Below are 57,671 nucleotides of genomic sequence, written 5' to 3'. Positions count from 1 at the left end.
AAGTTAAGTACCATAAGGACTTTAACATTGCAGAAGAGTTTGCAGGTATGGGTACGGGGCGTACTTTTTATATTCGTACGTATGGCTGCCAAATGAACGAGCATGATACGGAAGTGATGGCTGGGATTTTTATGCAGCTGGGTTATACGCCTACAGATGTGATTGATGAAGCTGATGTAGTGCTACTGAATACGTGTGCTATCCGTGAAAATGCAGAAAACAAAGTATTTGGAGAACTGGGCTTCCTACTAAAATATAAACGTAAAAATCCAGAAATGCTTATTGGGGTTTGTGGCTGTATGTCACAGGAAGAATCCGTTGTAAATAAAATTTTAAGAAGTTATCCACATGTCGATATGGTGTTTGGTACACATAATATTCACCGTTTACCGAACATTTTAAAAGAAGCATATATGTCTAAGGAAATGGTCATTGAGGTTTGGTCTAAAGAAGGCGATGTTATTGAGAATCTGCCGAAAAAACGTCTTGGTTCCATTAAAGCTTGGGTAAATATTATGTACGGCTGTGATAAATTCTGTACGTATTGTATTGTACCTTATACGCGTGGTAAGGAGCGTAGTCGCCGTCCAGAGGAGATTATTGCTGAAGTTCGTGAATTAGCGGCTGCGGGCTATAAAGAAATTATGCTGCTGGGGCAAAATGTCAACGCTTACGGCAAGGATTTTGAGGATATTGAATATCGACTTGGTGATTTAATGGATGAATTACGAAAAATTGATATTCCACGCATTCGTTTTACAACGAGTCATCCACGTGACTTCGATGATCATTTAATCGAAGTTCTTACAAAACGTGGTAACTTAGTTGAACATATTCATTTACCAGTACAATCTGGTTCAAATGATGTGCTAAAAATTATGGCGCGTAAGTATACACGTGAGCATTTCCTTGGATTAGTAGCGAAAATTAAAGCGGCTATTCCGGAAGTAACACTAACGACTGATATTATCGTAGGCTACCCTAATGAAACAGAGGAGCAATTTGAGGAGACATTATCCTTGTACCGTGAAGTAGGCTTTGAAATGGCCTTTACTTATATTTATTCTCCTCGAGAGGGTACACCTGCTGCCAAAATGGTGGATAATGTACCTGAAGAAGTGAAAAAAGAACGTCTCCACCGTTTAAATGAAGTTGTAGGAGAATACTCTCGCAAAGCATTAGAGGGCTTGAAAGGTGAAGTAGTAGAAGTCTTAGTCGAAGGTACAAGTAAAAAACGCGAGGATGTGTTAGCTGGCTATACGCGTAAAAATCGTCTTGTAAACTTTAAAGCGCCAGCAGATCTAATTGGTCAATTAGTGAAGGTAAAAATAGTTGAGGCTACTTCTTATTCACTAAGTGGTGAGTTCGTAGAAGTAGTAAAAAATGAAAAGGTGGAAGCGTAAATGTCACAAGTATTATATACAAAAGATGATTTAATCAAGAAGTCACACGAAATTGCGCATATGATTGCCAATACGCCAGAAGTTGAATTTTTCAAAAAGGCTGAAGCGCAAATTAATGAAAACCAACAAGTACGTGAGCGTATTGCAGGCCTAAAAAGCCTACAGAAGCAAGCTGTTAACTTCCAACACTTAGGGAAAGAAAAAGCGCTTAAATTAATTGAAGATAAAATCGAAAAAATTGAAGAAGAAATCAACTCAATCCCAGTGGTTCAACAATTTAAAGAATCTCAAGTTGATGTCAATGATTTATTGCAATTAGTTTCGAACACAATTGCTAACAATGTTACAAATGAAATTGTCCGCTCAACTGGTGGGGATTTACTTCGTGGAGAAACTGGCTCATACGTAGCCAATACAACACCAGGCAGCTGCTCATAAACATAATAGAAGTAATAGCTCGAATGCTGCATTCGGGCTATTTTTATGGGTTTAATACTCGTAGAAATTAGCGCAATTCAGACAAAAAAGTATGAAAAAGTCAGTAATTTGATTCTATAAAAATATATGTTCACCCAATAGGCGCTACCTGCATATGATGGAGTGAAAAGAGTCAAAGGAGGAATTGCGCTGAAACGTTTACGACAAATCGTGACGAGAGCAGTAGTTGCCAAAGGGAAGAAGAGAACGGAAGAACGTGTAACATTAAGTCCATCGAATAAACCGACGAGTATACTCGGGTGCTGGGTTATCAATCATACTTGCTCCGCGAAAAAAGTCGGTAAGTTTGTAGAAGTATCAGGGAAGTTTGATGTCAATGTATGGTATGCCTATAGTAGTCATTCGAAAACAGCAGTGTTTTCTGAAACGGTGCACTATAAAGACAAAGTGAAGCTTTCATTTAGAGAAGGCGAAGTGAGTACTGGTGATGATGTTCGTGTACGTGTCGTTCAAGAGCCAAACTGCATAGAGGCAATCATCTCTCCATGTGGTACGAAGTTTGAAATCGTAGTAGAACGTGAAGTTGTAGTAGAGGTAATGGGAGAAACGACGATTTGCATTAGTGTACATCCACTAGATTTCGAAGAGGAATGGAACTTTGATGAGAGCTCATCTTCGTCTTCATCTAGCTCCAGTTCCAGCTCATCGTCTAGCTCGAGTGAAGAAGGTAGGTATGTTTTAGAGTCCTCATCGTTTCCTGATGAACGACCAAGATAATACTGAAGATTTTATACATGCGAAGCGCTAGCATCTTAAAAAAAGGTGAATTAAGCGTTTCGCATGTATCTTTTGTTATAATAAAAATATCTATATGGTTAGAGCGAGGTAAATTTTAAAATGACAACATATACACCAATGATGCAACAGTATTTGCAGGTAAAGGAAGATTACAAGGATGCCTTTTTATTTTTTAGATTAGGCGATTTTTACGAGATGTTTTTTGAGGACGCTATTAATGCCTCTCAGCTTTTAGAAATTACATTAACGAGCCGGGACGCGGGTGCAAAAGAGCGTATTCCAATGTGTGGCGTTCCGCATCATTCGGCAAAAAATTATATTGAAACTCTTGTGCAAAAGGGTTATAAGGTTGCAGTTTGTGAGCAAACAGAAGATCCAAAGCAAGCAAAGGGTGTAGTGAAGCGTGAAGTTGTACAGCTTATTACACCAGGTACGATCATGGAAGGTAAGGCGCTTGATGGTAAAACCAATCATTTTATTGGTGCTGCGGAGCAATTCGACGATATGACATTTGGCTACGCTTATTTAGACTTATCTACAGGTGAAGCAGTAGCCTCCTCGATTGAGGGCGACGGTAAAGCACTTTTATTGCAAATGCAAGCATACGGTATTCGTGAATTAATTGTAACAGAAAGTTTGCAGCTTCTTTTAGCAGAGCATGCAGTAAACGCAGGTATCGTCCTTTCTATTGGAACAGATGAAATGACAATGGATAAAGCCGCGCATTATTTAGATGAGGTGCCAAATGATTTGCAAATTGCGTGTCTTCGTTTGCTCGCTTATATCGATAAAACACAAATGCGTTCTTTATCACATATTCAAGCATTTACTTACAATGAAATGAAAAATTATTTACGTATTGACTCTAGCTCAAAGCGTAATTTAGAGCTTATTCAGTCTATTCGCGGTGGCGATCAAAAGGGCACACTTTTATGGTTGTTAGATGATACAGTGACAGCAATGGGTGGACGTAAGTTAAAACAATGGTTACACCAACCTCTTGCTTCACGTGCTGCCATAGAAGAAAGACTAGCAAACGTCACTGATTTATTAGAGGAATACTTTGTAAGAACAGAGCTTCAGGCCTCTTTAAAACAAGTATATGATTTAGAGCGTTTAGCTGGGCGTGTAGCTTTTGGTAATGTTGGTGGACGAGATTTAGCGCAGCTACGTGATTCATTGCGTCAAGTACCTGCTATTCAGCAGCAATTACTTGGTACCGATAAAGAAACATTGCAAAAGCTAGGTGCAGCGCTTGATATGTGTGCAGATGTAGAGGCACTATTAGCTCGTGCTATTACAGACAATCCACCAATTACAATTAAAGAGGGTGACGTCATTCGCGATGGCTATGATGCGCGCTTAGATGAACTACGCTATGCTTCTCGTAATGGGAAAGATTGGATTGCACAGCTAGAGCAAGAGGAACGGGTGAAAACTGGCATTAAAAACTTAAAAATCGGCTACAATCGAATTTTCGGTTATTATATTGAAATTACGAAATCTAATATCCATTTAGCAGATTTAACACGTTATGAACGTAAGCAAACGTTGGCAAATGCCGAGCGTTATATTACACAAGAGCTTAAAGAAAAAGAAGCGTTAATTTTAAATGCTGAGGAAGAAAGTTTAACGTTAGAGTATAACTTATTTGTGGCAATACGTGATGAATTAAAGGTATTTATTCCACGTGTCCAAGCATTAGCGTCAAGCATTAGTGAGCTAGATGTACTATTAAGCTTTGCGAGTGTTTCAGAGAAATACCGTTTTACGAAGCCGGAGTTTCATGGCGGACGTTCGCTAGAAATTATTGAAGGGCGCCATCCGGTTGTTGAGAAAATGCTTAATAAGCAAATGTATGTACCAAATGATTGTGTACTTGAGGAAAACAACAATATGATGCTTATTACAGGTCCGAATATGTCCGGTAAAAGTACGTATATGCGTCAAGTTGCACTAATTGTTGTCATGGCGCAAATGGGCTGTTATGTGCCTGCTGAAAAAGCTAGATTACCAATTACAGATCAAATCTTTACACGCATCGGTGCAGCAGATGATTTAGCTGCGGGACAATCAACATTTATGGTGGAGATGTTAGAATCTCAGCACGCCATTACGCATGCTACAAAAAATAGTTTAATGTTGTTTGATGAAATTGGTCGTGGGACATCTACTTATGATGGTATGAGTCTTGCTCAATCCATGATGGAATACATCCATGACAAAATTGGAGCAAACACGCTATTTTCAACTCACTATCATGAATTAACGGCACTCGAAAAGGAGCTTTCTCGACTGCAAAATGTACACGTATCGGCTACTGAAAAAAACGGCACGGTTGTCTTTTTGCATAAGGTGAAAAAGGGCGCTGCTGATAAATCTTACGGAATTCATGTAGCACAGCTTGCACAATTGCCAGAGGAAATTTTAGCAAGAGCACAAGTGCTGCTTGAAAACTTCGAGGCCGGAAACGAAGCTGGAAACGAAGTAGCCGTCGTACAGGAAGTTGATGAAAAGCCAGTTGTTGAACAGCCAAAGCAAATGTCACTATTTACGGAGGAAGAAGTAATCTCTCCAGCAGAGACAGAGGTGCTTAAAAACCTAGAAAAAGTAAATATTCTGGGCACTTCACCGATGCAAGCGATGAATATTTTATACGAATTACAGCAGCAACTAGTAAACGCAAAAAAGTAAAGGAGTGATGCGCTATGGGAAAAATACAAATTATGGACGAGTGGCTGTCCAATAAAATTGCGGCAGGGGAAGTAGTTGAAAGACCAGCCTCTGTAGTAAAAGAGCTTGTTGAAAATGCCATTGATGCAGGAAGTACGTCCATTGATGTTTTTTTACTAGAAGCGGGCCTCACTTCAATTCAAATAATTGATAATGGTAGTGGTATGGATGAAGAGGATGCATTAATATCATTCTCTCGCCATGCGACAAGTAAAATTCATCAAGAACACGATTTATTTCGTATTCGTACCCTTGGCTTCCGTGGTGAGGCCTTAGCTTCCATTGCATCGGTGTCAAAAATGACACTAATTACATCTAATGGTGAATCAGGAACGTATTTAGAGCTTGAGGGTGGGCATATTGCTACACATAAACCTGGCCCTTTGCGCAAGGGAACAGATATTACAGTGGCACAGCTATTTTTCAATACACCTGCTCGATTAAAATATATGAAAACAATACAGACCGAGCTTGGACATACAATTGATCTGATGAACCGTCTTGCACTCGGAAATCCACAAATTGCGTTTAGATTATTGCATAATGGCCAGCAATTGTTACAAACAAATGGACGAGGAGACGTACAGCAAGTATTAGCTGCCATTTACGGTGTGCATAATGCTAAAAAAATGGTGTCATTCAATGGAGAGTCACATGATTATAAAATTTCTGGCTTCGTATCATTACCAGAGGTGACTCGTGCTTCGAAAAACTATATGTCGTTGTTTGTGAACGGTCGCTGGGTGAAGCATTATTTGGTACAAAAAGCGATTGTAGACGCCTATCATACGTATTTGCCTATTGAACGTTTTCCAATTGTAGCGCTCTATATAGAGGGGGATCCTTATTTAACAGATGTCAATGTTCATCCTGCCAAACATCAAATTCGTTTAAGTAAGGAGCCTGAGCTTCTTAAGTTAATTGAAGAAACAATACGAGAGAAAATCCGCAACGTTATTCGAGTACCGCTAATGGAAAAGAAGGAGAAAGTGGTAAAGCCTGCGACGGAGCAGTTAAATATTTGGAAACCAGCACCAAAGCTTAATGTGGAGAAAATGAATGCCATTGTAGAAAAACTTTATGATGTGCAAACTGTGCAGGAATCGAACACATTAGACCCTATAGTGCCACAACCTGAAGCCGTCCCTACTACCATTGAAGATAGCTGGCAACCGACACCAGTGATGGAAGTGAATTTTCCTGAAGAAGTGAATCTTGTGAATCCTCCTGAAGAATTGAAGCTAGAGGAGCCAGTGGGAATTCTAGAGGATGAGCCAGCTAAAGAACCATTTCCTGCGCTTGAAGTGGTAGGGCAAATTCACGGCACGTATATTGTTGCACAAATGGAGGATGGCTTTTATTTAATTGATCAGCACGCTGCTCAGGAGCGTATTAAATATGAATTTTTCCGTGAAAAGGTCGGTCAGGTGAACCCAAATGAGCGTCAGGCTTTATTGCTTCCATTGACCTTCCATTATGCTGCTGACGAGGCTCTTATATTAAGAGAAAATAGACAGGAGTTAGAAGCTGTTGGCGTATTTTTAGAGGAATTTGGACAGGCTTCATTTGTAGTGAGAGAGCATCCTAGCTGGTTCCCTAAGGGAGAAGAACAAGAAATTATTGAGGACTTAATTGAACAGGTATTGACAACTAAAAAGGCGGACGTCAAAAAATTACGTGAGGCAGCAGCAATTATGATGAGCTGTAAAAAGTCGATAAAGGCCAATCATTATTTAACGAAAGAGCAAATGGATACGTTACTGCAAGATTTACGCAACGCCGACAATCCATTTACTTGCCCACACGGACGTCCAGTGCTGATACATTTTACAACGTATGAAGTGGAAAAAATGTTTAAACGGGTAATGTAGCTGTAACTCCTAGAACAACAGTTCAAGAACAACATGAACAGTCCATGCGCATAAAAGGAATTTTATAGGTAAAGCATAATACAAATGACTCATCACCAAAAGTTGTGGATGCCATTTGTTAAAACGTATGCCATAAGTTGATTGGAGTGGAGACTGGGCGACCCCTTGGGGATTAGCGATATAGAGGAACGAAGGCTAAAAGCATCACGTCCTGTGATAACGCCTTCGTGACCAACATCCTGTTGGCCAGAGACCCTGCAGCGAAGCGAAGCGGCTCATCGGACGCCCCCAGGAAGCTCTGCTCTGCGCGAAAGCGAAGCGTCAGCGGCAAATGTTTTATCTGTGCGAAAGCGAAGCGACAGCAACAATTGGTTTCTGTAGCGAAAGCAAAGCGGCAGCTACAAAGCGCCCAGTCGGAACGGAAATCAACCACACGTTATGGTGATGAACTATACAAATGACATTAGAATTTCTATGCTTAAAGTTATTGCTAGTTATACAGGCTGTCATACGCAATAGAGGTTACACATATTTTCAAATTATAGCTAATGGGGGAAAAAAGTTATGTTTTCATTTGAACATCGTCCTAAAATTATGCATTTTTTAGAGCAATATAGCTTTGATGTTTTAGTCATTGGTGGCGGCATTACTGGTGCTGGCATTGCGCTTGATGCAGCATCTAGAGGGCTATCGGTCGCTTTGATTGAGAAGCAGGATTTTTCTGCTGGCACATCAAGCCGTTCAACAAAGCTTATTCATGGTGGGCTTCGTTATTTAAAGCAACTTGAAGTTGGTGTAGTAGCCGAGGTTGGGCGTGAGCGTGAAATTGTTTATGACAATGCTGTTCACGTGACAACTCCTGAAAAAATGCTACTACCATTATATAAGAAGGGCTCACTTGGACCATTTACAACATCAATGGCACTGAAGGTATATGATCGATTAGCAGGTGTTAAAAAGCATGAACGTAGAACAATGTTAAACGCTCAGGAAACGGCAGCGCTAGAGCCTTTACTCAATCAAGATGAACTTATTGGTGGTGGCTATTACGTTGAATATCGTACGGATGATGCCCGTCTGACAATTGAAGTGCTGAAAAAAGCTGTAGAATATGGGGCGCTTTGTTTAAATTATGCGGAGATGACAGAATTTTTATATGAGAAGAAAAAGCTTGTTGGGGTACAAGTGAAGGATCATGTTACAGGGAAAACGATTGAAGTACATGCTGCGCAAATCGTTAATGCAACTGGACCTTGGGTGGACGAGGTTCGCCAAAAGGATAAAGTAGCAGACAAAAAGCAATTACGTCTCACGAAAGGAGTTCATATTGTCTTTGATCAAAAGGATTTTCCATTACGACAAGCAGTGTACTTTGATATAGTAGATGGGCGTATGGCCTTTGCAATTCCACGTGATGGTAAAGCCTATGTAGGGACAACAGATACAGTTTACGAGGGAGACCCTGTACATCCTGTCGCTACCCAAGAAGATGTTGACTATTTAATTGCTGCTGCAAAAACTGTCTTTCCAACGGCAAATATTTCAAGAGATACAATAGAATCGTCGTGGGCAGGTGTGCGTCCACTTATTTTTGAAAAAGGAAAGGATCCATCCGAAATTTCACGCAAAGATGAGATATGGACGGCTCCGAGTGGACTAATGACGATTGCGGGTGGCAAACTAACGGGCTACCGTCAAATGGCAGAAACAATCGTTGATAAAATTGTGAAAACCCATAAATATAAGCACGCAAGTCCATGTGTAACACGTGAATTATCACTTTCTGGTGCAAAAGGCATTAATGCCATTAATTTCACTGATTATAGTACGTATAAAGCTAAAGAGGGCGTTCAGTATGGTCTAAATTATGATGAAGCAAAACAGCTTGTACAAAAATATGGCACGAATGTCGATGCATTATATAACCAGGTGAAATATTTGCATGAACATGGAAGTTCGATGCCCCTGGCCCTACATGCAATGCTACTTTATGGCATAGAAGCGGAAATGGTGTACACACCAAGTGATTTCTTTATCCGTCGAACAGGCTTATTATACTTCGATATTGATGCGGTAAAATGTTATAAACAGCAGGTCATTCAAGTTATGCAACAACATTTTAACTATACAGAGTCACAAAGAAATACTTATGTCGCTCAACTAGAGCAAGCTCTTGTAGATGCAACAAATTTTGCGGAGGAAGGAGTGTAGGCAATGCGTTATATTGAAATGTCAGATGGCCATTTTCTGTTTACTCGCACATTAAAGCCATCGAAGCCATGTATTGGCCATATTCATATTTTACATGGTATGGCGGAGCATAGTGGACGTTATGTTAAATTTGCCAATAGCCTAAATGAAGCTGGCTATGCAGTGACAATGCATGATCATCGAGGGCATGGAGAAACAGCAGCTTATAATGGCACACTAGGTTTTTTTGCTGAAGAAAATGGGTTTGATCGCGTCGTAGAGGATGCACATGAAGTAGTTACAATATTGCATGAACAATTTACAGATGTACCTTTGATTTTATTTGGTCATAGTATGGGATCGTTCATTACTAGAAGATATATTCAATTGTACAGCGATCAAGTGGATAATGTGATTCTTTGTGGAACAGGAAGCGTTACAACATTGCATACGATGGGGAATCTAGTAGCAAAAGTAATGGCCAAACAGCTTGGTAAAGATACGGAGAGCAAGTTATTAAATAAGCTGAGCTTTGGTAGCTTTAATAAACAGTTCCCAAATTCGAAGACTGCGTATGACTGGATATGTTCAGCAGAAGATGAGGTGCAAAAATATATCGATGATCCGTATTGCGGCTTTATTCCAACAAATCAATTTTTTGTCGATTTAACAACAGGATTTATGTCGTTAAATCGTAAAAAAGAGATAGCCAAAACAAAAAAAGACTTACCTATATTATTGATAAGTGGTAGTAAGGATCCAGTCGGAGAACAAGGCCAAGGTGTATACGCTGTAGCACAACAATTGGCGGAAGCGGGCATACAGGATGTAACGGTTTACTTATTTGAGGATAAGCGCCATGAAATCCTAAACGAAGACAATCAAGAGGCTGTCTATCAAGTTTTATTACGGTGGTTAGAAAAATATGATACAAGATAAATTACAGCAGGCAGAGGTCGTAGCAATCGTAGGGCCTACTGCTTCTGGGAAAACAGCACTAAGCATTGAGTTAGCAAAAAAATATAATGGCGAAATCATCAACGGTGACTCCATGCAAATCTATCAAGGCTTAGATATTGGTACAGCGAAAATTACTGAGGAAGAGATGGAGGGTGTACCCCATCATTTACTAAGCTTCAAAGAGCCGACAGAGTCCTTTTCAGTAGCAGACTATCAAAAATTAGTGCGAGCTAAAATTGCAGAAATTCAAGCGAGTGGTAAGCTACCGATTATTGTAGGAGGCTCAGGTTTATATGTGCAGGCAGTACTCTTTGATTTTCAATTTACAGAGGAGCAGGTAGATGAAGAGGCACGAAAAGCCTATTATGCAGAACTGGAGAAATTAGGTCCAGAGGCAATGCATGCTAAGCTTAAAAAACTTGATCCACAAACAGCTGAGACAATTCATCCAAATAATACTCGCCGTGTTATACGTGCGTTAGAGATGATTGAGCTTAGTGGCGTTTCAAAGGCATCCGAAGCCCAAAATCGTGGAGAAGTTCCACTTTACAATCATGTGATTATAGGGCTTGGGCAAAATATGTCACGTGAAGTGCTCTATGATCGTATTAACCGTCGTGTCGATATAATGATGGAAAAAGGGCTTTTAGAAGAAGTAAAAGGCTTATGGCAGCAAAATATACGAGGTGTACAGTCAATACAAGCAATCGGCTACAAGGAATTATATGATTACCTAGATGGAAAATGTTCTTTAGATGAAGCTATTGACAGCTTAAAGCAAAATTCTCGCCGCTATGCGAAAAGACAACTAACTTACTTCCGAAACAAAATGGATGTATATTTTGTTAATAATGACGAAAAACTTTAACTAATTCTTAAAAATCACTAATTGCTAAATTGGTAGAATGTGCTAATATAGGAATGAAGAGGTAGAAAGAGAGCATAGGGAGGCATATTTGATGAAATCAATTAACTTGCAAGATACATTCTTAAACCATCTACGTAAAAACAATGTTTTTGTCACTGTGTTTTTGTTAAACGGATTTCAGTTAAAAGGAACTGTGAAATCCTATGATAATTTTACAATTTTATTACTAGATGCTGAAAGCAAGCAACATCTTATTTACAAACACGCTATTTCTACATTTGTTCCAGCAAAGCAAGTAGATTTTTTAGAAACTGAAGAATAGAAACATTAGAAGTAAAACAGTTAGTGTTCATGACACTAGCTGTTTTTTTGCCTTCAGGCTATAATGTAAGAGGAAATCGACATATTGGAGGACTACACAGATGAAAACTATGGATACAACAGAAATATTAGAACTATTAGATGCGAACGAAGACCTATACATTATTGATGTTCGTGAAGATGATGAGGTAGCACAAGGCATGATCCCTGGTGCGCAACACATTGCTCTTGGGACAATCCCTGAGCGCTTAAATGAATTAGATGCTTCTAAGCCATACATTATCGTTTGTAAGGCAGGCGGTCGTTCAGCAAATGCTTGTGCATACCTAGAAGCTCAAGGCTTTGACGTAACAAACCTTGAAGGCGGCATGCTTGCTTATGATGGAGAGTTAGAATTTAAATAATTGTCGTTTAAAACCCTCGTTTAGGCGAGGGTTTTTCTTATACATTCGAGTTGATATAAGATTGAAGCAATTCATTATCGTTTGGTAAAATGTGTTATAATTGCAACATGTAAGGAGGGATTAGTATGTATCGAACAATAGCACCCCCAACAATGTCTTTACAGTAGAATCTGCTGTTTAGGCATTCAATAAAAGCTTGCTAATTCTCAATAGATTCTACTGTATATGAAGACTATATACATGTAGAAAGTAGGAATTAGAAATGAGCGGGAAACTATCTTTTATTTTATCAATGATTATTTTTGGAGCTGTCGGTGTTTTTGCAAAATATATTAAGTTACCTTCAAGTGAAATAGCCTTTTGGATGAGTCTCATTGGCTCTTGTTTTTTACTTTTGATTTTCCTATCAAAAAAAGAAAGATTTACGAAAACAACTATTTTGCAAAATAAATGGCCATTGGTACTTTCGAGCTTTGCCTTATGCGGAAATTGGATTTTCCTTTTCCAAGCGTACAAGGAAACAACTATCGCAAATGCAGCTCTAAGCTACTATTTTGCGCCAGTACTAGTGATTTGTTTGTCACCTATAGTTTTGAAAGAGAAAATAATATTAAGAAAAATTTTTTATGTTTGTGTTGCGCTTGTAGGTCTGTATTTTATCGTTCAAAGCCAAACTACCGAAACGAGCGAACATTATATCGGTATTGTATATGGGCTTATTGCAGCTTGTTTCTATACAATAGTTACATTCACCAATAAGTATATTCATGGATTAAAAGAGCCCGATAATACGATTATTCAACTTGCTTTAGCAGCGTTATTCCTTGCTCTTTACCTTTTTGGGACTAATGGGTTCCAAATAATGAAAATCGATATAAAATCAATTAGTTTACTTATAGCGTTGGGCATTGTCCATGCTGGAATAGGCTTCTATCTGTTCTTTTTGGGAATGCGTCATCTAAAAGGGCAAAGTATAGCTATTTTAAGCTATATTGATCCACTGACATCATTAGTAATTTCGACGATGATTATAGGAGAGAAAATGGCGACCCTACAAATACTAGGCGCTATCCTTTTACTCGGCGCAACATTTCTGAGTGAAATAGATAAAACAAAGTTGATATCACAGCAATAAACGGACAGAAAGCTCCCAAAAGCCTATTTGGCATTAGGGAGCTTTTTCTAGCATAGGGAATAGAATTATGAAGAATAAAGAAGTGAACTACTCGCCACTTAGCAAAGCTTGATGTTGTAGCTTCTCAGTTCCACGACGTTAGCAACCTTGATCTTTTTCTGTAATAGAAGCACTTTGAATATATTCTGCATAATTTATTAATTTTCTTTAATATTGTGCCAAGCACCATTCTTTAGTTTCTTGGTCGGCAAAGGATGCTTCTACACTATTTATATAAATTTGTCGATAATCTTCTTCGCTTAGATTAAATTCATTGTTAACTAAATGGATTTCTTTTGCCATTGTAGTATCAGATACTGTTCTGTTATCCGTATTAAATGTCACTTTTATTCCATCTTTATGAAACTTATAAATCGGATGTTCAGAATAATGATGAACAGCTTTCGTTTGGACATTACTTGTTGGACACATTTCAAGCACTACCTGTCTTTCTTTCACAATCTTATATGCCTCGGCACAATCTTTAATAAATACTCCGTGTCCTATTCTTTCAGCACCCAACAGTTCAACAGCCTCTAGAACATTTTTACCAATTCCTGTTTCACCGGCATGAATAGTGACTCTGTAGCCATATTCTTTGGCTAAAGCAATTGGATCTACGAATTTTTCACAAAAGCCTTCTTCTTCGGATGCACATAGGTCAATTGCCACCACACCTTTTCCAAGGAACTTTTTCCCCTTTTCAACCACCTCAAATGCGCTTTCTACAGACATAGTCCTCATGCAAGACAGGATTATATTTCCCTTTATTTCGTAGCAGCTTTCGGCGTCTCTCATCCCATCTATAACAGCTTGAATAACTTCTTCAACACCAAGACCTTGTAATGTGTGAAGTAACGGGGCAAATCTGACTTCTAAATATTTCACATTTTCCCTTGTTGCATTCTCAAATAGCTCAAAAGTAATTCTTCTTAAGTTCTCCTTAGACTGCATTACTAAATTAGGAAGAGAAAATCTTTTTAAATATTCGTCAAGGGATTCACATTCTAACGGAGCAATCAGCTCCTTTTGCAGTACATCCTTATCAAAAGAGGGTAACTGAATGCCTTCCTTCTGTGCAATATCGATAATAGTTTCAGCCCTAAGGCTTCCATCCAAATGACAGTGTAGTTCAATTTTGGGCAATGCTAAAAAGTTCATTTTTGACCTCCTGAAATAAATTTTTAGATTAAAATACAAAAAATTCCTGACTACAAAGAAAATACAAGTTTTGTACTTTCTTCGTAATCAGGAATTTCGGTTCCTGGTAGAGACCCCCAAACCATATTATTGGGGTTATACGAAATATATTGTTATACGAAATATATTATTGAATTCATTTGTGATTTTCAATATGATAATAGAAAAATTTCGGATTGTCAACATGGTCCATACCTTTTTCAACAAAACTGCTTCGTTCGTTTAAGTACATTTCTTCAAATAGTTATTTGTTGTTATTAAGAGGAAAAGGCTCTTTTGATTTACATTTCGGAGTACCGAATGCCAACATTCATTATTATCTCTTACACCTAATGATCCTTATATCGATAGACCACTCGCCCAAATCCCTTTAAAACCGACTTCCTCTACAACTTTTGCGGAAAGACCGTTATGGGATTCCATTAAAAATTCAAGTTTGTCTGAATATATTTTTTTAAAAAAATTCGTCCTTTTTTTCAATATCTCCCATCTCCCCATACTCGACATGTCTATATGACTAAAAGTAAAGATTAGCAGGGCAAATATATTAGAAGCTAATGATTTTGAAATCAATAAAATGGATGCATTGAGAACAATCATAATGCTACTTTTCTAGTGTAGAAAATTTATTATGACTCTAACAGAAAAATAGGAGATATTAGTCGCGTTACCAAGTCTCGCTCACCCATGCAAGATAAATCTATTTACATACAATACAGTAACCTCCATAAGTGGGGAGGACTACACTATTAATACAAAAGAAATAAAAATATCTAACTAAATGAGGTGAGTTTATTGAAAAATGGACTTGGAAAATGGGAACAATTCTTACTTTTAAAACAAAATCCTTTAACAACTGACTGCATTCCAGAAACAACACTTTACAGTCTAGAAAATCTAATCTATTTATTAAATAGGTATGAGTATGTTTATGTGAAACATAATAGCGCTGGACAAGGAAGAGCAATTTATAAAGTCTGCAAAAGAAAAGATGGACACTATTGTTTTAACGGATTTACCATGCAAGGTGAAGAAATAAGTAAATGTGTGGCAGCAATTGAGGATTTCCACCAAGTTCTACATCCATATGAGAAACACGGTAGATTAAGCGGAATTTATATTATACAGGAGGGGGTTAAAAGTCTAACCCCTGATGGGGATTCAATATCCATTCGTGTTCATGTTCAAAATCTAAAGGGAAAATGGATAATTGGTGGAATTTACGGAAGGCTTGCAACTGAGGATCATGGGATTGTCAATTCAAATCGGGGTTCTCAAGCAATATCGATTGAAGAATTATTATCAGGTTATTTGATGATGGATAATACAAAGAAAGATCAAACAATAGACTCTCTAAAAGAAGATTCAATTTTAGCATCTGAAGTAATAGCATCCCACTTTCCTTGTAGAGAATATGGCATTGATTTTGGAATAAATCTTGAAGGAAAACCTATATTATTTGAAGTAAATACAACGCCAAGCATACGTAGTTTTGCCAAAGTTGATAGGGCGATCTGGAAGAATATTGTTGAGATTAGGAAAATGCAAAATGAAGGCTAAGTTTGAAATGTAGTTATTTTTCATGTTAGTCATCAGCATATTTCTATTCAATAGACTTACATCAAAAAATTACTTTCCCTACTATAATTTTAGGAAAGAAGAAACTTAATTGCATCCGTTACTTGTGAACGATTAGGGATTTACCTAGAAAAAATGGATTATGGTTGGGTAGGCGCGATATGAATCAATTTTCGAAGGAATGCCTGGAACAATTTTCCGTTTAATCAAATATATTGACACAAAAACCACTTTGACGTAGATTTAAACTAATTGCATAAAAGCATTAGGTGCCCATTGCGGGAGAATAGGGAATAAAGTGAAAAGCTTTAGCGGTCCCACCACTGTAAAAGGGAGTTTCATAGAGAATGCCACTAGCGTCTTGCTGGGAAGGTTCTATGAAATGTTGAAATTGAGCCAGGAGACCTGCCTATCTGCTTCGGTTATATAGACGATGGAAAAGTCTGTAGTTTATTTGTTATGGAATAAACTACAGGCTTTTTATTTTTTTCTCTAAATCATTCTTCGAGTAACAAGGGCAAAAAAGAAAGGGGAAATTTTCATGCAATTATTACAACAGACGATTCAAAACATTCAAAGTGCTGACCACAAAATGATGGAGAAGGCAAGGGAACGCATAGATGCACTTTGCAAGCCTCCTGGAAGCTTGGGGAAACTGGAGGCTCTTGCTGTACAACTATCTGGAATTACAGGAGACCTATTTCCTGCGATTGATAAAAAGGCGATAATTGTCTGTGCAGCAGACCATGGTGTTTGTGATGAAGGGGTAACACCTAATCCACAAAATGTGACGGTCTTTCAAACATTAAATTTTCCTAGAGGAGGAACAGGTGTCTGTGCTATCGCAAAAATCACAGATGCAAAAATTGTTACAGTAGACGTTGGTGTAAAAGAGGATATTCCACATGATGCTGGTGTTATCATGAAAAAAATTAAATATGGCACGGACAATATGGCAAAAGGTCCTGCTATGTCAAGGGAAGAAGCCATTCAATCCATTGAAGTAGGAATTGAGGTAGCAACGGAAGAAATTAAAAAAGGAATCAATGTACTCGGGACAGGCGAAATGGGGATCGGTAATACGACTCCAAGTGCTGCAATATTATCGGTTCTTCACGAATGTCATCCAAATGAAGTGACAGGCTTTGGTGCAGGAGTAGGACCAGGGGGGATAGCACATAAAGTAGAAGTCATTCACAATGCTATTGCATTAAATAAACCAAATCGCGATGATGCTATTGATATTCTTGCAAAGGTCGGTGGATTAGAAATAGGCGCTATGGCTGGAGTAATACTTGCCGCAGCTGCACATCGTAAACCAGTTGTTATTGATGGCTTTATTTCTACTATTGCTTCACTTATTGCATACGAACTCGAACCAAACGTAAAAGACTATATCATTCCATCTCATGCCTCTGAAGAACCAGGTGCAAAAATTGCTGCTGAAATGCTCGGAGTTGAACCGATGTTGCAGATGAATATGCGATTGGGTGAGGGCTCTGGTGCAGCTTTAGCCTTTCCTATTTTAGACGCAGCATGCTCTATGATGAAAAATATGGCTACTTTAGAAGAAGCTATGTTGCTGTTGAAAGATTAACTTTAGTCGCTGCTGAGGATGTACGGAGTTTGTGATAAATAAGGAATTTATAAATTCAAAAAAGCCCAAATCTGATATTTGGGCTTTTTAATTATGCAACAGTATAACTATGCTCGATTCAACCTCCGTAACGGTAAACGCCATTTCTTCATGTATGAAAGTATTCTTAGTACTGTGATCACTCCAAATAATACATATAAAAAGATATCCCCTGAAAATAGTTGAAGTCCGATGATAAGCCCGGCTAGCGCTGCCCAAACACCATAGATTTCATCACGAAGAACTAACGGTTTACGTCTAGCTAATAAATCGCGAACAATTCCACCACCTGACCCTGTTAAGACAGCAGCTACAATAACGGCACTAATAGGCATGTCGAGCTTCACAGCATAAAGGGCACCTTGAATCGCAAATGCCGATAATCCGATAGCATCAGTGAAATTGCCCCAGCGATGCCAATGCTGAATGAGACGATGTGGAAATAAGAAAAAAATTGTGATGGCTGCAATGGCGATTTGAAACATCATATCTTGACCCCACAATGTTGTTACAGGTAAACCTATGAGTAGATTTCGTATAGCTCCACCGCCGAAAGCAGTTACGATACCGAGTATATAGACACCGAATAAATCGTATTCTTCCTCCATTGCAATTATTGCCCCGGAAATTGCGAAGGCAATTGTTCCAATGATACTAAAAACCTCCCAAGCCAACCCTTTCACCCCTTATGTGAATAAATCATTTCATGTTGTTGTAGATTAGTTACTAGAAAATATTAAAGTTACCTTTTTTTGTATCTAGAAGTTTTTGCAAAGAAAAGCATCGACTTTTGATTCGGAATTATCAGATATCAAATACCTTATTATAACAGAATTAAATAGATTTAGTTGGTCATTTAACTTAGTGCCTAATGAAATTAGCAAGCTTTGCAGGCAAGCTCACAAATTGATAAGATAAGATTTGAACAAATGTGAAATGGAGAAGAACATAATGACTTTTACAACCAATTTATCAGAAGAAACACTAGCATTAGCTGCTAAAATAGAAGAAAAGGTACGCCCTTTTCATGCAAAGGTAGAAGACATGGCATTCTTCAATCAACAAAAAGTGCTTGCTGCGTTCCGAAAGCATCAAGTTAGTGATTATCATCTGCACCCGTCTAATGGTTATGGCTATGATGATGAGGGGCGTGACAATCTAGAACGAGTTTATGCAGAGGTCTTTGGAGCGGAGGCTGCCATTGTACGTCCGCAAATTATTTCTGGTACACATGCAATTACACTTAGCTTATTCGGAGTACTACGTCCAGGTGATGAATTACTTTATATTTCGGGTCAGCCGTATGATACATTGCAATCAATAGTTGATGGTGGCGATAAGGATACTGGCTCGTTAAAAGATTATAAAATCGGTTATAGCCATGTGGATTTAATCGATAATCAAGAGATCGATTGGGAAGGTGTTGCAGCTGCAATTACAGCAAACACAAAAATGATTGCTATCCAACGTTCGAAAGGCTATGCAACACGCCCATCCTTTACCATTTCGCAAATTACAGAAATGTGTGCAAAAATCCGTGAATTAGCACCAAATGCGGTTATTTTCGTTGATAATTGCTACGGTGAATTTGTTGAGGCACAGGAACCGACCGAGGTTGGGGCTGATTTAATAGCAGGCTCGCTCATTAAAAATCCTGGCGGAGGCTTAGCGAAAATTGGTGGTTACATTGCGGGGCGTGCAGATTTAGTAGAAAAATGTGCTTATCGAATGACATCACCAGGTATTGGTGCTGAAGCAGGAGCAACATTAAATACGCTTGGTGACTTCTATCAAGGATTTTTCCTTGCACCACATGTAGTATCTCAAGCATTAAAAGGTGCCATTTTCACAGCTGCTATGCTAGGGGAAATTGGCATGAATACATCACCAAGCTATGATGCTAATCGTACAGATTTAATTCAATCGGTTTCTTTCCAAACCGCGGAACAAATGATTGCTTTTTGCCGTGAAATTCAAGCGAACTCACCAATTAATGCGCATTATGCACCAGAACCGGCGTATATGCCTGGCTATGAGGATGATGTCATCATGGCAGCTGGAACATTCATTCAAGGTTCAAGTATTGAGCTGACAGCAGACGGTCCTATTCGTCCGCCATTTACAGCATTTATTCAAGGTGGGTTAACATACGAGCACGTAAAATTTGCAATTTGTAGTGCTGTTCAAAAAATCCAAAAATAGGTAACGAAAAACTATTCAAAACTTCCATTTTGAATAGTTTTTTTATTGATGGACGAAAAGTTGAAGGTGACCTTTGTTAAAACGTATATTAGCAGAAATCACTCCTACGTTAGGATCATAAACTTAGTTTTTTACAATTTTTCGTCAGTTCAAAAAAATTATTTTATCTCATGTTAGGAAACCTTACATGAGTGGTTGACAGTGTAAATTTTTCGTTATATTATTAGCAGGTATTGGAGGGGACTTAAATGAGTCGTGAAATTAGACGAACTATGCCGTTATTATCTATGAATATCGTAATGCAATTGACAGAGCTTTCGGCACGTCAGATTCGTTATTATGAAGAACACCATTTAATTGAGCCGCACCGAACAGAAGGCAACCGTCGAATGTTTTCATTAAATGACGTCGATACACTGCTGGAAATTAAAGATTATTTGGATCAGGGTATGAACATGGCGAAAATTAAAAAGCTGTTCGCTAAAAAGAATGAACCTGTTTCAACAGATGAACGTGATTTAAGTGACTCAGAATTACGTCACATCATGCGTGAAGAAGTGCGTCAAGCGCAGCGCATGCAAAAATCATCCATCCGACGTGGGGATTTATCTCGATTCTATTAATAAAAAGCAACATCATTCATTTCTTTATTAATAGAGTAGGGTAATAATAAAAAGCTAGACAATTTATAGGAGTGTGGAAAACTGTGGGTAAATACACTAAAGAGGACATTAAACGTCTAATCGAAGAAAAAAACGTAAGCTTTATACGTCTACAATTTACAGATATTCTTGGCACAATCAAAAACGTTGAGATTCCTGTAAGCCAACTAGACAAAGCACTAGAAAACAAAATGATGTTTGATGGCTCATCCATTGAAGGCTTCGTACGTATCGAAGAATCAGATATGTATTTATATCCTGATCTAGATTCTTTCGTAGTGTTCCCTTGGACTTCTGAAAAAGGGAAAGTAGCACGTTTCATCTGTGATGTATACACTGCTAAAGGCGAGCCATTTGCTGGTGACCCACGAAACAACTTAAAACGTATCCTTAAGAAAATGGAAGATATGGGATTCTCAAGCTTCAATTTAGGACCTGAGCCAGAATTCTTCTTATTTAAATTAGATGCAAAAGGTGAACCGACATTAGAAGTGAACGACCACGGTGGTTACTTCGACTTAGCACCAACTGATCTTGGCGAAAACTGCCGTCGTGATATCGTATTAGAGCTAGAAGAAATGGGCTTTGAAATTGAAGCGTCTCACCATGAGGTAGCTCCTGGACAACATGAAATCGACTTCAAATATGCAAACGCAATCACAGCTTGTGACAATATTCAAACGTTCAAATTAGTTGTTAAAACAATTGCACGTAAACACGGTCTACATGCTACATTCATGCCGAAGCCATTATTCGGTGAAGCGGGTTCTGGTATGCACTTTAATGTTTCGTTATTTAAAGGTAAAGAGAATGCATTCTACGATGAATCTACTGAATTAGGCCTTTCTGAAACAGCAATGCAATTCATGGCAGGTGTGCTTGGCCACGTTCAAGGCTTCACAGCTGTGACAAATCCAACAGTTAACTCTTATAAACGTCTTGTACCAGGTTATGAAGCGCCATGTTATGTAGCATGGTCAGCTCAAAACCGTTCACCACTTATCCGTATCCCATCAGCACGTGGTCTTTCAACTCGTGTAGAAGTACGCTCTGTGGACCCATCTGCTAATCCGTATTTAGCGATGGCTGTTATTTTAGAAGCTGGTCTTGAAGGGATCCGTCGAAACTTAACACCACCAGCTGCTATTAATCGAAACATCTACGTGATGTCTGATGAAGAGCGTAAAGCGAATGGTATCGCAAACTTACCACCAGCACTTGATGATGCTTTAGCATTACTTGCTAAAGATGAAGTAGCTCAAGCAGCTTTAGGTGAGCATATTTATGCAAACTTTAAAGAAGCAAAAGAAATCGAGTTTGACATGTATCGTACAACAGTACACCAATGGGAACGCGATCAATATTTAAAAATGTACTAAAAATATTAACCGAGTGCCTAGTATAGGTGCTCGGTTTTTCTTATGAAATTAAGAGATCGATAGTAAAGATAGAAATAGGTATTTTCATAGGAGTATGCTATAAAAAAATGAAGCGATGAGGTATTACTAACCTCATCGCATATTTTTTAATAGCCCATATGATGATGACCCATATGATGATCCATAGGATGGCACATATGATGACCCATATGATGATGGCCCATGTGATGGTGCCCCATATGATGATGTCCCATATGATGATGTGGCATATGGCAAGGCTCAGGTGGCATCTCGCAAAGTGTGTGTGTTTCGCAACATTCTTCCACTACACATTCAGTGCAAGGGAAATGATATTGATGATCAATTATATGTTTGTTAACTGTTGTAATATGTGCTGGTTGTACATGAGGTACGACCGTATGGATGTAATTAGTGCGTACATATTCCTCTGGTGGACAACAATGTGGTTGTTCAAATTGAGTTGGGCAATGCTGCGGTGGACAACAATGTGGACCTGCGTGATGATGATGATGATGCATACGTCTATGCATGGTAAAACCTCCTGTTTTGATAAGTTGTGGTTCATAATTAACATATGAGATGAAAGACGGTATGGTCTATTTGTATGCCTATTAAGGGCTAGTTAAATCTCTTAGGCAATCAAAATAGGTATGATTAATGGAGAGTTTCACCAAGCTTTAACTTCTCTCAGCGGATGTTTGGACACCTGCTGAGAGAAGTTAAAGCCTCCGGATGCAATTATGCAAGGCTTAATTGATCTTTGTCGAAAGATAATGATACTAAGAAGAAGTGTGGATAATTAAAAGAGAATTATAACAATAACAAATTTTTATGGATTGAATAAAAATGCATTTTGTTGTAGAATTAACCGATGTATTGTTGGTTTATGATATTTTATAGCTATGACTTAAAGAATAGAGATTTTGCATTGCGGATGTTAATTATAAAAAAGTATGTTTGGACATTCCTTTATTACTTTTTAGAGGGATGTTTTTTTATTTTATCCGTATTCTATCTTTATCTCGCATTAACGACAGTAATTGATCTGTATCAAAAGCGAAGCGTCAGGTACAAGAATCCCGCATCGAAATTCAGCGAAAGTAAAGAATATAGGTGGGAGATTAACGGCTCGTAAATGCCTGAGAGGTAAAGACTAATGTTCAGTGAGGAATAAGAAATTCCCGCTGATTAAAGTATAGATATACATTTCTTAGCGGATGTCACGGAATCGGAAAGGAGTTCACATAGGATGTTAGCCTAAGATCATCGCATCCATGCGATAACGGCTAACTGACCTGCGTCACGCAGGCCTAAGCACAAAGCCGATTCCGGACGCAATTATGCCGAGGCATAATTGATCAGTCCATAACTAACAAGCTTGATGTATAAAACTTCGAAAAAACCTAGAGAAATGAGGCTTTAAATGATGAAAAAATATCCTTTTTCTACATACTTTTTCTTCATAATTCCGTCTCTTATTGGTGTCCTGTTATTTATGACACCAGTCTTAACGGAAGATGGATGGAAAGTTCCAATTGCTATTTTAGCAAATTTACTAGCAGGTTTTGTTGCTCCGGTTATTAGTTATTTTACTATAATTATATTCGCGATTTCGGCAATTGGTTCACTTATTGCCAAATTTATTCCACGAAATAATTCAAAAGAGCCTAGTATTTTAGAGACATTATTTTATGTAAATTGGTTTTGGACAATTATAAGAGTCATTGGTTTAGTATTTGCCTCAATGGTTGTCTTTGATTTTGGACCATCGGCGATTAATAATGAAAATACTGGTGGATTATTAATGAACCCAGACGATGGTTTAGTAACATTTTTATTCACGATTTTCTTATTTGCAGGCATTCTATTACCGTTTTTAACAAACTTCGGCCTGCTTGAATTTTTCGGAACGATGATGGTAAAAATCATGCGTCCTCTCTTTAAAAGCCCTGGTCGCTCATCGGTTGATGCACTTACATCGTGGGTTGGAGATGGAACAATTGGTGTTCTTATGACGAGTAAGCAATATGAAATGGGGAACTACACGAAAAAAGAGTCTGCCATTATTGCAACGAGCTTCTCGGTAGTATCCATCACATTCTGTATCGTAGTGTTAGATACAGTGCATTTGTCACGCTATTTTATTCCATATTACTTAACGGTTGTCCTTTGTGGTCTTGTGTTAGCGATAGTAATGCCACGAATTTTCCCACTTTCTAACAAAGAAGATACTTATATCGACGGTACACCAGTAGATCCATCGCGTGAGGAATTACCAGAAGGCTATAATTCTGTGTCACATGGCTTAGAAAATGCTTTAGCCGTTGCGCATGCAAATCGTGACCCACGTCAATTTTTGAAAGATGGAATTAGAAATGTTTTGGATTTATGGGTTGGTGTAGCACCGGTTGTTATGGCTTTTGGTACGGTTGCTTTAATGCTTGCTGAATTCACGAATGTTTTTGCATTTTTAGGAAAGCCGTTTGAACCTATTTTAACAGTGCTTGGTTTACCAGAAGCAGCTGAGGCAGCACAAACGATGGTTGTTGGCTTTGCTGACATGTTCCTACCTTCAATTTTAGGGGCAGGGATTGAAGCTGACACTACACGATTTGTAATTGCTGTCGTTTCTGTGACACAGCTTATTTATATGTCTGAAGTCGGTGGACTTATTTTAGGTACAAAGATTCCACTTAAATTTTTAGATCTAATTGTAATTTTCTTAATACGTACGATTATTTCACTACCAATCGCAGCATTAGTTGCACATATACTCTTTTAGACTAAAAAGGCAATTGTTCGAATTTACTAACGCGAACAATTGCTTTTTTCTTTATCTAAATGCGTGTTAAAAGAATAAATTGAACAGAATACAACTTGACACATAATTTCATTGAGTTGGGAAAAACTACACTTAAAGTGATACTGAGGTGATAAAATGGACAGAATTTTTTCTCTCTGCTTAAGTTCCTGTTATTTATTATTTTCTCAACCAAGTGATGCCTATATCAATGATTCGCTCAGTTCTTATGAAGAAATTTATCCTGAAATAGGCTATAAAACGGTTGAAGCAGCTGCCTCCGATTTTGAACGGCACTATCATCAAGGGCTAAAGCTACCACTTCGAGTACCTTCTATTAGTTTTACACATCATTTTGGTCGTTTTAATGATCTTGATGGTGACATGAACGATTTTTTTGAAGCGACATTTATTAATCATCAACTTCCTGAGCATCATTATAAAATAACGGTTCGACCTATTCAGTTTAAGTATCCATCTAAAAAAGAAAATATAGTAAAGACATACAAGTTGAAAAACGGAACGACTTCAAATTATATGGAAATTTCAGGTTTCAATGTACTTGCATTTAAAAGAGAAGATTGGCAATATATGCTGTGGATTGATAAAAGGGTTTCAAATAAGGTAACACCTGAAGTTTTAGTAGACATAGCCAATTCTATTGACTACACAACGCAAGAGGATGAACAGGGTTAATATAAAAATGCCAAGTCCTTTACTTCAAGATGTGATTTTACTCAATAAACTTAAAAACATCGAAAAAGCATTGGGTATTGATTTCCCAATGCTTTTTATTTGGTGATACAGATTATATAAAATTAGGCGATACTTTTTAATGGTATTTGACAAAAACATCTAGCAATAAGGCCTTCTCCTACCTGTTAAGTCAAATGCTCATACTTTTTATATACCATACACTTTTTCATCTATAATTTGATAATCATAGCCTTTGAGAGGTATTTTTGAATTAATATGAATGATTACTCCAAATATTAGGGAGATTAACCCCCATATCAAACAAATAAAGTGTACGTATACACTTGGGATGGAATAGATGAACGCCATACTGAGGCACACACCCACCATCACCATAATGAAATATAGATACTCTAGATGAACCCAACAAAGAATGATTAAATGTGTGGCGTTAATAATGCAAAGGATTGGCAATATCTTTGTCGAATCTAATTGATTAACTAATAACAGTACTGGAAAACAACAAACAGTTATCGCTGAAGCAAATCCGACCAATGATGTATACTGGCTTGGATTTGCTTTCATTTTCAACAATTTATAAAATAGGCTTCCTATTATCGGGACTAATAAACCACCCCATATGTAAACCTTGGTTAATAAAGTTTCATCAAGAACGTAAGTTAATGCAAATGCCAACAGCCAATATATAGAACCAGCTATGAGCATAAAACCACCGCCGCGATATTGCTGTATAAAATCGAACCTATCCCTATGAACCATAACATTATTAGGTACAAATGGTATCCTCATATTAATGTCTCCTTCTTAAAGTAATATAAATTCTCATAGTATAACAGCTTATAGTTATCGTAATAAACAGGATTCCGAAATGCTTCTAGAATTATGCTGCTGGATTGACCGAAGCATTTCGGATTGCCATTGTTATGATTGAGTAAAGTAATATACTAAAAATTAATAAACTACTTAATAAAGTAAAGGTAGATATATTTGATAGTAGGTCAAACAAAGAAGAATACCACTTGAAGATAATTGTAACAATGGGAATTAAGACTAGTAACCCGATAAAACTGTAACCACCAACAGTTCCTAAGCGATAAAAGACAACATTCAATAAAAGACCAGCTGTTAGGAAGAAGAGCAGTAAAACAGTATCCAATGCCATCGTTTGTAAAAATGATGGGGAATTATTAAAAAATAAAATAGGATGAATAATGAATATGTTAGAAACGAAAGTAATTATTTTTTGTGTACAACCAATTATGAAGGCACCTACTAAGCTCCAACAGATGAAAAAGAACCCCACATTGAACATAAATTGCATGCGACATAAACCAAGCCTTAAAAAATAAGACAAGGTTTTATTTAGTAACTTTGCTGCCATGACACTGGAAAAGATATAAACAGGTATAGAAATCATGATGGAAAAAGAATAATTATGAAGTTCAAAAAAAGTATCTATGAAAAGCGAAAATAGGACGATTGAAAATAAAATGCACCAAAAAGTTATAATTTGTTTTTTATAGCTTTGAAATAATACATACAAACTACCCTTTACTGTATTCATTTAATAGCCCTCGCTTTCTGCTGTTTACTTAAATACACCAACATATCCTGTAATGAAACACGTTCAAGCATAATATTCTGTCCTTCAATGGATTGACCATCAGCGAATACAATTGCAGTTAGCTCCTGCATAAATGTATGTTTGTAAATAACTTCTAGACCACGTATTGCTTGCTCGACATCAGAAGCACTACCTTTTACTGCAACAATATGCTCATGCCATTGTTCCGATGTTTTCTGAAGCAGTAATTGTCCTTCGTGTAAAATAAGTATTTCTTCAAATAGCCCACTTGCCTCATCAATTAAATGTGTAGACAAAATAAAAAGTCTTGGATTTTCGGTTTGTTGTTCAATCAATAAATCATAAAAAGTATTTCGAGCAGCAACATCAAGTCCGATATAAGGCTCATCGAAGATCGTAATACCTGCATTACTCGCAAATCCTGTAATAATGCCTAACGCAGACACCATTCCTTTTGATAAGCTGCGAACCTTATCTTTTGGATTTAGAGCAAAAACTTCTAGTAGCTCCATTGCAAGATTCCCATCCCATTTTGGATAAAAGAAGCTATTCGCCTTTAACGTTTGTGCAATGGTCATTTCCTCTTGAAAGTTTTCACTCTCTGCAACAAAACAAATATCACGTAGAGTTAAAGGTACATTAAATACATTTTCTCCATTGACAGTGATGTTCCCGTTAGTTGTAGCAATAAGTCCTGATAATAAATTTAAGAATGTAGTTTTGCCAGCGCCATTATGGCCCAAAAACCCAATGATTTTAGGTCCTTCAATTGTAAAAGAGATATTTTTTAAAGCTTCCTTATGTCTATATGATTTACTAACATTTCTCACTTCAATTTTCATACGTTAACCCCTTTGTAACATATTTTGTAATTCTACATCTGAAATACCTAATCTTATTGCTTCTTTCTTCAATGGCTCTATATGTTGATTAAAAAAATTTTCTCTACGCTCCGCAATTAATATTTCGCGAGCGTCAGCACTAACAAACATACCGACGCCTCGTTTTTTATAAATTACGCCTTTGTCCACTAATTCGTTCACGCCCTTTCCAGCTGTTGCGGGATTAATTTGATATTCCTTTGCAAACTCATTTGTAGATGGAATGCGATCTTCTGGTTGTAGGTGGCCATCTAAAATCCCATCCTCTATTCGTTCGCGTATTTGCTGGAAAATGGGCTTTTCGCTATTTAAAGAGTGAATTACAATCCACCTCCTTATGTTAACTGGTTAATTACTTATGTAACTAACCATATAACGATAGGATATTTTTGTCAATGCTAAATTATGAAAAATTTAGTTGACGGAATGCATTCATTAAGTTAATATTACTAGCGAATAAGAAAGAGGTTCATAGCGCATACCCTCTATAAAAAACTATGGATGACGTCATTTACGCCATATCCCAAAAATGCGGATATGGCGTTTTTTTTATTAGATTTAATGCGTAATGGACTTCTCACAACTTGAGGAGGCATTTTTATGGCAGGAAGAAATGAAGAACAAGGATTACAGGATTTAACCCTACTTGGTAACCAAAACACAAAGTATTTATTTGAATACTCTCCGGGGATACTTGAGGCAGTTGGCAATTTACATACGAAAAACGATTTCTTTGTGAAATTTAATTGTCCGGAATTCACGAGTCTATGTCCAATGACAGGGCAGCCTGACTTTGCGACAATGTATATATCTTTTATTCCAGATAAAAAGCTAGTAGAGAGTAAATCTTTAAAGCTCTATTTATTTAGCTTCCGTAATCACGGGGATTTCCATGAGGATTGTGTTAACATCATCATGAATGATTTAATTAAGCTGATCGAGCCACGCTATATTGAAGTATGGGGCAAGTTTACGCCACGTGGTGGCCTATCCATTGATCCATGGTGTAACTATGGTCGCCCGGGCACAAAATATGAAAAAATGGCGGAGCATCGTTTGATGAACCACGATTTGTATCCTGAAAAGGTAGATAATCGCTGATGCTTTACTATTTAAATGGATTGTTTGTAGGGTTTTTAATTTTAGCAAATGTTTTAGCTGTTAAAGTGTTTAGTATAGGCGAATGGATAATGCTTCCCGCAGCAGCGATTTTAATTATTTTTACGTATCCTCTTATTGATGTAATTTGTGAAGTATATGGCAAGGAAGCGGGCGGTCGCACGGTAAGAACAGGGCTTATGGCACAGGTGTTTGCGGCATGCTTTATCGCGATTGCCATTGCACTACCACCTGCAGAAGCCTTTGGTCATCAACAGGAGTTTGAGACAATTCTCGGCGGCAGTATGCGCGTCATTATTGCAAGTCTTGTAGCCTATACGGTCAGTGTTAATTTGGATGTAGTGATATTTAATAAATTTAAGGAAAAGCATGGAAGCGGTAAGCTTTGGCTTCGAAACAATGCTTCTACGATGCTAAGCCAACTCATCGATACGGCATTATTTATTACGATAGCCTTTTATGGAATAATGCCAATTAAAGTGTTACTGACATTATTTATAACACAGTATTTGTTTAAATTTTTTGCGTCCGTTGTAGCAACTCCACTTGTTTATGGGCTAGTTTTCGTTGCGCGAAGATTTGATAAACGTAAAGGCTTTGAACCATCTCATTATTGAGATGATTCAAAGTGATGAAAAACAAAAATGGGGATATAAGAAGTGTTGTGTCGTTTACCTTCGTAACTCTCTGCTTTAGCAATAACAACGCCCAATCGGAACGGAAATTAACCCCTAGTTTGCCGAAGAGCTATACTTAATTTCATTAACATAATAGATTTTCAACAACTAGAAGCCATCTCATACCTGAGATGGCTTTTTAGTGTGTGCTTTGCGAAAACTAGCGTTGCAAATTTGTACTTCATAATATTTGTGGAATAAGAATCCCTCTTATTCTACGTTTATAGCTCCATTTTAGCATATGTGCAGTAATGCGGCGGAGCATATACTGTGTATGAGAAGGGAGGAGGTGAGTATATATGAGAATTAACTGGATGATCCGTTTTCAGCATAAACCATTTTTACTTGCGCTATTTTCGTTGATTTTATTACTCGCACAACAAGTAGCAGCTATTTTTGGCTACGATTTAACGAGTGCAATGAGTGATCAGGCAATGACCATCTTAAATATCGTATTATCAATTTTCGTTTTATTAGGAGTTGTTGTAGATCCAACAACGCGGGGAACCAGTGATAGTCAACGTGCTTTAATGTATCGAAGACCTAGATAAACAGGGGAGTAAAAATAAATCAAAAGTGTAATTTTACAATAAGGATAAATATGTTATAATGTTAAAAAATTGATAATGCAGGGAGGATGATTGAATGTCGCTTGAAATGGAGCGGAGGGTTGCCACGCTCGAGCAGGAAATGATGGATCTACGGCAGGAATTAGAGGGCTTAAAGCGTCGGCAATCTGTTGCTAAAACAAGTACATTGAACGCCAGAAAATCCATTATTGAACAATCTACGCCAAAACTAGCGCAAAACCCAAAGCCAAATCCAAACTTGGAACCAAAGCCAAAAACAATGCCAGCTCCAGAAAAAAAGATGGAGCCACAGCGAACGTTGGAAGAGCATATTATGTGGGCACTTCCAAAAGTATTTATGGTAATTTTAGTGATGGGGGTGCTTTGGGGTCTTAAGCTTGTGAGTGATTATGGCTATTTATCGAATGAGGTTAAAATCATCCTCGCCTACGCATTATCGCTTGCTTTAGCAGCAACAGCTTATGTGTTGGAGCATAAAAAAATAGGATCCTCAGCCATCACGATTTCTTTGTACGGCGGAGCGTTTATTGTTGGCATATTAACAACAGCGGCTAGTGCGATATTGTATGAAATCATCGGTTTAACGATGGCACTTGTTATTGCCGTTGTTTATATCGGCTACGGTATTGCTATTAGCTATTTAAAGAAAAATGAAGTACTAACAATATTTGTAGCGTTTACTTCATTATTACTACCTTATTTACTAGAATATATGGATTTTAGTCCAATAATTATTTTAATCTATGTGGTTGTCCTATTTACGATGCTGCAATTTGTCATTCATCAACACAAGCAGAAATTGGCGCTCTATATAGCAACCTTTTTCTCAGTGCTAGCGGTCAGCATTATAGCGTTTATGAATCATGACAATCGAGCTGTTTTTGCAATAGGTTTCCTTGTTGTTTTATCTATTTTTTACACGAGTTGGTGCCGTTTATATAATGCAGAGTCTAAATTGAAATATATTCACGTTGGACTTCAATTTAGCCTAGGAGCCTTTAGTTTATTGCTCTTGAACTTTATCATTAGTCCTATTGAATATAGTGAAGCACTATTACTCATATTAGTTTTCTTGTTTGCAGCTTTAGCGGGTTATGGCTATAAGCAAAAATGGCAGGAGGCATTTGATAGTGCCGTAACACTCGCATTTATTACACTATGTAATACGTTACTAGTTATGAATTTCCCGGAGAAAGTGGATCATTTGCTCATCCCGTTCATTACCTTTGCGGGCGTAATGATGAGTTTACGTTTACGAGCTAGTATGATGAAGGTTGTCAGCTCATTTTTATTTATGATTACACTCGCTTTAAGCTTTATAATTCATGAGCCAACACCATTTTTCAGCATAGACCATGTTAGCTTGATCATGCCAGGAATATATCTCCTGATTATTTATGTATATGCAAGACGTCCAAAAGAGACACAGACTGCATTTGAAAAGGTAATGAAGGAACTATATGTGATTGATTTTTTAGCAGTAATAACGACTGGTTATTTCTTAGCTTATATCGGAAAGCTAGATGGAACGTACTTTGCAGGTGCTGGTAATATTCCGCATCTAATGTGTATAATCCTCGCTTTACTTTTCGTGGGATCGCTTTTAGTACCAACAAAATACAAAGGGCGCGCATTAACGCCAGTCCTTAGTGTATTTTTCATTCTCTTTACAATAATGCTTGAAGTTATTCCGTACAATATGCAAGGTGTCGAGTGGTTAAATATAGTGACAAGAATCGTATATATTGCTGTTATCGTAGCAATTATGATCGATTTACTGATGAAAGGGCGCATTTATCAAAGCTATCAAGAGCAAATAGAGAAACTTCTTGATCCAATTGTAAGTGCAGGTGTGGTGCTTACGATGATATCTGTTTGGGGTCTCATATCCCAGCTTTCCTACAACAGTTTGCTTGATTGGAAGCTAAGCATTGCCTTCTCAACGATTACATTATTCTTGACAGCAAGTATCTCGCTTTGGCTTAGCAAAGTGCGCAACTTACGAACATTACGCATAACAGGTTTTATCATCTTAGTTATTGCGTTTATTAAGCTTATATTCTTTGATTTGTCCGCGTTAGACTTACTAATACGAGCTGTCCTGTTTATTACAATTGGTGGGGTTGGGTTGCTGTTGTCGGGTAGGTTGTTGAGGAAATGAATAAATTATTTAGACACTAAGTATGTTTTCACAAAAAACGTTTACCTTAATTTTGGGTAAACGTTTTTTTACATCGTATTGCTTTTTATTGTAATTTAAACGTAGTTCGCTTTACATATTATTAGGAATGGAAAATTTTGAAAAATATATATATTCATATGAAGAAGTGGTCTTGTAAATATTGTTTATATATGGAATAGTGTAATTATCATAAAATAGTATTTAATTAAATAACTAGGAAACTTTAGTTACTGTAAGCACTGTTATTATAGTGTTTAAGACTAGTAGACTTTTATTGATATCTTATATAAATAAAAGTATTATCGGCAGAAGGAGGGCGGAAATGAAGCGTAAAAATAGAGAATTATTTAACAGTCAAGGGGGATTCACTTTAATTGAGGTTATTGCTTCTTTAGTTATAATAACTATCATCTTATTATCCTTTTTTGGCTTACTCATTCAATCGAATAAAACAGGAAAAAGCTCTGAACAAATTATTGATGCAACCTATTTAGCGCAAAAGGAAATGGAGAAAATGTATAACTACTTCAAATCCACCAAAATCGAAACTTGGGAATCTGATTTTCCATACGAAAAGGATGAAGAGAAATCGAGCGGTAATACCACTCAGTATAAAGTGACACCCGTAAATGCTAAAAATAAGGAAATCATAATAGTGAGAGCTGAAGATATGTCGCCGGAAAAAACAGTTAGGATTACTATCGAAGTCTATGATTCAAGAGGGAAGATATTAAAAGCAAAAGTGCAAAATATCTTTAACTTATAAGGAAAGAGGTAGTGCGTATGTCTAAATTTCATAATGAGAGAGGCGTGACCTTACTAGAAGTTTTGGCTGTTACTATAATAGTTACGCTCGTTTCTATTGTTCTAATGTCGATCTTAACGAATGGCATGAATACTAGCGATAAACAAATGAAATCGAGTGTACAATTATCTGATGCAACCTATATTTTGAAAGTTGTCACTAAAGATACTCGTAAATCTACAGAAATTATTACGAAAGACTTTGATGATTGTACAGAATATATATTAACGAATAATCAAAATAATCAAAAATATAACTACGTATTTCATCGGAATAATCAGACAATTGCAAGGGATGATGAAATAATTGCAGTGAATGTACTTGATTTTAAAATTAAAGATAAACGGAGTCATATAATTATTGATATTACAACGCCAAATAATAAGCCCTTTTCATCAACTATATATTTCAGAGGAGGTAGCTAGATGTTTAAATATCTAAAACAAGAAAATGGGTATTCGTTACTTTTAGCAATTTTGGCAATTGCTTTACTATCAGTTCTTGGAATTATGCTTTTAACACTTACTGCAAATTCATTAAAGATTTCTACTAGTGAGCGAGATGACCAATCTGTATTTTTCATTGCAGAAGGTGGTTTAAACAGTACAAAAAGCAAAGTAGAACAATTAGCTAAAATTACATATGATCAAAATAGAAAGGATTTCAATAAGCTACCTCTTGATAAAAGAAAGCCGGAAAAATTTAAGTTAGATTTTATAGATGCATTTGAAAGTAGCTTAAAAAAAATCTTTGAAGAGAATACTCAATCATCATATACTGCTACAGTCACCTTTGATGAACAATTTAAAGAAAAACCTATTGCGAATGTAACAATTGTTCAAGAAAATACAGAACCTTTGCAATATAAAATAACATCTGTTGGTTATATTGGAAAGAAAACAAGAACCGTAGTGCAAACAATTACATTTAATTTAGGAAGTGGAACGGAAACTGGCCCTACTTTTTCAAATGCCGCTGCTATCCACGCTATTGAAAACATCGAACTTGGGGGCGGTAAGTTTAATGGGGATGTTGTATCTGAAAGTGGGAATATTGATATTACACAAGATGAAACAAAAATTAATGGAAAAATTGGAACAACTTCAGATAAGTTTTCAAAACCAGACTGGATCAATATTACAAATGAGATTATAGGGAATGTTGCATTTCCTGAAGATATATTACCACCTTTCCCAGATAATCAATTTTCTAATTTAAGCACAAGACCCTATACGAATTCAATACAAGTTACAATCGGTGGGGAGCAAAGACAACTCTCGTTAGATAAAAATTCAATTAAGATTGATGGGGATAGAAAGATAAATGGTACTCCAAATTTCAGTGGTATTCTTCCGATTTCTCAGGATATGTACGTAAAGACGCTTATGGTTGCTTCGAATAATACATTAACGATTGATGTTGGTAATTCAGACAAAAATTTATTTATAGATAACTTTGACTTCTCTCAAGGTCATTTAAATATTATAGGAAGTGGTAAATTAACTTTGTATATAAAGAATGCTTTTGATTTAGAGGGGGATTCAAGTATGAATAATACAGGGGACATAGGCCAATTAAGTATATATTATGCAGGCACTTCGTCGATGAATTTTACTGGTAATACAAGAACAAAAGCCTCTATATATGCTAAATCAGCCAATATAGAAATTGATGGTTCTGGTAGTGTACAAGGAAATATATATGCAGGTGGAACAAATATCACTATTGAAGGAGGGTCTTATAATCACAACTTATATATATATGCCCCTAACGCAAGAGTCTTATTGGGGGGATCAGGAACAGTTATAGGCGGAATAATGGCTCATACAGTAAAGACTAGTGGAGATCCAGCTGTTACTTACAAACAGAAAACGATTGAAGATACAATATCAAATGGTGGCTTAATTTTTGAAGAAAATAACAATTTAACAATTTCTAATGGTATGCTTGAAGTAGACTAAATATCACGTATAAATAAACGCGCATTAAGCCTAACTGTATAGCTTTTAAAAGGCTTATACTCTTCGATTTGTCGGGACGGTTCTTGAGGAAATATTGGAAAAGGGTTGTTTAAAATGACTGTGTGAAATCAGACTTTCTAAACAACCCTTATTTTAATAACGATTAATTGTCTCGGGTTCGTTCAATTCAGTAATAAATTCTTCTTCTTCATCACGTTTAAAGGATGTGTATTGAGATATTAAATTTTCGTCATAGGTTATTTTCAATCTGGAATTTCTTTTAGGTACTTCAACACCATTTGTAATAACGGTTTCTTTTTGGTTTTTAGAACTTTCATAAGTATAGTTTTGACTATTGCCACGTACTGCAGTTAGAATCGTTCGTTTTGCAGAAATTCCTCCATACAAGTTAATATTCGAGCCAACGCCATACATAATCATATTTTGTTTTGAATAGAAAAAGCCTTTAAGCATACTAGGCGTAGCACTATCAACAGAAATATTACTAATTGAAATGTCCCCTGTTGCGAAAATAAAGAGGGTGCTATTTGAATTTATTCCATTTAAAGTACTATCCTTAATATCGACGTTACCATTTACATATAGCATGGCATCGCTACGTAAATTAGTATTGTTTACAATGAAATCTCCATTAATAAAATAGGTGCCCGACAAATTTAAGGTTTTTCCACTTCCATTAATATTAAAATTTCCTCTATCGAGGGTTTTCTTGCATCCAAATAAACCCCAAGTATTACATTCTTCTTTTTCTCCATGTATGAAAATTATATTGTCTCTATTAAATTTAGATGTTTCGTGATTTGTGTTCGAGACACTTAAGCCAGTAGAATAGTTTTTATTATAATTTTTATTTGTATACAAAGGTATAACTTTCTCTGTTATTTCAAGATTATCTCCAGGTAGGCTTTTTGTTACAAGGGATACATTTTTTGTTAAAAACAAACGATTCTGTAATTCGCTTTTTGTAGCAGGATTTGAAGGGGGGAATTTTATATATTTAGAACCGTTTAAATAGTTTGTATTGCCAGATATGTGTGAGGGATAATCAACAGTATTATTTACATAATATATATTTTTTTCTGATTCTCTCATAATTATTTTTGGGGTAACACTTTTAGAGTCTGGAATTATTCTAGGAAAAACGCTATCTGGCCATTGTGCAATATTATTTTTTAGCCAATGGGCTTTTTCAGAGATAATTAAATGACCATCTGTTTTAATATCTCCCTGAATTTCAACACCACCATGTAAATAAAGATTCCCCTCGTCATTCGTTGAAACAGCATAGCGTAATTGATCTGGAATTGCATCTGTACCGATAATAATCTGTGAATATGTAATATGCTCTTTACTATTTACTTTTCCAGTACTTTTAAATGTTACTAGGCGTTTATAACGATCCTTCTCTTCATTTGAAATTAGTTCTACTTTCTCGATGCAGACGTTTGTTTGATTAGCATTTTCTGCAGGGATGTTAATGCCTTGCGAGCAACTTAGCTTTGCAGCAGTCAAGGTATTAACGAGGAAGGTTTCGAATGCAGTCTTTCCCATTGGTTTATCTTTAATTTCTTTTTTTAGAACAGCTTGAATATCATTAACGGCATAGTCTATCCCTTTATCTGATAAATCTTGAGCTTGTACTACTTCCTCTCGAGTGTTGTTTTTTGTAATACCGCTTGACGTTAAAGTGATAAGACTCAAACCGAGTATAGTGAAGATGATGATGACTGCAAATGTTATTAACAATGAATAGCCATTTTCATTTTGCCGGAAAATTTTCATATGACAATCTCCTTTATTTAAACTATTTTGAGCTTACAATAGGTTGAATCCGATTTTTAAATTCCATAGTTTTTGTTTGGTCATTACCTGAACGTTTTTTTATAATCTCAAGCTTTAAATTGATTGTGTAAATGGATTCAACTGCAGGGTTTCCTGTTATTTCTGAATTTTTAGAAATTTCAATGTGGCTGTTTTGAACTTTATATTTCTCCTTTTTAAAATAGATATATGTAGTGCTATTTTCAGTTTTAAATCCTATAGGCTCAAGAGTCTTTTCACATTCGCTAGTAACAGTCCATTTACCATCATCGTTTTTTTTACATTTAGACAGATCATTGGTTACTTCAATATATTGATTACTGATATTCCTTACAATATGACTTTGGTTTGTTGTATAGAGGGTTTTAATAAATTTACTTATGATTAGATCTGCTTCATCTCTAAGCATAGTTTCTTGTTGAATATTTTGATTAGTTTCTAAAGTTTTCACAAGGATAGAAAAGATAAGGGTGGAGACGATTGCTAGAATAACAATCGTTGCGAGTAATTCAATTAGTGTTAAACCATTTTGATTCTTAATATATTTATTCAATTGAAACATATCCTTCCGACGAGCCTTTTGTTTTTCCATTTTGAGAAGTTACTGTTACAACTACTTTTATTAGATTTAAATCTTTTTCTGTGAAATCTGAATTTACATATTTATTAGAATTTTGACTAGGGGTATATGTAATTGTATATGTTTTTCCATTTAAATTTATCTCGAGAGGTGGGTTTTTCTTTTTGGCATCTGGTTCACCGGTATCTTTAAAATAATCATTTAAGTCTTTTGTAGCTATTTTGGTAAGTGGGTCAGATTTTAATTTAGCTAATGCAGCATCGGCTAAATTTACAGTGACTAATTTTTCGGTATTTACTGTGGCTGTTTTATTAGTAGATATAAATATTTGGGCAAAGGATATGAGAATAATGGATATTAATACAAGTGATGCAACTACTTCGATTAAAGAAAATCCTCTCTGTGATTTTATCAACATAAAAAACTCACCTCCGATCTAATAGTTTTTTTTATCTAGAAAAGTTGATTTAATAGGCTTGATTCGGAAATATGTAGGTAAATATAACCTCATTATATAGGGTGTTTACCTTATTGACAATGTATTATTAATGATTTTAATTACACATTAATAATTTTTAGTTCATAAAATTTTAACTTTTTTTAGTTAAAAAGACTCATTAAATAATATCTAGTATGCTGTATGGTAAAAATATGAATAAAAAGTAATGGAGATATATGAGTAATTAGGCATTTTATTTTTGGGTATATTTGTAAAGGTGGTAAGGCTATGAAATTACATTTGAAAATAGGTTCAGCAGTAGCTGTTCTAATCATTTTATTAACAGTCTGGGTACCAAATTTAATTATTGATAGAGCATTAGCTAAAGGGGATGAATCTACAATCGGTGGAATATCAGTTAAGGACTTAGAAGATGATGCCATTGAAAATGCTTTACGAGAGGCCATAAATACTTGGCAAGAGGCTCCTATCGATGTAGAAGGTGCTAAGGTTACGATTTCACTTGACCCTAAACTGTTTGTATTTGATGTAGAGAGTACGATGGCTGAATATCATAGTTTAACTGACAGGTCTTGGCTTGCTTTCTGGAAGCAAAGACAAGTAGTACATATACCCTTACATGTGGTAGTTGATGATCAAGTGAAGAAACAGCTTGAGGCTACTGGTGTATGGGAAGTTGAAAAGACTTTAAATACGATTATCACCGAAGCTTCCAATTTAAAAAGTCACGAAGTCGCTGCAACAGTTGCAGATACTCATTTAATAGAATCGGAGCGTTTAGCTCTATCAATTGAGGAAATCCCTACAAATGCAATGGGTGTTGATAAATTAGCGAATTTGTTAAATGAATCTATTGTTTTACCGAATGAAGCGTTTTCTTTTTTAGCAATAATAGAAGAAAAATATGAAGAATCAGATAGTGAAGCGATTAATTTCGTAGCCTCTATGCTTTATCATGTTGCTCTTCAAACCGATTATGAGATTTCAGAGAGACATTCCCAAGGAGAGAAGCCAAATTATTTACAGCAAGGTTTGGATGCTAGGGTAAATCGAGCGTTAGATAAAGATTTGCAATTTATAAACCATTCGGATCAACCGAATAAATTAAAACTCACAGTAGAAGGCGAATCTTTAAAAGTGGAATTACTAGCTCAAAAGAAAGAAAAAGAAATCTCAGTTCGTGTTAGTAAAGATAAGATCATACAACCTCGAGTCATTACTCGCTATTCTAAAGATTTACCAATAGGTAGAGAAGAAGTTATTCAAAAAGGTCAAGAAGGCGTGCGGGTCGAAGTTTATCGCTCGATTTCAGAAAATGGTAGCACTACGGATGAACTTGTTAGCCGTGACTATTATCCACCAGTTAATAAAATTATTGTGAAATCTTCAAGACAGCCTGTTGTTACTGAAAATAGTAGCGGAAACTCCGACTCGAGTGATCCAGACTTACAAATGGATTTAGACGGAGATGGATTACCGGATACACAATCTGAAAATAAAAAATCCGGCAATAATGCGAAAACGAATAAAGATACATCTACAGATAGTACAAATACTTCAACAGACCCGAATGACCCTGAAATTGTATACGGCTACTACGATAAAGGTGGGAATTTTATACAAACTAGCCCGTAAAGAGAGGAGCAAACGCGAATGGTCGTAAAAACTGGACGAAAACGCTTAGGTGATTTACTTGTCGAATCTGGTGTTATTACAAATGTGCAATTAGAATTTGCTCTTACAAACAAAACAAAAGATGAGAAATTAGGCGATTTTCTTATAAAAGAAAATATTCTAACCGAGCAACAGTTAATCGAAGTACTAGAGTTTCAGCTAGGAATCCCACACATTCATTTGAATCAATATTCTATCAGCCCGGATTTACTTCAGCTTGTTCCGGCTGAACTCGCTAAACGAACAAATATTATTCCAATCCGTCGTGAAAAAAATAAACTGTTTATCGCGATGGCTGACCCGATGGATTATTTTGCAATTGAAGAAGTACGTATGGCGACGGGCTGCCAAATCGAAACGAGTATTGCGGCTAAGGATGATTTATATCGTACGCTAACGAAATACTATGATTTGCAAGAATCTATGGAAGCTGCATTGCTCGATATAGGTGCGACAGTTGCTGAAACACAGGAGGAAATTGAACGAGAGGATTCTCCAATTGTTCGCCTAGTTAATCAGATCATTGCTAACGGAGTTGCCCAACGTGCGAGCGATATCCACTTTGACCCGCAGGAGACGGAGTTAAGGGTTCGTTATCGAGTGGATGGCGTTTTGAGAACAGAGCGTTCGTTACCGAAACATATGCAAAATATAGTATTAGCCCGTATTAAAATTATGGGGAATTTAAATATTACGGAAAATCGAATTCCTCAAGATGGACGCATTAAAACGAATGTTAATTTCAGGCCAGTAGATATTCGTCTTTCTACACTTCCAACTGTTTATGGAGAGAAGGTGGTGATGCGGATTTTGGACTTAAGCAATGTAGCGAATTCTATTGACAAGCTTGGCTTTACAGAGCAAAACGAGGCCCTTTTTCGAAACATGATTGCCAATCCGAATGGGATTCTGCTCATTACCGGCCCTACAGGATCAGGGAAATCATCAACATTATATGCTGCTTTAACTAACTTGAATGAAGAGGGTGTCAACATTATTACAGTTGAGGATCCAGTTGAATATCAGCTTGATGGGATAAACCAAATTCAAGTGAAAGAAGAAGTAGGCTTAACTTTTGCAACTGGATTACGTTCAATTTTGCGTCAAGACCCAGATATTGTAATGATAGGTGAAGTTAGGGATTTCGAAACGGCGCAAATAGCAGTACGTGCCTCGTTAACAGGGCATTTAGTTTTAAGTACTTTACATACAAACAGCGCAGTTGAGTCGATTTCTCGACTACAGGATATGGGGATAGAACCGTTTTTATTATCCTCCTCACTAGTAGGAATTATGGCACAGCGCTTAGTACGACGAATTTGTCGAGACTGTGGAGAAGACTATACTTTTACCAACCATGAATTAGAAATAATGCGTAATAACGGCATTGAAGGTGTAACACGTGGTAGACGAGGAAGAGGCTGCCCTTCGTGTAATCAAACAGGGTATCGTGGAAGGATGGCTATTCATGAAATTTTACCAATCGACCGCAATATTAAAGAAATGATTTTAAGTCGAAGTAGCGATAGTGTGATCCGCGATTATATGAAACAAGAAGGCTATTACACATTACTAGTAGATGGGTTGTTAAAAGTAGTAGAAGGACTAACAACTACTTCAGAAGTATTGCGTGTAGCAAATGTAGATTAGGATGTGAATCGTTCATGACAACATGTAGAAATATTGATGAGCTATTAACGCGTGCATTTGAAGAAAAAGCGTCTGACCTTCATTTAACTAAGGGGATTCCGCCTGTTTATCGTATCCATGGACAACTAGAACATTATGGGAGTGAATTACTAACTTCCGAAGAATTACAGACAATGGTGAAAACTATTTTACCTGAGCATAAATTACAAGAATTTCACGATAAAGGGGAAACTGATTTCAACTATTCATTGCCCGGGAAATGTCGTTTTCGTGTAAATGCATATCATCAACGTAATGAAGTGACAATAGCTGCCCGTTTAATAGAAGCGAAAATCCCTTCCATTGAATCGTTAAATATGCCACAGGTACTGTATCAATTAGCAGAAAAACCACAGGGACTTATTTTAGTGACTGGTCCAACAGGTTCGGGAAAATCTACAACGCTTGCTGCAATGATTGATCATATTAATGAAACAAAATCAAAGCATATTATCACGCTTGAGGACCCGATTGAATATTTACATGCACATAAAAAGTCAATTATCAATCAACGTGAAGTAGGGGTTGATACTCAGAGCTTTTCCAATGGTTTGCGTGCTGCTCTTCGTCAGGACCCCGACATTATTTTAGTAGGTGAGATGCGGGACTATGAAACGATTTCAACAGCCATTACAGCGGCAGAAACGGGCCATTTAGTGATGGCGACATTACATACAAGTAGTGCTCCCACTACGATTGATCGTATTATAGATGTTTTTCCACCACATCAGCAAGGACAGATTCGTGTACAACTAGCGAATGTTTTGGTGGGCATTGTTTCACAACGTTTATTTGTACGTAAGGATGCCAAGGGACGTATTGCTGCAACTGAAATATTAGTACAAGCACCATCTATTTCAAATTTAATTCGAAATGAAAAAGTTCACCAAATTCCAACTGTTATGCAGACTAGTAAAGCTCTAGGCATGCATACTTTGGAATCTTCTATGCAGCAGCTAATAGCAATGGGGAAAATCTCTTTGGAAGAAGCAAGGCCATATATGAATGCGGGGGATTATAATTGACCGTTTTTCGATATAGTGGACGCACAAAAACTGGTGCACACAAAAAAGGAATCATTGACGCGATTAACAAAAAAGTAGCACTTGAAAAATTAAGAGCACAAGGCATTAATGCCCGTGAGCTGGAAGAGTCTAAAAGCATTTTACACAAAGACTTAAATATTGGCGGTAAAGTAAAGCACCAGGATTTCGTTATTTACTGTCGTCAATATGCAACACTAATTCGTGCTGGTGTTTCAATTGTAGAGGCAACACATATTTTAAGTGGTCAAACGAAAAGTAAAGCATTGAAAAAAGCATTAGAACAAGTGGAAGAGGATATACGAGGGGGGACAGCGTTTTCGGACGCAGCGGCCAAGCACCCAAAGGTTTTTCCTGTAATGTTTGTTAATATGATGCGCTCAGGTGAGGCAACAGGAAATATCGATGAGACTTTAGATCGTTTAGCAGGGACACTGGAGAAACAATTCAAAATTAAAAAGAAAGTACAATCGGCATTGACATATCCAGCTATTTTATCGGTACTAACAATCGCTGTAGGTATGTTTCTAATGATATTTATCGTTCCGACGTTTATGGCTACTTTTGAAGAAATGGACATGGAAATGCCAATCTTAACTGTCGTTGTTGTCAGTATTTCGGATTGGTTAATAGCATACTGGTATTTTGCTATTGGGATTCTCTTATTATCAATTCTTCTATTTAGATTTTTCTATAAAAATAATAAGCAATTTCATTACAATGTAAATTATGCATTATTAAGAATACCTGTATTTGGTATTTTAATGCAAAAAAATGTAATTGCTCGTATGACTAGAACCTTATCTTCTTTGTTTAGTAGTTCAGTGCCAATTCTACAGGCACTTACAATTGTGGAAAAAATTGTAGGGAATCCAGTTGTAGGAAAAGTTGTACTGGAGGCAAGAGATAACTTAGAAAAAGGCGGCACCTTATCTGAGCCATTAGAAAAAAGTTGGCTATTCCCACCGTTAGTAACCCAAATGACTTCGATCGGGGAAAAAACAGGTTCTCTTGATTATATGCTCGAGAAGATCGCGGATTTCTATGAGGATGAGGTAGATCGCTCGGTTGATACATTAAAGTCGCTCGTAGAACCATTGATGATATTAGTTTTAGCAGCGGTTGTAGGAGTGATTGTCGCGGCAATTTTCTTACCAATGTTCGCATTATACGAAAATATGTAAGCGTACTAACTTTAAAGGGGGTGGTATAGAGAAAAGTTGTCGTAGCAATGGTTGTACTTGTGTTTTCGGACTAATCATAACAATTTTTAAGGAGGAACAGTGATGTTCAAAAAAATCTTAAACAAAAAACTATTAAAAAATCAAAAAGGTTTAACGTTAATCGAGCTATTAGCGGTAATTGTAATTCTAGCGATTATTGCGGCTATTGCTATTCCTGCTATTGGGAATATCATTAATAATTCTCGAGACAAAGCACATCTTTCAGACGCTGCTGGTTTACTATCAGGTGCGAAAATTGCTATTGCGGATGGATCTTGTGGTCAACCGGTTTCTAACGTAATTACTTGTAAAGGAGATAAACTTACGGATGTATATGATGGTAAAGGTAAGTTAGATCCTAATGACACTGTAGAATATAATGTTTCCACTAAAGTATATAAAATTACTTTTAAAGGTTTAGGAGAAATTAAAAATATAGCTAAATTTACAGTTGGAACAACTTTCACACCGCCAAGTACTATTATAAGTGATGAAGATTTAGTTAAAGCTATGAATCAGTAAATAATCTTTCAAAGAACATCCAATTCATGAATTGGATGTTCAAATGAAAGATTAATATATTTGAATTTAGTTATAGAAATTAAAAAGGAGGCATCTTTTCACATGTTTACAAAAAAGAAAAAATCGCATGTGTCGATTGAAATAAAGGATTATATATTGCGTGCGATTGTGGCAAAAGGTGCTGATCCGTCGCAATGGAAAGGCTATGAAATGCCGTTAGCACAGGGAATTGTTGAAGGATCTGTTATTCATGATGAAATGGAATTGTTTGATGTAATGAAAAATGATGTGGCAAAATGGGCTGGTAAAAAGCAAAATGCGCGTATTTTTGTACCGGATACTTCCGTTTTGTTAAAGAGCTTTGAGCATCCTGATGATATAGAGTGGAATGAATTAAAAGGTTATGTAGAGATGGAACTTGGTCATTCCATTCATCTTCCATTTCAAGAGCCTCTTATTGATGTGTATGACCCAAATCCTAGTGATGGACAGGCCATGCTATTTGCAGCACCTTCAGAAGAAGTTTCTAAAATGATTGGACTTTTACTCGATGCTACATTAGAACCACAAGCAGCTGATATTCGAGCATTGTGTAATATTCGTCTGTTAGAGTATTTGCAGTTAATAAAGGACAATCGAACTTATTTAATAGCGGATTGGTCAATCAATGAATTGTCGATAAGTATTTTTTCATTTGGTCAACTGGAGTTTTTACGATACCAATCATTTGATACAGATTTATCGGAATGGAAGCATGAAGAGATTGAAGAGTATCGTTTTTCTTATCATTCAGAAGTCGAAGATGAGTATCGTATGATTCTTACCGATCAAATGCTTGAAATCGATCGTATTATGAATTTTTTTAAGTTTTCCTTACATAAAGGTGAGAAAAGTGTAGATGAGATTATCATTTTAGGAGATAATCCACTACTTCCTACCATTAAAGAGTTTTTAGAAAATAATTTTTCGACACCAATTATTATGTTAAATGATTCAGTTATTCAAAAATCTTTCCCTCAATTTTCAGAGAAATTTGCAAGCTTAATTGGACTTGCATTAAAGGAGGTTAACTGATGGTACCAGAAATTAACCTCTTGCCGAATTTGGAGAAGAAGCATTCAACACCTACTTTAATATATGTAGTATTTATTATTCTTATTGGTATGATAGTAGGATATATGATTTTCTTGTTTTTCCAAGCAAAAAGTGATCTTACAAAATTAAGTGTACAGGAAGTGGAGCTTTCATCGCAACGAGAACAAATTCAAATGGAGTTAGATGGTAAGCAAAATGCGAACCAAGGCTCATTGGAGCAATCCGTACAATTTGTGGAAAATGTATCCTATCCTGTGACACCTTTAATGGATGAAACACAAGTATTGTTACCAGAGCAAACGTATTTAAGGAACTATGTATTTGGTGAGAAAAAGGTTGAAATTACAGCTGATTTTGAAACGATGTCAGCTATATCATCTTATTTAGAAAAGCTAACTGCAAGCCTCTATTTCAATGATATACAGGTTGATACTATTTCTAATTTTGATGTTGCTATTGGAAACCAAGAGGAAAAAAGTGCAAAGAACAAGTTTAAGGACGTACCACGTTATTCGGCAACTATTACATTAGGAATTGATTTTAAATTTCTTGCTGGAGGTAGAGAATCATGACAAGTAGTAAAAATTCAACGATTCTTATCTTAACAGCATTCATTGCAGCCATTTTATTTGCGCTATATTACTATATATTAACACCTAAATTAGAAGAAGTAGATGCGAAAGAAAGCTCGAACAACGCCCTTCAACAAGAAGTTTCTACTATTCAGGAGCAGATTGCTTTACTTGAAAAGAATGGCAAATCAAATAGTACAAGTAATTTAACATTACGTAAAAAAGTACCTCAAACTCGAGCTATTGATGAAGTCATTCGAAATATTGAAGAGATAGAAGTGGTGACGAGGACACGGGTAGAAGCTATGGACTTTAATAATTATGATTCCCTCGTAGCGGATTCTACTATTACAGATCCCAACTCGACAAATTCTGATGAACAGGCTGATACACAGCAACCGGCAACTGAAGCGGATGAACAAGCTGTTGCTAAGAATGATGAAACTCCTGAAGTGAAAGATAAAATGCCAACTGCTACTTTTACTAAAGATTCCTTACCAACGGAATTAAAACTAGTAACATTTGATATTGATGTTGTCGCAATGGATAATAAAGCAATGGTTGAGTTTATAAAAGAGATTGAAAAAATTGATCGAGTGATGAAAATTGATGCGATCGATTTCACATTAACGGGTGAAGAAGCGAAATTCAAGGAGGACGCTGATTCAACCTTAAAAGCAACCATACAAGTAACGACGTTCTATTATGAAGGACAACAATAATCTAAATGGCGCGCATACTTAAATGTATGGGCGTCTATTAGTATAGGAGGACATAAAATGGAAATTACTTATACAATTACAGTTTTAATATTTGGGCTCGTTCTTGGCTCATTTTTTAATGTGGTTGGCTTACGGGTGCCTTTGAAGGAGTCCATTGTGCGTCCACCCTCGCATTGCACTTCTTGTAAGAGACAGTTGACGGCGCTTGATTTGGTGCCTGTTTTGTCTTATTTATTTTTAGGTGGAAAATGCCGTAGCTGTGGGCAAAAAATTTCTTGGATTTATCCACTGATGGAACTTATAACAGGCCTATTATTTGCTTTTGCTTATTGGAAATTAGGCTTTAGTGCAGAATTTTTTGTAGCGCTATTATTTATTTCATTATTAGTCATTATTGTTGTATCGGATTTTGCGTATATGCTAATTCCCGATAAGGTGCTATTATTCTTTTTACCATTGCTAGTTTTTGGACGCGTTATATCTCCTTTGTCACTATGGTGGGACAGCATAGTTGGTGCTGTCGTAGGTTTTGGCATATTATATTGTATAGCTGTTCTATCAAGAGGTGGAATGGGTGGTGGTGATATTAAATTATTCTTTTTACTTGGTCTCGTACTCGGGACAATACATACAATTCTGACGTTATTTGTAGCGGCAGTAATTGGCATGATTGTTGGCATAATTGTATTAAAGGTACGCGGACAGGGAAGGAAAACGCCTATACCATTCGGACCTTCTATTGCTCTTGCAGCTATTATCATCTATTTCTATGGGGATGCGTTGATGAATTGGTATCTTGGGTTTTGGTAATTAATCAGTGATGGATTCCTTCAATGATTAATAGTCTTCACCAATTTGGCTTTTACAGGCAGTTATTGCAAGATAAAGATCATGGAGGGGATAGGGTGAAACCAATTATCGGAATAACGGCTTTTGCGGAGGATGATTTGTCCTCAAGATTAAATGCTGCATATAGCAAAAGTATAATTGAAGCAGGGGGAGTTCCACTTATAATTCCACTTGGCGTTGAAGAGGATGTAGCACAAATTTTATCATTGACGGACGGATTATTACTTTCGGGTGGCTATGATGTACATCCATTCCTCTTTGACGCAGAACCTACACCGAAATTAGGGAAGGTTCATCCTGAACGAGATTCAGTGGAGCTTGCTTTAATTAATGCAGCCAATATTCGGAAAATGCCGATTCTCGGAATCTGTCGAGGGCTTCAAATACTAAATGTTGCGTTTGGAGGCACAGTCTATCAGGATATTGAAAGTGAGTATCATAGTAAAAAATTAATAAAGCATGTGCAACAAGCAGCGCGAGGTGTTGCAACACATTATGTAAATTTAACACCGGATACATTATTAAAAACGATTATTGAGGAAGAAAAAATTGCTGTGAATTCATTTCATCATCAGGCAATAAATGTAGTAGCAGAAAAGTTAAAAGTGGTAGCAAAATCAAGTGATGGTATCATTGAAGCGGTAGAGCATGTTGATTTACCATTTTGTCTAGCAGTACAATGGCATCCTGAAGAGCTAGCCATTGCAGGAGATGAAGTATCAAAGAAACTATTTGCTGCATTTGTAAAGGCAAGTTTAAAGTTTAAAGTAGAGGCATAAAACTTTATAAGCATTATTTTTTATCCAAGGCTAAGATAACCTTCGTGATGAACATGAATACAATGCTAGGTGTAAGGAATCCATTGTAAAGTGGGTTCTTTTTTAGTGTATAAAATAGCACTCAAAACATAAGAAAAAGAGGTATATGCTCATTTGTGAACATAATATCCTCTTTTTATATTTTAAAATTGAGATACTTTTAATGTACACGACGGTATAGACCTACAACATGTCCCAAAATAGAAACTTGATCTACGATAATTGGCTCCATTGTTGAGTTTTCAGGCTGTAAACGAAAATGACTTTTTTCCTTAAAGAAACGTTTTACGGTTGCTTCATTCTCTTCAGTCATTGCTACGACAATATCACCATTATCAGCTGTTGCTTTTTGTTTAACAATCACTAAATCTCCGTCTAAAATGCCAGCTTCAATCATTGATTCACCCATAATTTCTAGCATAAATAATTGATCTTCACTTGTACCATAAATATCTGGTAGTGGGAAATATTCATCGATATTTTCAACAGCAGTTATTGGAGAACCTGCAGTAACCTTCCCAACTAATGGGACATGAATAACATGTTGCTTTTGAATAGAATCCTCTGGCTCTAAAATTTCAATAGCACGTGGTTTAGTTGGATCGCGTCGAATCAAGCCTTTTTGTTCTAAACGAGCTAAATGCCCATGAACTGTTGAGCTTGAAGCAAGTCCAACTGCCTCACCAATCTCACGTACAGAAGGTGGATACCCCTTTGCTCGTACTTCTTCTTTAATGAAATCTAATATGGCCTCTTGTCTTTTCGAAACTTTTTTCATAATGGCTCACCTCTTTTTTTAATCATTCTACTTATTAATAGTATAACAGAATGCGAACACTTAAGCAAACATAGGTTCGAAAAGTGTTTGACAAAAACGTTTGTTCGTATTAATATGAGAACATATATTCCGAACAAACATTCTAGAAAAGGGGTTTTAAACATGAACTGGTTAAAGAAAAATCCACATATTACAACTTTATTAGGAGCTTGTCTACTTTTTGCGGCATACCTTTTTATAACAGACCCAGGCGATGTAACGTACACAGAAATTGAAATCGCACATGGTGATAGCTTATGGTCGTTAGCCGATCAATACCGTGGTAAAATGAAAACGGATGAATGGATTAAGCTTGTGAAAACAGAAAATGAATTATCGAACATACAAATTATTGCAGGCAAATCCCTAGTGATTCCAGTAGTGGGTGACCAATCCTATCCTATAAATTCAATTGAAATTGCGAGAAACGAAAAATGATGATGAATCAACAATCGGCTGTTGTCTATTGCCGTGTGAGTACAGAAAAAGAGACACAAAGTTCCTCGTTGGAGCGTCAGCAAGAGGAGTTGATGCGCTATGCTAAAGAACAGGGCTACGAAGTCATGCGTGTTTTTAAGGACAAGCATAGCGGTTATGATGTGGAACGTGAAGGTTTACTAGAAATGCTCGATTTCATTAAAGAAAAAGAGATAGAAGCATTATTTGTGCAGGATGAAACACGCTTAGGTCGTGGAAATGCTCGAATGGCAGTATTGCATTTATTGCAGAAAACTGAAACTGATGTTTTTTCTATGCGAGACGAGGGGCCAATACAATTAAATGAAATGGATACGATGCTCCTAGAAATTTTAGCAATCGTAGAGGAGTACCAGCGCAGAATCCATAATGCTAAAATACGTCGTGGCATGCGTCGTGCCGTTGAAAATGGCTATCGCCCAGAAAACAATTTATCTAACCGTGGAAATCCAAATGGTCAAGAACGTAAGGAAGTCCCTGTAGACGAAATTGTCAACCTACGTAATCGAGGCTTCACCTTTGAGGAAATCGCCATGACTCTTAGAGGTCTAGGTTTTGAAGTAAGCAAAGCTACAGTCCATAGGAGATATCGGGAACATCAAGAGGGAAGCGGGCAAAATAAAGTGACGTTTTAATCAGTGGGAGTTTTATCGTCCCGCTGTTTTTTTTTAAAGGCACTAGATGTTGGTGAAGGGCCGAGAAGTGATGGATAGAACAGCGAAGTGATGGATACAGCAACCGTAGAGACGGGTTTTACCATCAAAATGATAGGTACAAGGAATAACTAAGTTCCATCTATCCTTAAGTAATAAATTAATACAAACTTTAAATAGTCACATTGTCTGGTAGTTTGAATGGATTTTCTTTATTTATTCTGTCATAAAACATGATCCCATTTAAATGATCTATTTCATGTTGCATTAAGATTGAACCATATCCATTAAATTGAAATATGGCTTCTTGCCCATGTATATCGTATGCTTTGACTTTAATTCTCTCATATCTTGGAACAAATCCACTAACTCTTCTATTAACCGAAAGACATCCTTCCCCCTCAGGTAAATAAATCATGTTTAAAGAGTGACTAATGATTTTTGGGTTAATTAACATATATTCATGACTTTTATCTCCATCTTGAAAAAATGCAGCAAACATTCGTTTATTTAGACCAATTTGATTAGCCGATAACCCTGATCCAGGACGCAATTTGTGTTTTTTGGAAAGATCCGGATCTTGGCTATTTTTCAAGTATTGAAGCATGCATAATAAACTATCTTTATCATCTTCTGATACAGGTAACGTAACCTCTTGGGTATTCTTACGTAATATTGCAGCACTCTCTTTAACGAAATCTTTCATTGTTATCATATATGCTGGACGGAACTTACTCATATATAAACACCTCATCTACTTTTCTATTAAGAGCTTTAGCAATTTTAAAGGCTAATTCAAGAGTAGGGTCATACTTATCATTTTCAATACAATTAATGGTTTGTCTTACGACGCCACACTCCCTTGCTAGTGCCTCTTGAGTCATTCCTAATTTTTTTCTTAAAGCTTTAATAATGTTTTTCAGATTTATCCCTCTTTTATCTAAAGTATTGGACATTTTGGAAATGAAAGAAGAGAAGTAGCGAATTCTACTTCTCTTCCTCATAAATTCTCTATAATGTTGAAAAACATTTATATCATCTATTACTATAACTAAGTTTTCATATTAATTAGCTCTATTTCGTTATTCCAGGTACCAATTTTCATCAAAAGAGAGATGGAGGGCTTTACCCACAGTAATGCCAAACTTTATAAAACCTCTACCTCTCGCAGTTATTATGTTGCCGTCTTGTACAACTAGTTCTTCAGAGAAATGATTAAGATCAAAGAAACCTAACTTATCCATACCTTCTGGTGATATTCTTACAGTATATTTTTTGTTCTTTAATACTCCAGCTTTTGCTAAAAGAGTGGGGCTGCTAGAGATGCTTGCAATGATTGCACCTTTGGCATTTGCATTTCCAATAAAATCAATTAATTTTTGCTCGTGTATTAGTAAAGCTATATCCATACACCCAGGTAATATCAGGCTATCGATTTCGTCAAGATTAACTTCACTTATTTGTGTATCGGCTATACAAGATAACCCAGATTCCCCTTTAATTTTTTCACTGTTTAATCCAACAGTTATAACGGGTTTATCTCCTTGCATTAATATAGATAATACTACGCTCAATTCATATTCACTAAATTGGGGATACAATAATACAGCGGTCTTTTTCATATAAATCTCTCCTCTAGAAATCGAAATAGACATAGTAGTAAAGGTAGATTTTTTAATCCCTAAAAGGATCTTATGCCCATTCCTCATCTAAGACAGCATAATAGTATTCGTCCCACCACTCATCTCCGTTTGGTATGCATTTTTTAAAATAACCCTCGCGCCTCATGCCGATTTTCTCCATTACTCGATAGGATGGGATGTTTTCTGGTTGGCATGTTGCAATAATTCTATGAAGTTTCATTTCTTTAAATCCGTAATCCAGTACAGCTTTTGCTGCTTCAGAGGCATATCCATTATTGTAATAGTTCGGATTCAATACCCAGCCAATTTCATATGTATGGTCACCAAAATATTGATGGAAAACAATATGACCAATAACAATATTTTCGCTTACTAAAATAATAGGGAAGTATTTTGCTTTTTCACCTCTATTTTCTGAAACGAACTTTTTAGCTTCTTCCTCATTAAAAACTCCCTCGGGAATATACTCCATCACATTTGGATTCGAAGTATATTCATAGACAGCTTGCCAATCTTGGACCTCAAATTCTCTTATTAATAGTCTTTTTGTTTTGATAAACATTTCATTTTTTCCCCCAAGTCAAGAAATTTCACATTTGTTTTACTTTCTATTTATTTATCAGCTCATCAATCTTTTTATTCATTTTTTTTACTTCTGATTTGTTATATAGATAAAATAACAGCCAAATTAGAGTAAATAGCAAAACACTAAAGAATAGCATTAACATAGTTATTCCTATAGATGATGTAGGAAGCCAATTTAAAAATAGTGCAACAACAATAAAAGTACCTAAAGAAATTGCAGAATGGATAGCTGTTTGTAGTAAAAACGTTAAACGTTCTACTTGATAAATATATGATGGTAATACACAAGCAAGCCCCACAATAATTGAACCTAGAGATTGTTGTATAAAGTCTGCCGTAATAGCTTCTAAAAAAATATCTCCAAAAATCCAAGAACCAAAAAGGTTAATAAAAACAAAAACTGTACAGCCCATACTTACGCCAAACGCTACATTTTTAAAAAAATGCACCTATATTAAACCCCCAAACGGTTTTTAAATTGCTTTCGATAATTACGAGAAATTACTTCTTTAATGCCTAAAACTAACTCAATTTCCATTGTTCCATTAAATGAGGCTTCAATATTTTTAACTTTTGTTAGATTTATAATTGCAGATTTAGAAATCCGTATAAAATCATTCCCTAATTGTCGCTCTAATTCATATAAAGGTTTATTCAATATGAGACGATTATTATCTACATCATATAAAGCTAATTCTCTTCCTTCCGTTCGAATAACAATTATTGAATTTGGATCAATGATATATGTTTTATTATTTGCTATCCCTGTTAAAATTTGTTCTTCTTGCTCTTGTTGTAATAAAGAAATAGCAGCTTGTATCGTAGGAGTAAGTTTTGCTGTACAAATTGTTACATGTGGCTCTTCATACTCTGAATCTATTTTCACCTCTATTTTCAGCTTTATCACCTCTCAAAAAATTATAGCATATACATCGTTTTGGAAAATGCAGGTCATTCTTTGAAAAAGGCATCTTACACAATCATAACAACATGTTACTCCAAACGTATTGTTGGGGTACATCTCGTTCGATATATTGAGTTCAGGTAAAAGGGGGCTATGGATATTATGAATGAATTAACTACTTCAAGTGAAAGAAATAAAACTGGTTGGATATTAGCAAGTATTTCAATTATGCTCACAGCGAGTATAATCCTTTGGTTCTATAATAATCCTGAAGGTTTTATTGAAAATGGAATTGGCTTTAGGACAGATGTATTTTCGAATATATTTATTTGGATTTTTACGCTTTTTATCATAACGGGATACATTGCTTATACACTCATTGCAATACCTTTTGTAAAAGCTCATTTATTGACTATTTCTTGGCTTAAAGTAATTGGAATATGGGTTGCCATTGTGACAGGAATAGTAGAAGAAGTTGTTTTCAGACATTTACTTATGGAATACTTATTAACTCTTGCATTGTCAGACGTGACACAAATACTAATTTCAGGGATACTCTTTGGAATTGCTCATGGTGTATGGGTACTTTTGAAAGGGGATTGGAAGTTTGCATTACCTGCTATTATAAGTACCACAATATTAGGAAGTCTTCTCGCAACGCTTTATATTGTAGCTGGACGAAGTACCTTTGCACCAATTGTAGCTCATATTTTAATTAATATGTTTATTGAACCATGGCTAATGTTATCTGCGGTTTCTGGAAAATGGGATGGTAAATAAAGAATAAATTGATTTTGTATGTATTATATCAAGGTTTCTAGCTTGTTTTATTAGTAGTTGCTGAAAAGATCGAAATATTGCGCGAACGAGGTATGGCATGAACTAATATTAAAATAAAGAAACTAGTGATCATAGATACTACTTACAAGTTATTAAGCTACCAAAATAACCAGGCGTTCATGAGTGGTGGGCACCTGTTTTTTTGTGTTTATTCACCTTATAATCTTAAAAGACTCTTTTGCATAGTATATTCAAGAATTTTATTCATAATCAAAATGTGGAAATTATAATATCATCTGAATCTTTTATATGTCTTTATAAATACTTTTTGGCTGCTTATCTTCTGTTAAATCATCTTGTGAATATAAATTTTAGTTTTGGGTATATTTTATTACTATTGATTTTTTCTAAATCGCTAAACCAAATTCTATTCCCTCCAATGACTAACACCTTTTCCCGTTATCTAAGTTCTTTTTTTAAAATTAGTTCCCAGGTTCAATTCGGACGAAAAATGAACGAGATCTGGTTGTTGAAGCATTGGATCATGCTGTACAAGGATATAAAATCCGGCTCCAGGATTGATCATCATACCGATTAAAAAGAGATTGCAGCATTAACCCCAATCTTTTATCTTACACATTCTGTCACACGCTCGTCGTATGTATTAGCCCCAAATCAGCCCACTAGCCCCAAAAATAAGCTTTTTTTGCACTATCTTAAAGAATAAACTAGTGCTAGAAAGGTTGGTATAACTGCATTTCAAGGGAAAACATGCTATACTTTGCATACCATATTCATTAAGATATGTATTGAAAGGTGTGTAACTATGTTATCAAAAGAAAAAATTAACCGAATCAATGAACTTTCTGCTAAGGCTAAAAGTGGTACATTAACAGAGGCAGAAGCTAAGGAACGATCAGCGCTTCGTAAAGAATATCTAGATACATTTAGATCAACTATGCGTGATACAATTGAAAACGTAAAAGTGGTAGATGCTGAAGGAAATGATGTAACGCCAGAAAAAGTTAAACAAGCGAAAAAAAATAAATTTCTAAATTAATGTGTCACATTTCTATAAAGTATGTAATAAAACGTTAATAGTATAACAAAACCATTGTTTTCTGAAGTAATGTTGACTAAACTGTATAAGAACAATATATAGGACGAGAAAGGATGTCACAAAATAATGACTCAACATGCGGATCAACTAGCGATTAATGCTATCCGAACTTTGTCAATCGATGCAATTGAAAAAGCAAACTCAGGTCACCCAGGTTTACCGATGGGGGCAGCGCCAATGGCTTATACGCTTTGGACAAAACAACTTCGCCATAATCCGGCTAATCCAAAATGGTTTAACCGCGATCGTTTTGTACTTTCCGCAGGTCATGGCTCTATGCTTTTATATAGCCTACTTCATCTAGGTGGCTACGGCTTACCTATGGAAGAAATTCAAAACTTCCGTCAATGGGATTCATTAACTCCAGGACATCCTGAATACGGTCATACTGTTGGGGTAGAGGCAACAACAGGTCCTCTAGGTCAAGGTATTGCTATGACAGTTGGTATGGCAATGGCTGAACGCCATTTAGCAGCTACTTACAATAAACCAGGACATGACATCGTTGATCACTATACATTTGCACTTTGTGGCGATGGCGATTTAATGGAAGGTGTAGCAGCTGAAGCTATCTCTTTAGCAGGTCACTTAAAACTTGAAAAGTTAATCGTTTTATATGATTCAAACGATATTTCTTTAGATGGCGATTTAGAAAAATCATTCTCAGAAAATGTTCAAAAACGTTTTGAATCTTATGGCTGGAACTATTTAAAAGTTGCAGATGGTACAGATGTTGCATCAATTAACGCAGCAATCGAAGAAGCTAAAAAATCAACTGGCAAGCCAACACTTATTGAAGTGAAAACTGTTATCGGTTTTGGTTCACCAAACAAATCAGGTAAAGCTGCTTCTCACGGCGCACCACTTGGTCAAGATGAAGTCGTTTTAACAAAAGCAGCATATGAATGGGCGCACGAGCCATTCCAAATTCCTGCTGAAGCATATGATACATTCGCAGCAGCTGCTGAAGTTCAAGGGGCACAACCTGAAGAAGCTTGGAATGCTAAGTTTGAAGCATATAAGCAAGAGTTCCCAGAATTAGCAGCACAATTTGAAAACGCAATGAATGGTCAATTACCAGAGGATTTCGCTTCAGAATTACCAGTTTATGAAGCAGGTAAATCAGTAGCAACTCGTTCTTCTTCTGGAGATGCAATCAATGCAATTGCAAAGAAAACACCATCATTCTTCGGTGGTTCAGCTGACCTTGCTGGCTCAAATAAAACAACGATGAAAGACGCTGGAGATTTCTCTGCAGACGATTACGCTGGCCGTAATATTTGGTTCGGTGTACGTGAGTTTGCAATGGGTGCTGCTATGAACGGTATGGCACTTCACGGTGGTGTTAACGTATTCGGTGGTACATTCTTCGTATTCTCTGACTATGTTCGTCCAGCTGTACGTCTTTCTGCACTAATGGGTCTTCCTGTTACTTATGTATTTACACATGACTCAATTGCTGTAGGGGAAGATGGTCCGACACATGAACCAATCGAACACCTTGCATCTTTACGTGCAATGCCAAATTTATCTGTTGTTCGCCCAGCTGATGCAAATGAATCAGCAGTTGCATGGGAACTAGCAGTAGCATCTGAAAAAACACCAACTGTTTTAGTATTATCTCGTCAAAACTTACCTGTGCTTGACGCATCTATTGATACAGTACGTGAAGGTGTTACTAAAGGTGCTTATACAGTATCTCCTGCTACAAAAGAAGTGGCAGATGCCATTTTAATTGCAACAGGCTCTGAGGTTTCACTTGCAGTAGAAGCACAAAAAGCATTAAAAGCTGATGGTGTAGATGTGGCAGTTGTTTCAATGCCATCTATGGATCGCTTCGAAAAACAAGATGCAGCTTACAAAGAATCTGTTCTTCCAAAAGCTGTAACAAAACGTCTTGCAATCGAGATGGGCTCATCATTCGGCTGGCATAAATACACTGGTTTTGAAGGGGACGTTCTTGCAATTGACAAGTTCGGCGCTTCTGCACCAGGTGAATTAGTAATGGAAAAATACGGATTCACAGTAGAAAATGTTGTAGCGAAGGTAAAAGCGCTATAATTTATAAAATACCGCAATACTCAGTAGGTTAAATCTCCTCTGAGTACTGCGGTATTTTTTCATGTTTAGAGGACTTCAATAAAGAAATACAAATAGCTGCACAATGAATTAGTAGCATAATGACAGATGCATAAGCAACATACATAGTGAACAGTGTAAACGAGCTGCTAGAACTTTTTAATAGATTAGGTTAAACAAATACGAAACTGCATTGGAAAAATGCAGTTTCGTATTTGTTTTGGAAAGCAGGTAGAATCGCTGATAAAAGAGCGAAAATCGCTGATAGCCCGGGTAGAATCGCTGATAAAAGAGCGAAAATCGCTGATAGCCCGGGTAGAATCGCTGATAAAAGAGCGAAAATCGCTGATAGCCCGGGTAGAATCGCTG

At 36.4% G+C, this 57,671-nt stretch carries 58 protein-coding genes and 2 riboswitches (1 of these 60 only partly in view); of the genes, 40 read left to right on the top strand and 18 right to left on the bottom strand.

Annotated elements, in window-relative coordinates; genetic code table 11:
- The 11 genes from miaB to ACIQ7T_RS00240 all read left to right on the top strand — a co-directional run.
- A protein-coding gene (miaB, locus tag ACIQ7T_RS00290) for a tRNA (N6-isopentenyl adenosine(37)-C2)-methylthiotransferase MiaB (RefSeq protein ID WP_402868017.1) crosses the window boundary here: on the top strand, positions 1 to 1,403 show its 3' portion. 142 nt of this gene lie to the left of the window's left edge; only the last 1,403 of its 1,545 coding nucleotides appear in the window; the start codon falls outside the window, past its left edge; it ends in the stop codon at positions 1,401 to 1,403.
- A complete protein-coding gene (locus tag ACIQ7T_RS00285; protein WP_370075121.1) occupies positions 1,404 to 1,841 on the top strand; it encodes a YlbF/YmcA family competence regulator in 438 nt (145 codons plus the stop codon). It begins immediately after the preceding gene.
- 162 nt (positions 1,842 to 2,003) lie between these two features.
- Positions 2,004 to 2,618, top strand: a complete 615-nt coding sequence (cotE, locus tag ACIQ7T_RS00280) for an outer spore coat protein CotE (protein ID WP_370075120.1) — start codon at positions 2,004 to 2,006, stop codon at positions 2,616 to 2,618.
- Between the two features lie 120 nt (positions 2,619 to 2,738).
- Positions 2,739 to 5,333, top strand: a complete 2,595-nt coding sequence (gene mutS, locus ACIQ7T_RS00275) for a DNA mismatch repair protein MutS (RefSeq protein ID WP_402868014.1) — start codon at positions 2,739 to 2,741, stop codon at positions 5,331 to 5,333.
- A gap of 14 nt (positions 5,334 to 5,347) precedes the next feature.
- Positions 5,348 to 7,243 (top strand): DNA mismatch repair endonuclease MutL, encoded by a 1,896-nt coding sequence (gene mutL, locus ACIQ7T_RS00270; protein WP_402868012.1) that lies wholly within the window; start codon positions 5,348 to 5,350, stop codon positions 7,241 to 7,243.
- Positions 7,244 to 7,807: 564 nt separating this feature from the next.
- Entirely contained in the window at positions 7,808 to 9,454 is a 1,647-nt protein-coding gene (locus tag ACIQ7T_RS00265) for a glycerol-3-phosphate dehydrogenase/oxidase (RefSeq protein WP_370075117.1), read from the top strand.
- A gap of 3 nt (positions 9,455 to 9,457) precedes the next feature.
- Positions 9,458 to 10,372, top strand: coding sequence for an alpha/beta fold hydrolase (locus tag ACIQ7T_RS00260; RefSeq protein ID WP_370075116.1), 915 nt, complete (start codon positions 9,458 to 9,460; stop codon positions 10,370 to 10,372).
- Complete coding sequence (miaA, locus tag ACIQ7T_RS00255; protein ID WP_370075115.1) at positions 10,359 to 11,261, top strand: tRNA (adenosine(37)-N6)-dimethylallyltransferase MiaA; 903 nt, start codon at positions 10,359 to 10,361, stop codon at positions 11,259 to 11,261. The genes ACIQ7T_RS00260 and miaA overlap by 14 nt, the downstream gene beginning before the upstream one ends.
- Before the next feature lie 91 nt (positions 11,262 to 11,352).
- On the top strand, positions 11,353 to 11,583 hold the full coding sequence (gene hfq, locus ACIQ7T_RS00250) for an RNA chaperone Hfq (RefSeq protein WP_370075114.1): 231 nt from the start codon (positions 11,353 to 11,355) through the stop codon (positions 11,581 to 11,583).
- Positions 11,584 to 11,683: 100 nt separating this feature from the next.
- Entirely contained in the window at positions 11,684 to 11,986 is a 303-nt protein-coding gene (locus tag ACIQ7T_RS00245; RefSeq protein WP_370075113.1) for a rhodanese-like domain-containing protein, read from the top strand.
- Between the two features lie 262 nt (positions 11,987 to 12,248).
- Positions 12,249 to 13,121, top strand: coding sequence for a DMT family transporter (locus ACIQ7T_RS00240; protein WP_402868008.1), 873 nt, complete (start codon positions 12,249 to 12,251; stop codon positions 13,119 to 13,121).
- Between the two features lie 207 nt (positions 13,122 to 13,328).
- Here ACIQ7T_RS00240 and add read toward each other — a convergent pair whose 3' ends face one another.
- Positions 13,329 to 14,321 carry an adenosine deaminase gene (gene add, locus ACIQ7T_RS00235; RefSeq protein ID WP_370075111.1) on the bottom strand — a complete coding sequence of 331 codons (993 nt, stop codon included), beginning with the start codon at positions 14,319 to 14,321 and terminating at the stop codon, positions 13,329 to 13,331.
- A gap of 64 nt (positions 14,322 to 14,385) precedes the next feature.
- A riboswitch (purine riboswitch) is annotated at positions 14,386 to 14,484 on the bottom strand.
- Positions 14,485 to 15,155: 671 nt separating this feature from the next.
- On the opposite strand from add, the gene ACIQ7T_RS00230 reads away from it, so the two are divergent.
- Entirely contained in the window at positions 15,156 to 15,920 is a 765-nt protein-coding gene (locus ACIQ7T_RS00230; protein ID WP_370075110.1) for a YheC/YheD family protein, read from the top strand.
- A 268-nt stretch (positions 15,921 to 16,188) separates the two neighbouring features.
- Positions 16,189 to 16,365, top strand: a riboswitch (cobalamin riboswitch).
- Between the two features lie 114 nt (positions 16,366 to 16,479).
- Positions 16,480 to 17,535: a nicotinate-nucleotide--dimethylbenzimidazole phosphoribosyltransferase gene (gene cobT / locus ACIQ7T_RS00225; protein ID WP_370075109.1), complete on the top strand. Its 1,056-nt coding sequence runs from the start codon at positions 16,480 to 16,482 to the stop codon at positions 17,533 to 17,535.
- A 107-nt stretch (positions 17,536 to 17,642) separates the two neighbouring features.
- Here the strand turns inward: cobT and ACIQ7T_RS00220 are convergent, their stop codons facing one another.
- Positions 17,643 to 18,248, bottom strand: a complete 606-nt coding sequence (locus ACIQ7T_RS00220) for a trimeric intracellular cation channel family protein (RefSeq protein WP_370075108.1) — start codon at positions 18,246 to 18,248, stop codon at positions 17,643 to 17,645.
- Positions 18,249 to 18,525: 277 nt separating this feature from the next.
- On the opposite strand from ACIQ7T_RS00220, the gene ACIQ7T_RS00215 reads away from it, so the two are divergent.
- From ACIQ7T_RS00215 to glnA, 3 genes are all read left to right on the top strand, one after another.
- On the top strand, positions 18,526 to 19,776 hold the full coding sequence (locus ACIQ7T_RS00215; RefSeq protein ID WP_370075107.1) for a methionine gamma-lyase family protein: 1,251 nt from the start codon (positions 18,526 to 18,528) through the stop codon (positions 19,774 to 19,776).
- A gap of 248 nt (positions 19,777 to 20,024) precedes the next feature.
- The gene (locus tag ACIQ7T_RS00210; protein ID WP_370042727.1) at positions 20,025 to 20,399 is read left to right on the top strand and encodes a MerR family transcriptional regulator; all 375 of its coding nucleotides are present in this window, start codon (positions 20,025 to 20,027) and stop codon (positions 20,397 to 20,399) included.
- 83 nt (positions 20,400 to 20,482) lie between these two features.
- A complete protein-coding gene (gene glnA, locus ACIQ7T_RS00205; RefSeq protein WP_370075106.1) occupies positions 20,483 to 21,817 on the top strand; it encodes a type I glutamate--ammonia ligase in 1,335 nt (444 codons plus the stop codon).
- A 146-nt stretch (positions 21,818 to 21,963) separates the two neighbouring features.
- Here the strand turns inward: glnA and ACIQ7T_RS00200 are convergent, their stop codons facing one another.
- The gene (locus ACIQ7T_RS00200; RefSeq protein WP_402868004.1) at positions 21,964 to 22,368 is read right to left on the bottom strand and encodes a hypothetical protein; all 405 of its coding nucleotides are present in this window, start codon (positions 22,366 to 22,368) and stop codon (positions 21,964 to 21,966) included.
- 896 nt (positions 22,369 to 23,264) lie between these two features.
- On the opposite strand from ACIQ7T_RS00200, the gene ACIQ7T_RS00195 reads away from it, so the two are divergent.
- Entirely contained in the window at positions 23,265 to 24,620 is a 1,356-nt protein-coding gene (locus ACIQ7T_RS00195) for a YjiH family protein (protein WP_370075339.1), read from the top strand.
- Positions 24,621 to 24,776: 156 nt separating this feature from the next.
- Positions 24,777 to 25,334, top strand: a complete 558-nt coding sequence (locus tag ACIQ7T_RS00190; protein WP_370075104.1) for a hypothetical protein — start codon at positions 24,777 to 24,779, stop codon at positions 25,332 to 25,334.
- A 207-nt stretch (positions 25,335 to 25,541) separates the two neighbouring features.
- Here ACIQ7T_RS00190 and ACIQ7T_RS00185 read toward each other — a convergent pair whose 3' ends face one another.
- The 4 genes from ACIQ7T_RS00185 to ACIQ7T_RS00170 form a co-directional block, all read right to left on the bottom strand.
- Positions 25,542 to 26,144 (bottom strand): DUF7010 family protein, encoded by a 603-nt coding sequence (locus ACIQ7T_RS00185; protein ID WP_370075103.1) that lies wholly within the window; start codon positions 26,142 to 26,144, stop codon positions 25,542 to 25,544.
- A 91-nt stretch (positions 26,145 to 26,235) separates the two neighbouring features.
- Positions 26,236 to 26,919, bottom strand: a complete 684-nt coding sequence (locus ACIQ7T_RS00180; protein WP_370075102.1) for a hypothetical protein — start codon at positions 26,917 to 26,919, stop codon at positions 26,236 to 26,238.
- Positions 26,916 to 27,782 (bottom strand): ABC transporter ATP-binding protein, encoded by an 867-nt coding sequence (locus ACIQ7T_RS00175; protein ID WP_402868001.1) that lies wholly within the window; start codon positions 27,780 to 27,782, stop codon positions 26,916 to 26,918. Before ACIQ7T_RS00175 ends, ACIQ7T_RS00180 begins: the two co-directional genes overlap by 4 nt.
- A 3-nt stretch (positions 27,783 to 27,785) precedes the next feature.
- Positions 27,786 to 28,103 (bottom strand): GntR family transcriptional regulator, encoded by a 318-nt coding sequence (locus ACIQ7T_RS00170; protein WP_370075338.1) that lies wholly within the window; start codon positions 28,101 to 28,103, stop codon positions 27,786 to 27,788.
- A 318-nt stretch (positions 28,104 to 28,421) separates the two neighbouring features.
- Between ACIQ7T_RS00170 and queF the strand changes: the two genes are divergently transcribed.
- From queF to ACIQ7T_RS00135, 7 genes are all read left to right on the top strand, one after another.
- Entirely contained in the window at positions 28,422 to 28,922 is a 501-nt protein-coding gene (gene queF / locus ACIQ7T_RS00165; RefSeq protein WP_402867999.1) for a preQ(1) synthase, read from the top strand.
- Positions 28,922 to 29,557: a queuosine precursor transporter gene (locus ACIQ7T_RS00160; protein ID WP_402867997.1), complete on the top strand. Its 636-nt coding sequence runs from the start codon at positions 28,922 to 28,924 to the stop codon at positions 29,555 to 29,557. Before queF ends, ACIQ7T_RS00160 begins: the two co-directional genes overlap by 1 nt.
- Positions 29,558 to 29,916: 359 nt before the next feature.
- Positions 29,917 to 30,168, top strand: coding sequence for a phage holin (locus ACIQ7T_RS00155; protein WP_370075099.1), 252 nt, complete (start codon positions 29,917 to 29,919; stop codon positions 30,166 to 30,168).
- A 94-nt stretch (positions 30,169 to 30,262) separates the two neighbouring features.
- Positions 30,263 to 32,368 carry a DUF2339 domain-containing protein gene (locus ACIQ7T_RS00150; RefSeq protein ID WP_402867995.1) on the top strand — a complete coding sequence of 702 codons (2,106 nt, stop codon included), beginning with the start codon at positions 30,263 to 30,265 and terminating at the stop codon, positions 32,366 to 32,368.
- Between the two features lie 343 nt (positions 32,369 to 32,711).
- Positions 32,712 to 33,155 (top strand): type IV pilus modification PilV family protein, encoded by a 444-nt coding sequence (locus tag ACIQ7T_RS00145; RefSeq protein WP_402867993.1) that lies wholly within the window; start codon positions 32,712 to 32,714, stop codon positions 33,153 to 33,155.
- 11 nt (positions 33,156 to 33,166) lie between these two features.
- Entirely contained in the window at positions 33,167 to 33,619 is a 453-nt protein-coding gene (locus tag ACIQ7T_RS00140; protein WP_402867992.1) for a type II secretion system protein, read from the top strand.
- Positions 33,620 to 35,155, top strand: coding sequence for a DUF7305 domain-containing protein (locus ACIQ7T_RS00135; RefSeq protein ID WP_402867990.1), 1,536 nt, complete (start codon positions 33,620 to 33,622; stop codon positions 35,153 to 35,155).
- Positions 35,156 to 35,308: 153 nt separating this feature from the next.
- On the opposite strand, the gene ACIQ7T_RS00130 is transcribed toward ACIQ7T_RS00135, so the two are convergent.
- The 3 genes from ACIQ7T_RS00130 to ACIQ7T_RS00120 are packed head-to-tail and all read right to left on the bottom strand — an operon-like array spanning position 35,309 to position 37,995.
- Positions 35,309 to 36,958 (bottom strand): hypothetical protein, encoded by a 1,650-nt coding sequence (locus ACIQ7T_RS00130; RefSeq protein ID WP_402867988.1) that lies wholly within the window; start codon positions 36,956 to 36,958, stop codon positions 35,309 to 35,311.
- Positions 36,959 to 36,980: 22 nt separating this feature from the next.
- Positions 36,981 to 37,550, bottom strand: a complete 570-nt coding sequence (locus ACIQ7T_RS00125) for a PulJ/GspJ family protein (RefSeq protein WP_402867986.1) — start codon at positions 37,548 to 37,550, stop codon at positions 36,981 to 36,983.
- Entirely contained in the window at positions 37,543 to 37,995 is a 453-nt protein-coding gene (locus tag ACIQ7T_RS00120; RefSeq protein ID WP_402867984.1) for a type IV pilus modification PilV family protein, read from the bottom strand. The genes ACIQ7T_RS00125 and ACIQ7T_RS00120 overlap by 8 nt, the downstream gene beginning before the upstream one ends.
- Positions 37,996 to 38,304: 309 nt before the next feature.
- Here ACIQ7T_RS00120 and ACIQ7T_RS00115 point away from each other — a divergent pair, with 309 nt between their 5' ends.
- The 10 genes from ACIQ7T_RS00115 (at position 38,305) to ACIQ7T_RS00070 (ending at position 48,205) form a co-directional block, all read left to right on the top strand.
- Positions 38,305 to 39,672, top strand: coding sequence for a VanW family protein (locus ACIQ7T_RS00115; protein WP_402867982.1), 1,368 nt, complete (start codon positions 38,305 to 38,307; stop codon positions 39,670 to 39,672).
- Positions 39,673 to 39,690: 18 nt separating this feature from the next.
- Positions 39,691 to 41,361 (top strand): GspE/PulE family protein, encoded by a 1,671-nt coding sequence (locus ACIQ7T_RS00110; protein ID WP_402867980.1) that lies wholly within the window; start codon positions 39,691 to 39,693, stop codon positions 41,359 to 41,361.
- A 14-nt stretch (positions 41,362 to 41,375) separates the two neighbouring features.
- Entirely contained in the window at positions 41,376 to 42,425 is a 1,050-nt protein-coding gene (locus ACIQ7T_RS00105; RefSeq protein ID WP_402867978.1) for a type IV pilus twitching motility protein PilT, read from the top strand.
- A complete protein-coding gene (locus tag ACIQ7T_RS00100; protein ID WP_402867976.1) occupies positions 42,422 to 43,627 on the top strand; it encodes a type II secretion system F family protein in 1,206 nt (401 codons plus the stop codon). Before ACIQ7T_RS00105 ends, ACIQ7T_RS00100 begins: the two co-directional genes overlap by 4 nt.
- A gap of 102 nt (positions 43,628 to 43,729) precedes the next feature.
- Positions 43,730 to 44,188, top strand: a complete 459-nt coding sequence (locus ACIQ7T_RS00095; protein ID WP_402867974.1) for a prepilin-type N-terminal cleavage/methylation domain-containing protein — start codon at positions 43,730 to 43,732, stop codon at positions 44,186 to 44,188.
- A gap of 102 nt (positions 44,189 to 44,290) precedes the next feature.
- On the top strand, positions 44,291 to 45,262 hold the full coding sequence (gene pilM, locus ACIQ7T_RS00090) for a type IV pilus biogenesis protein PilM (protein WP_402867972.1): 972 nt from the start codon (positions 44,291 to 44,293) through the stop codon (positions 45,260 to 45,262).
- Entirely contained in the window at positions 45,262 to 45,855 is a 594-nt protein-coding gene (locus tag ACIQ7T_RS00085; RefSeq protein WP_402867970.1) for a PilN domain-containing protein, read from the top strand. Before pilM ends, ACIQ7T_RS00085 begins: the two co-directional genes overlap by 1 nt.
- Complete coding sequence (locus ACIQ7T_RS00080; protein WP_402867968.1) at positions 45,852 to 46,577, top strand: potassium transporter; 726 nt, start codon at positions 45,852 to 45,854, stop codon at positions 46,575 to 46,577. The genes ACIQ7T_RS00085 and ACIQ7T_RS00080 overlap by 4 nt, the downstream gene beginning before the upstream one ends.
- Before the next feature lie 57 nt (positions 46,578 to 46,634).
- The gene (locus ACIQ7T_RS00075; protein ID WP_402867966.1) at positions 46,635 to 47,387 is read left to right on the top strand and encodes a prepilin peptidase; all 753 of its coding nucleotides are present in this window, start codon (positions 46,635 to 46,637) and stop codon (positions 47,385 to 47,387) included.
- A 95-nt stretch (positions 47,388 to 47,482) separates the two neighbouring features.
- The gene (locus tag ACIQ7T_RS00070; protein WP_402867964.1) at positions 47,483 to 48,205 is read left to right on the top strand and encodes a gamma-glutamyl-gamma-aminobutyrate hydrolase family protein; all 723 of its coding nucleotides are present in this window, start codon (positions 47,483 to 47,485) and stop codon (positions 48,203 to 48,205) included.
- Positions 48,206 to 48,404: 199 nt separating this feature from the next.
- Here the strand turns inward: ACIQ7T_RS00070 and lexA are convergent, their stop codons facing one another.
- Positions 48,405 to 49,022: a transcriptional repressor LexA gene (lexA, locus tag ACIQ7T_RS00065; RefSeq protein WP_402867962.1), complete on the bottom strand. Its 618-nt coding sequence runs from the start codon at positions 49,020 to 49,022 to the stop codon at positions 48,405 to 48,407.
- 162 nt (positions 49,023 to 49,184) lie between these two features.
- Between lexA and yneA the strand changes: the two genes are divergently transcribed.
- A complete protein-coding gene (gene yneA / locus ACIQ7T_RS00060) occupies positions 49,185 to 49,499 on the top strand; it encodes a cell division suppressor protein YneA (RefSeq protein ID WP_370075080.1) in 315 nt (104 codons plus the stop codon).
- Positions 49,496 to 50,173, top strand: a complete 678-nt coding sequence (locus tag ACIQ7T_RS00055; RefSeq protein ID WP_402867959.1) for a YneB family resolvase-like protein — start codon at positions 49,496 to 49,498, stop codon at positions 50,171 to 50,173. Before yneA ends, ACIQ7T_RS00055 begins: the two co-directional genes overlap by 4 nt.
- A gap of 190 nt (positions 50,174 to 50,363) precedes the next feature.
- Here ACIQ7T_RS00055 and def read toward each other — a convergent pair whose 3' ends face one another.
- The 6 genes from def to ACIQ7T_RS00025 form a co-directional block, all read right to left on the bottom strand.
- On the bottom strand, positions 50,364 to 50,930 hold the full coding sequence (gene def / locus ACIQ7T_RS00050; protein ID WP_402867957.1) for a peptide deformylase: 567 nt from the start codon (positions 50,928 to 50,930) through the stop codon (positions 50,364 to 50,366).
- A complete protein-coding gene (locus tag ACIQ7T_RS00045; protein ID WP_053594565.1) occupies positions 50,923 to 51,114 on the bottom strand; it encodes a helix-turn-helix transcriptional regulator in 192 nt (63 codons plus the stop codon). The genes def and ACIQ7T_RS00045 overlap by 8 nt, the downstream gene beginning before the upstream one ends.
- Before the next feature lie 159 nt (positions 51,115 to 51,273).
- Positions 51,274 to 51,813, bottom strand: a complete 540-nt coding sequence (locus ACIQ7T_RS00040; RefSeq protein ID WP_402867955.1) for a DJ-1/PfpI family protein — start codon at positions 51,811 to 51,813, stop codon at positions 51,274 to 51,276.
- A gap of 70 nt (positions 51,814 to 51,883) precedes the next feature.
- Positions 51,884 to 52,396 carry a GNAT family N-acetyltransferase gene (locus tag ACIQ7T_RS00035; protein ID WP_402867953.1) on the bottom strand — a complete coding sequence of 171 codons (513 nt, stop codon included), beginning with the start codon at positions 52,394 to 52,396 and terminating at the stop codon, positions 51,884 to 51,886.
- A 46-nt stretch (positions 52,397 to 52,442) separates the two neighbouring features.
- Complete coding sequence (locus ACIQ7T_RS00030; protein WP_402867951.1) at positions 52,443 to 52,868, bottom strand: DUF3021 domain-containing protein; 426 nt, start codon at positions 52,866 to 52,868, stop codon at positions 52,443 to 52,445.
- Positions 52,869 to 52,873: 5 nt separating this feature from the next.
- Entirely contained in the window at positions 52,874 to 53,305 is a 432-nt protein-coding gene (locus ACIQ7T_RS00025) for a LytTR family DNA-binding domain-containing protein (RefSeq protein WP_370075075.1), read from the bottom strand.
- A 180-nt stretch (positions 53,306 to 53,485) separates the two neighbouring features.
- Here ACIQ7T_RS00025 and ACIQ7T_RS00020 point away from each other — a divergent pair, with 180 nt between their 5' ends.
- The 3 genes from ACIQ7T_RS00020 (at position 53,486) to tkt (ending at position 57,284) form a co-directional block, all read left to right on the top strand.
- On the top strand, positions 53,486 to 54,103 hold the full coding sequence (locus tag ACIQ7T_RS00020; RefSeq protein WP_402867949.1) for a CPBP family intramembrane glutamic endopeptidase: 618 nt from the start codon (positions 53,486 to 53,488) through the stop codon (positions 54,101 to 54,103).
- A gap of 826 nt (positions 54,104 to 54,929) precedes the next feature.
- Positions 54,930 to 55,163: a DUF896 domain-containing protein gene (locus ACIQ7T_RS00015; protein WP_132363207.1), complete on the top strand. Its 234-nt coding sequence runs from the start codon at positions 54,930 to 54,932 to the stop codon at positions 55,161 to 55,163.
- A 126-nt stretch (positions 55,164 to 55,289) separates the two neighbouring features.
- Positions 55,290 to 57,284 carry a transketolase gene (tkt, locus tag ACIQ7T_RS00010; protein WP_402867947.1) on the top strand — a complete coding sequence of 665 codons (1,995 nt, stop codon included), beginning with the start codon at positions 55,290 to 55,292 and terminating at the stop codon, positions 57,282 to 57,284.
- 190 nt (positions 57,285 to 57,474) lie between these two features.
- Here tkt and ACIQ7T_RS00005 read toward each other — a convergent pair.
- A partial coding sequence (locus tag ACIQ7T_RS00005) for a hypothetical protein (RefSeq protein WP_402867945.1) occupies positions 57,475 to 57,671 on the bottom strand: 197 nt, incomplete at its 5' end.

Source organism: Lysinibacillus sp. NPDC096212, from assembly GCF_044763105.1.
Taxonomy (GTDB): Bacteria; Bacillota; Bacilli; order Bacillales_A; family Planococcaceae; genus Lysinibacillus.
The sequence above is the reverse complement of the archived record's forward strand: the minus strand, read 5'-3'. Positions and strand labels throughout refer to the sequence as shown.

Coding starts and splice junctions, on each gene's coding strand:
- ACIQ7T_RS00105 (WP_402867978.1), top strand. CDS start 41,376: ATGACAACATGTAGAAATATTGATGAGCTATTAACGCGTGCATTTGAA.
- ACIQ7T_RS00055 (WP_402867959.1), top strand. CDS start 49,496: ATGATGATGAATCAACAATCGGCTGTTGTCTATTGCCGTGTGAGTACA.
- miaA (WP_370075115.1), top strand. CDS start 10,359: ATGATACAAGATAAATTACAGCAGGCAGAGGTCGTAGCAATCGTAGGG.
- ACIQ7T_RS00210 (WP_370042727.1), top strand. CDS start 20,025: ATGAGTCGTGAAATTAGACGAACTATGCCGTTATTATCTATGAATATC.
- ACIQ7T_RS00110 (WP_402867980.1), top strand. CDS start 39,691: ATGGTCGTAAAAACTGGACGAAAACGCTTAGGTGATTTACTTGTCGAA.
- ACIQ7T_RS00200 (WP_402868004.1), bottom strand. CDS start 22,368: ATGCATAGACGTATGCATCATCATCATCATCACGCAGGTCCACATTGT.
- ACIQ7T_RS00095 (WP_402867974.1), top strand. CDS start 43,730: ATGTTCAAAAAAATCTTAAACAAAAAACTATTAAAAAATCAAAAAGGT.
- add (WP_370075111.1), bottom strand. CDS start 14,321: ATGAACTTTTTAGCATTGCCCAAAATTGAACTACACTGTCATTTGGAT.
- ACIQ7T_RS00190 (WP_370075104.1), top strand. CDS start 24,777: ATGGACAGAATTTTTTCTCTCTGCTTAAGTTCCTGTTATTTATTATTT.
- mutS (WP_402868014.1), top strand. CDS start 2,739: ATGACAACATATACACCAATGATGCAACAGTATTTGCAGGTAAAGGAA.
- ACIQ7T_RS00015 (WP_132363207.1), top strand. CDS start 54,930: ATGTTATCAAAAGAAAAAATTAACCGAATCAATGAACTTTCTGCTAAG.
- ACIQ7T_RS00215 (WP_370075107.1), top strand. CDS start 18,526: ATGACTTTTACAACCAATTTATCAGAAGAAACACTAGCATTAGCTGCT.
- ACIQ7T_RS00035 (WP_402867953.1), bottom strand. CDS start 52,396: ATGTTTATCAAAACAAAAAGACTATTAATAAGAGAATTTGAGGTCCAA.
- ACIQ7T_RS00260 (WP_370075116.1), top strand. CDS start 9,458: ATGCGTTATATTGAAATGTCAGATGGCCATTTTCTGTTTACTCGCACA.
- ACIQ7T_RS00120 (WP_402867984.1), bottom strand. CDS start 37,995: ATGTTGATAAAATCACAGAGAGGATTTTCTTTAATCGAAGTAGTTGCA.
- ACIQ7T_RS00145 (WP_402867993.1), top strand. CDS start 32,712: ATGAAGCGTAAAAATAGAGAATTATTTAACAGTCAAGGGGGATTCACT.
- ACIQ7T_RS00240 (WP_402868008.1), top strand. CDS start 12,249: ATGAGCGGGAAACTATCTTTTATTTTATCAATGATTATTTTTGGAGCT.
- ACIQ7T_RS00155 (WP_370075099.1), top strand. CDS start 29,917: ATGAGAATTAACTGGATGATCCGTTTTCAGCATAAACCATTTTTACTT.
- ACIQ7T_RS00160 (WP_402867997.1), top strand. CDS start 28,922: ATGCTTTACTATTTAAATGGATTGTTTGTAGGGTTTTTAATTTTAGCA.
- yneA (WP_370075080.1), top strand. CDS start 49,185: ATGAACTGGTTAAAGAAAAATCCACATATTACAACTTTATTAGGAGCT.
- mutL (WP_402868012.1), top strand. CDS start 5,348: ATGGGAAAAATACAAATTATGGACGAGTGGCTGTCCAATAAAATTGCG.
- ACIQ7T_RS00245 (WP_370075113.1), top strand. CDS start 11,684: ATGAAAACTATGGATACAACAGAAATATTAGAACTATTAGATGCGAAC.
- ACIQ7T_RS00135 (WP_402867990.1), top strand. CDS start 33,620: ATGTTTAAATATCTAAAACAAGAAAATGGGTATTCGTTACTTTTAGCA.
- ACIQ7T_RS00040 (WP_402867955.1), bottom strand. CDS start 51,813: ATGAAAAAGACCGCTGTATTATTGTATCCCCAATTTAGTGAATATGAA.
- ACIQ7T_RS00180 (WP_370075102.1), bottom strand. CDS start 26,919: ATGAATACAGTAAAGGGTAGTTTGTATGTATTATTTCAAAGCTATAAA.
- ACIQ7T_RS00085 (WP_402867970.1), top strand. CDS start 45,262: ATGGTACCAGAAATTAACCTCTTGCCGAATTTGGAGAAGAAGCATTCA.
- queF (WP_402867999.1), top strand. CDS start 28,422: ATGGCAGGAAGAAATGAAGAACAAGGATTACAGGATTTAACCCTACTT.
- ACIQ7T_RS00265 (WP_370075117.1), top strand. CDS start 7,808: ATGTTTTCATTTGAACATCGTCCTAAAATTATGCATTTTTTAGAGCAA.
- ACIQ7T_RS00285 (WP_370075121.1), top strand. CDS start 1,404: ATGTCACAAGTATTATATACAAAAGATGATTTAATCAAGAAGTCACAC.
- ACIQ7T_RS00150 (WP_402867995.1), top strand. CDS start 30,263: ATGTCGCTTGAAATGGAGCGGAGGGTTGCCACGCTCGAGCAGGAAATG.
- hfq (WP_370075114.1), top strand. CDS start 11,353: ATGAAATCAATTAACTTGCAAGATACATTCTTAAACCATCTACGTAAA.
- pilM (WP_402867972.1), top strand. CDS start 44,291: ATGTTTACAAAAAAGAAAAAATCGCATGTGTCGATTGAAATAAAGGAT.
- ACIQ7T_RS00185 (WP_370075103.1), bottom strand. CDS start 26,144: ATGAGGATACCATTTGTACCTAATAATGTTATGGTTCATAGGGATAGG.
- ACIQ7T_RS00075 (WP_402867966.1), top strand. CDS start 46,635: ATGGAAATTACTTATACAATTACAGTTTTAATATTTGGGCTCGTTCTT.
- tkt (WP_402867947.1), top strand. CDS start 55,290: ATGACTCAACATGCGGATCAACTAGCGATTAATGCTATCCGAACTTTG.
- ACIQ7T_RS00115 (WP_402867982.1), top strand. CDS start 38,305: ATGAAATTACATTTGAAAATAGGTTCAGCAGTAGCTGTTCTAATCATT.
- ACIQ7T_RS00175 (WP_402868001.1), bottom strand. CDS start 27,782: ATGAAAATTGAAGTGAGAAATGTTAGTAAATCATATAGACATAAGGAA.
- def (WP_402867957.1), bottom strand. CDS start 50,930: ATGAGTAAGTTCCGTCCAGCATATATGATAACAATGAAAGATTTCGTT.
- cobT (WP_370075109.1), top strand. CDS start 16,480: ATGCAATTATTACAACAGACGATTCAAAACATTCAAAGTGCTGACCAC.
- lexA (WP_402867962.1), bottom strand. CDS start 49,022: ATGAAAAAAGTTTCGAAAAGACAAGAGGCCATATTAGATTTCATTAAA.
- ACIQ7T_RS00130 (WP_402867988.1), bottom strand. CDS start 36,958: ATGAAAATTTTCCGGCAAAATGAAAATGGCTATTCATTGTTAATAACA.
- ACIQ7T_RS00195 (WP_370075339.1), top strand. CDS start 23,265: ATGAAAAAATATCCTTTTTCTACATACTTTTTCTTCATAATTCCGTCT.
- ACIQ7T_RS00020 (WP_402867949.1), top strand. CDS start 53,486: ATGAATGAATTAACTACTTCAAGTGAAAGAAATAAAACTGGTTGGATA.
- ACIQ7T_RS00080 (WP_402867968.1), top strand. CDS start 45,852: ATGACAAGTAGTAAAAATTCAACGATTCTTATCTTAACAGCATTCATT.